The organism is Variovorax sp. TBS-050B (assembly GCF_029893635.1).
Taxonomy (GTDB): domain Bacteria; phylum Pseudomonadota; class Gammaproteobacteria; order Burkholderiales; family Burkholderiaceae_C; genus Variovorax.
The window spans coordinates 1,016,145-1,069,145 of record NZ_JARXYR010000002.1 but is presented as its reverse complement, the minus strand read 5'-3'; the positions used below and the strand labels follow the sequence as shown (position 1 = coordinate 1,069,145).

The window sequence follows — 53,001 nt, the reverse complement described above, 5'->3', positions numbered from 1 at the left end:
CTTGTAGAACTTGATGCCGGACTTCTTGAGCTCGATGTAGTCCTGCGAGTTGCGCTCGATCGCCTTCCAGCTCATGTCGGCGCTCGCGGCCTGCACCGCATAGTCGATGATCGACTTGAGCTCGGCCGGCAGCGCTGCGAGCTTGCCCTTGTTGAACAGGATCTCGAACTGCTCGCCCGACTGGTGGAAGCTCTGCAGCATGCAGTTCTTCGCCACGTCGGGAAAGCCCAGCACGCGGTCGCTCGAGGCGTTGTTGAACTCGGCCGCATCGATCAGGCCGCGGTCGAGCGCCGGCACGATCTCGCCGCCGGGCAGCGGGTTCACGGCCGTGCCCATGTCGGTGAACACGTCGACCGCGAGGCCCACGGTGCGGAACTTCAGGCCCTTCATGTCCTCGGCGCGCGCCACCGGCTTCTTGAACCAGCCGAGCGGCTGCGTCGGCATCGGGCCGTAGAGGTAGGACACCACGTCGAGGTTCAGGCCCTTGTAGATCTCCTCGATCAGCGCCTTGCCGCCGCCGTAGTAGTGCCAGGCCAGCACCATGTTCGCGTCCATGCCGAAGCCCGGACCCGAGCCCCAGAGCGCCAGCGCCGAGTTCTTGCCGTACCAGTAGGCCACCACGCCGTGGCCGCCGTCGAGCGTGCCCTTGGCCACCGCATCGAGCAGCTGGAACGCCGGCACCACCGAACCGGCCGGCAGCACCTCGATCTTGAGGCGGTTGCCCGCCATGTCGTTGACCTTCTTGGCGAAGTCCTGCGCGTATTCATGGAAGATGTCCTTGGCAGGCCAGGTGCTCTGGAAACGCAGCGACGTGGTCTGCGCCATGCTGACCATGGGCGCGGACATCGCGCCAGCGGCCACCGCCGCCCCTTTCAGAAGATTGCGGCGGCGAGGCGATTTGCTGTCTGTCATGTGTCTGTCTCCATTTAGAGTGCGGTCTGGAAAATCCAGAACGCCATCTTTGGGGTGCAGCAAAACGTGACAAACAGGGTTTTTACGAAGGTTATAGAAATGAATGTTCAGAGCAAGGCCGCCCCGGCGATCGAAAGGACGCGGAAATGAATGCACCCGTCGAGCGAAACACGGCGACGCAGCCTGCCGACGGCTATGCCGGCGACGTCACGCCCGAGCAGGCGGCGCAGTGGATGGCGAGCGGCGAGGCGGTGATGGTCGACGTGCGCAGCGACGCCGAGCGCGAGTGGGTCGGCTTCGTGCCCGGCGCGGTGCCCGTGGCCTGGAAGCAATGGCCCGGTATGGCGATGAACCCCGGCTTCGACGAAGGCGTGCGCGCCGCCGCCGAGGGCGGCCGCAGGAAGCTCGTGCTGCTGTGCCGCAGCGGCGTGCGCTCGGTGGCGGCCGCGAAGCGCGCGACCGAACTGGGCCTGGAGGCCTACAACATCCTCGAGGGCTTCGAGGGCAACCCCGACGAGCACGGCCACCGCGGGCAGCTGGGCGGCTGGCGCAAGCGTGGGCTGCCGTGGAAGCAGAACTGAACCGGCGCGCATGAAAAAAGGCCCGCCGTCTCCGGCGGGCCTCTGGCGTCATGCGCGGTAGGCGCCGCTCACTTGAGCGGCGGAATGCGCAGCTTCTGCCCCGGATAGATCTTGTCCGGATGGCTCAGCATCGGCTTGTTGGCTTCGAAGATGGTGTTGTACTTGTTGGCGTCGCCGTAGTACTTCTTCGAGATGGCCGAGAGCGTGTCGCCCTTGACGACGTCGTGGTACTGCGCGGGCGGTGCCGGCGGGGCGACGAGGTTGTTTTCGACGCTCGTCACGTTGGCCACGTTGCCGGCGGCGAGCGAGGCCTTTTCGCTGGCTTCCTGCGAGGGGGCATTGCCGGCGAGGGTCACGACGCCGCTGCTCGCGGTGTAGGTGACTTGGAGATTGCTGAGGCCGAGGTTCTGTGTCTCGATGTAAGTCTTGATGGCGGCGGCCGCGGCCTGGTTGGCATCGGGGCCGGCGGGCGTGGCGGCGTTGGCGGACGAGCCGCCGAACAGCTTTTCGCCGGCTTCCTTGATGAAACTAAGCAAACCCATGGTTCTCTCCTTGCACCTTGGTTGTTGGGAACCGCGAATGTAGCGGCGAAATGCGGCAGGAGCGAGTAGGCGCGAGGCGCATTCGGGACCGATACGTCAGCAGGCGTAACCACAAAGTCGCAATAATGCCGCGCATGGCTTCCCCCTTCCTCGCGATCGACATCGGCAACACGCGGCTCAAATGGGCGCTCTACGACGCACCGCGCCCCGGCGCCGCGCTGCTCGCGCACGGGGCCGAGTTCCTCGACCACATCGAGCGCCTCGGCGACGGGCCCTGGGCCGCACTGCCCGCACCGGCGTCGATGCTCGGCTGCGTGGTGGCCGGCGACGCGGTGCGCCGACGTGCGGAGGAACAGGTGACCGAGCGCTTCGACTGCATGCCGCGCTGGGTGGTCGCGAGCGCGGCCGAGGCCGGCATCGTCAACGGCTACGACCATCCGACGCGGCTCGGCGCCGACCGCTGGGTGGCGATGATCGGCGCGCGCCACCGCATGCTGGCCGCGGGGCCGGCGCGGCCGATGGTGGTGGTGCTGATCGGCACCGCGGTCACGGTGGAAGCGGTCGATGCGAACGGCAGGTTCCTCGGCGGCCTGATCCTGCCGGGCCACGGCATCATGCTGCGCGCGCTCGAGTCGGGCACCGCAGGCCTGCACGTGCCGACCGGCGAGGTGCGCGAGTTCCCCACCAACACCAGCGATGCGCTGACCAGCGGCGGCACCTACGCCATCGCGGGTGCGGTCGAACGCATGGTGCAGCACGTGCGCTCGCACTGCGGCGCCGAGCCCGCCTGCTACATGACGGGCGGCGCGGGCTGGAAGATGGCGCCCGCGATGAACGGGCACTTCGAGCTCGTCGAGAGCCTGATCATGGACGGGCTGCTCGTCATCGCGCAGGCGCGCGGCTGAGCGCCGCTCAGGGTGCCATCAGCGCCTCGGCCAGCGCCTGGAAGGCCGGCAGCGTGAGCGGGTCGTTGCCCGCGTTGGCCGCCACCGGATGCGCGGCGTAGCGCGCGATCACCATCTCGGCCTTCGGATCGACGTAGAGGCTCTGGCCGTGGATGCCGCGCGCCATGTATGCGCCGTGCGGGTTGTGCGAGACCCACCACATGTTGCGGTACGACCAGCCGGGCAGCAGCGCGTAGCCGCCCTTCGCGAACTTCGCGCGGTCGCCGCCGCGCCGGATGTCCTCGACCACGGCCTTCGGGATGGCCTGCTGGCCGTCGGCTGCGCGCCCGCCGTTGCGCATCGTCTCGCCGAAGCGCGCGAGATCGCGCAGCGTGGTGTTGAGGCCGCCGCCGCCCGACTCGGTGCCGATGCGGTCGACCATGAAGTACGCGTCCTGCTCCGCGCCGATGCGGCGCCAGATCTTCTCGCTCAGCAGGTCGGCGAGCGACTGGTTGCTCGCGCGGCGCAGCACCCAGGCGAGCACCTCGGCATTGACGGTCTTGTACGCGAAGCCCTCGTCGTGCGCGCCTTCCTTCTGCAGCGTGCCGAGGAACTCGTAGAAGGACTTCGGCCCCGCGTAGTCGGCGCCGCGCGGAAGCATGCCGCCCGCGCGCGCGTAGTCCCAGATCTCGGCCTTGGGATCGGCGTAGTTCTCGGAGTAGCGCACGCCGATGGTCATGTCCATCACCTGCCGCACGGTGGCGTCGCCGTAGGCCGTGTCCTTGAGTTCGGGCAGGTACTTCGTGACCGGTGCCGCCGGGTCGAGCCGGCCTTCGTCGGCGAGGATGGCCGCGAGCGTGCCGACGAAGGACTTGGTGACCGACATCGCGAGGTGCGGCCGCTCGGGCGTGAGCGCGCCGAAGTACTTCTCGTAGACCACGCGGCCGCGATGCAGCACGAGGATGCCGTCGGTGTAGGTGCCCGCGATCATCTGCGCGAAGCTCATCGTCTGGTCGCTGCCGAGCGGCCTGTAGCGCACGGCCTCGAGGTCCGCGCGCGGCGCCGCGGGCAGCGGGCTCGCCGCGCCGCCGCCGCGCCAGACGTTGGCCGTGGGCACCGTCTCGCGCACGTGCGAGAAGCTCCAGCGCGTGCGCGGAAACACGCCGCCCGCGGGATTGTCGAAGGTGATCAGCTTGTCGGGCGGCGGCGGAAAGCCCTTCATCCAGCCCAGCGCTTCGACGGAGGTGGCCTGCGGGTCGGGCAGTGCGGCGGGCGCGGCGGTCTGGGCGCTGGTGGAAGTGTTCACGGCAAGCAGTGCGAGGGCGGCGGCGGCGAGCGCCGCGCGGGGAGGGAGGATGCGCATGGTCAACGCCCGCTGAAGCGCGCCGGCCGGCGCTCGACGAAGGAGCGCACGCCTTCGGCCGCGTCCTCGCTGTTCGACAGGCGCTTCTGCGTCTCGATGAATTCGGCCACCGCGGCGAGCGGCCCCTGCTCGATGGCCTTGATGACGTTGAGCCGGGTCGCCACCACCGCCAGCGGCGCCTGCGCCGCGATGCGCTCGGCGATGGCGAGCGCCGCGTCGAGCTCCTGGCCAGCGGGCACCACCTTCTGCACGAAGTGCAGGCGGTAGGCCTCGGCGCTGTCGAACTCGTCGGCCGTGAGCAGGTGCAGCATCGCATTGCCCAGCCCGGCGCGCTCGGCCATGCGCAGCGTGGCGCCGCCCGTGGCCATGATGCCGCGCTGCACCTCCATCTGCGAGAAGCGGCAGTCGTCGGCCGCCACCACGATGTCGGCGCCGAGCATCAGCTCGATGCCGACCGTGAAGCAGATGCCCTTGACCGCCGCCACCATCGGCTTGCTGCGGCGCCGGTAGCCCTCGAGGCCGTAGTCGTGCGGCTCCACCAGGCCCGGCGGGATCGCCTTCTCGCCGCGCTTCATGTACTCGGCCACTGCCGGCAGGTCGAGCCCGGCCGTGAAGTGGTCGCCGAAGGCATGCAGCACGCCCACGCGCAGCTCGGGGTCGTCGTCGAGCCGGGTGTAGGCCTCGGCCAGCTGGCGGAACATCGGCGGCGTCCAGCCGTTGCGCTTGGCGGGACGGTTGATGCCGATCAGCAGCACGTGGCCGATCACCTGGGTGTCGATGCAGCCCTCGGGCGGCGGGGTGGTGGGTATGGCGGTCATGGGCGGGTTGTCTCCTTTCTTCGTTGTTTCTTCTGCGCGCGCTCAGTAGCTGTACACGCCGCGGCCGGTCTTGCGGCCCAATTGGCCCGCCGCGACCATTTCCTTCAGCAGCGGGCAGGGCCGGTACTTCGAGTCGCCGAACTGCTCGAGGTAGACCTCCATCACCGCGAGGCAGACGTCGAGGCCGATCATGTCGGCCAGCGCGAGCGGGCCGATCGGCTGGTTGCAGCCGAGCTTCATGCCCGCGTCGATGTCCTCGGCGGTCGCGATGCCTTCGGCGAGCACGAAGAAGGCCTCGTTGATCATCGGCACCAGGATGCGGTTCACCACGAAGCCCGGCGCGTTCTTCACCGTGATCGGCGACTTGCCCAGGCGCTCGGCCAGTTCCTTCACCGTGTCGTGCGTCGCATCGCTCGTGAGGTAGCCGCGGATCAGCTCCACCAGCGCCATCATCGGCACCGGGTTGAAGAAGTGCATGCCGATGAAGCGGTCGGCGCGCGAGGTAGCGGCCGCGAGCTGGGTGATCGAGATCGAGGAGGGTGTTCGAGGCGATGATCACCTCGGGCGCGAGCATCTCGTCGACCTGCTTCAGGATCTTGAGCTTGAGCGCATGGTTCTCGGTCGCGGCCTCGATCACGAGCTGCGCGCCCTTCAGGTCCTCGTAGTTCGTCGAGCCCTTGATCAGCGCGAGCGCCGCGGTCTTCTGCTCGGCCGTGAGCTTTTCCTTCTTGATCAGCCGGTCGAGGCTGCCCGAGATCGTGGCGAGGCCCTTGTCCACCGCCGCCTGGGCGATGTCGACCATCACCACCTGGACGCCCGACACGGCGCAGGCCTGCGCGATGCCGTTGCCCATCGTTCCGGCGCCGATGATGCCGACAGTCTGGATAGCCATGAGAGAACTCCTTGCAAAGAAAACACGAATAAAAGATGAGGGGTTGCGCGGCATGCGCCGCGGCAGGCCGTCGATTGTGGAGCAGTCCCCGGGCCGCGCCGTTGCCGCGTGTGACAGCGTGCGCGCCGGTGGCTTACAGTGCGGCGGTCGCTGTTTTCTTCTTTCTTTTCCTCTTCTCCCATGACCACCCTCGGCACCCCTCTTTCCCCTTCCGCCACCCGCGTGATGCTGCTCGGCTCGGGCGAGCTCGGCAAGGAGGTGCTGATCGCGCTGCAGCGCCTCGGCGTCGAGACCATCGCGGTCGACCGCTACGAGAACGCGCCCGGCCAGCAGGTGGCGCACCATGCGCGCACCATCACCATGAGCGATCCCGACCAGCTCAAGGCGCTGATCGAGGCCGAGAAGCCGCAACTCGTGGTGCCCGAGATCGAGGCCATCGCCACGCCCATGCTGCAGCAGCTGGAGGACGCCGGCGTGGTGCGCGTGATCCCCACCGCGCGCGCCGCCCGGCTCACGATGGACCGCGAAGGCATCCGCCGCCTCGCGGCCGAGACGCTCGGCGTGCCGACCAGCCCCTACAAGTTCTGCGATTCGCTGGCCGAGCTGCAGGCAGCGATCGACGGCGGCATCGGCTATCCCTGCATCGTCAAGCCGGTGATGAGCAGCTCCGGCAAGGGCCAGAGCAAGATCGACGGCCCGGCCGACGTGCAGAAGGCCTGGGACTATGCGATGGCCGGCGGCCGCGTGAGCCACGGCCGCGTGATCGTCGAGGGCTTCATCGACTTCGACTACGAGATCACGCTGCTGACCGTGCGCGCGAAGGATGCGTCGGGCCAGGTGCAGACGCAGTTCTGCGCGCCCATCGGCCATGTGCAGGTCAGCGGCGACTACGTCGAGAGCTGGCAGCCGCATCCGATGGCGCCGGCCGCGCTCGCCAAGGCGCAGCAGATCGCACAGGCGGTCACGGCCGACCTCGGCGGCCAGGGCCTGTTCGGCGTGGAGCTGTTCGTCAAGGGCGAGGAGGTCTGGTTCAGCGAGGTGAGCCCGCGGCCGCACGACACCGGCATGGTCACCATGGCCACCCAGTGGCAGAACGAGTTCGAGCTGCATGCGCGCGCGATCCTCGGCCTGCCCGTGGACACCTCGCTCAAGAGCCCGGGCGCGAGCGCGGTGATCTACGGCGGCGTCGATGCCGCCGGCATCGCCTTCGACGGCGTGGCCGAGGCGCTGCAGGTGCCCGGCACCGACCTGCGGCTGTTCGGCAAGCCCGAGAGCTTCGCGAAGCGCCGCATGGGCGTGGCGCTCGCGCATGCGTCCGACGTGCAGACCGCGCGCGCCAACGCGAAGGAAGCCGCCTCGCGCGTGAAGCCCCGCAAGGCCTGAGCCGCGACATCGATCAAGGAGCCGCCATGCCGCAGTACTGGCTGATGAAGTCCGAGCCCGACGAAGTGTCGATCGACGATGCGCTCGCCGCGCCCGATGCCACGGTCGCGTGGACCGGCGTGCGCAACTACCAGGCGCGCAACTTCATGCGCGACGGCATGAAGATCGGCGACGGCGTGCTCTTCTATCACTCGAGCTGCCCCGAGCCGGGCATCGCCGGCATCGCGCGCGTGGCCTCGGGCGTGCGCGCCGACCCGACGCAGTTCGACCCGAAGTCGCCGTACTACGACGCCGCCTCGAAGAAGGACGATCCGCGCTGGCTGCTGGTCGACGTGCAGGCGCTGCGCAAGACGCGGCTGCTGTCGCTGCCCGAACTGCGCGAGCGGCCCGAGCTGGCGGACATGATCGTGCTGCGCAAGGGCAACCGGCTGTCGATCACGCCGGTCGAGGCAGCGCACTGGAAGATCATCGAGAAGATGTTGGGCTGAAGAATTCGGACAGCCGAACGCAGAGGGCGCGAAGGTTTCGCAGAAGACGCAGAAGAAAGCCAAAGAAATTCTGAAATTTCTTGAAGTCTTCTTCTTCTGCGACTTTCGCGTTCCTTTGTCTTCCTTCTGCGTTCGGCTGCCCGATCCCGGTCAACCCGCCCGGCTCAGCAGCGGGAACAGCTTGCCCAGCCCGTCCGCCATCACCTCGACCGCGAGCGCCGCGAGGATCAGCCCCATGAGCCGGGTCATGATGTTGATGCCGGTCTTGCCGAGCACGCGCGCGATCGGCTGCGCGAGCGAGAAGGCCAGCGCGGTCGCGAGTGCCACCACCACGCCGTAGCCCACCAGCACCGCGAGCTCCCACAGGTGCTGCGCCTTGTCGGCATAGATCACCACCGTCGAGATCGTCGCCGGCCCGGTGAGCAGCGGGATGGTCAGCGGCACCACCGCGATCGATGCGCCCATGGAGGCCTTCACCTCGGTCGCGCGCAGTTCCTCGACGTTGGTCTTGCTCTCGGCCGGTTTGGCGTTGAGCATGGACAGCGAGCTCATGAGCAGCAGCAGGCCGCCGCCCACCTGGAAGCTCGCGATCGAGATGCCGAAGAAGGACAGCAGCTGCAGCCCGAGCAGCGCGCTCACCGCGATCACCACGAAGGCGCTGAACGCGGACATGCGCACCGTGTGCCGTCGCTGCGCGTCGGAGTACCCCTGCGTGTAGTGGATGAAGAAGGGCACGATGGCCAGCGGATTGACGATCGCCACCAGCGTGACCAGCGGCTTGATCAGGTCCATCGAGGTGCTCATCGGGTCGGCCTTGTGCAGTGGGGATGGGAATGCGGCCGCATCAGCGCCCGCCGGTCACGTCGAGCAGCGCCATCGTGGTGTAGCTCGCCTCGTCCGACAGCAGCCAGAGAATCGCGCCTGCGATCTCCTCGGCGCTGCCGGTGCGCTTCATCGGCACCGTGGGCGCGAGTTCGAAGGCGCGGTCGGGCATGCCGCCGGAGGCGTGGATCTCGGTGTCGATCAGGCCGGGCCGCACCGCGTTGACGCGGATGCCCTCGGCCGCCACCTCCTTCGCGAGCCCGATGGTGAAGGTGTCGATCGCGCCCTTGCTCGCCGCGTAGTCCACGTACTGGTCGGGCGAGCCGAGCCGCGCGGCGCCGCTCGAGATGTTGACGATCGCACCGCCCGTGCCGCCGTGGCGCGTGCTCATGCGCCGCACCGCCTCGCGCGCGCAGACGAAGCTGCCGATCACGTTGATGCGGAACATGCGCTCGAGGCGCGCCACGCTCATCTCGTCCACGCGGGCCTGCACGTCGACGACGCCGGCGTTGTTGACCAGCGCGGTGAGGCGGCCGAGCCTGGCGTCGATCTTCTCGAACATGGCGACCACCTGGGCCTCGTCGCCCACGTCGGCCTGCACCGCCATCGCCGTGCCGCCGCCCGCGCGGATCGTGCGCACCACCTCGTCGGCGGCGAGCGAGTTGCTGGCGTAGTTGACCGCCACGGCGTAGCCGCGCCGCGCCGCGAGCAGGGCCGTCGCGGCGCCGATGCCGCGGCCGCCGCCGGTGACCAAGAGCACTGGGTTCAAAACCTACCTCCTGCAGAGAAACCGCGTGTCAGTTAAAACCGTCGGCGTGGATTACATCATCCGGGGCAGGCGCCTCGAACCCGCGCACCACCGCCCCAGTCCCGCTCGCACCGCAGTGCGGCGCACGGAGGTTACCGAATGAGCACAGCCAAGACCGTCGACTACTACTTTGCGCCGCAGAGCCCGTGGACCTACCTGGGGCATGCCCGGTTCCAGGCCGTCGCGGCCGCCGCGGGTGCCGAGGTGCGGGTGCGGCCCATCGACCTGGGCAGCGTGTTCCCGGTGTCCGGCGGGCTGCCGCTGGGCAAGCGCGCGCCGCAGCGGCAGGCCTACCGGCTGGTCGACCTGGCGCGCTGGTCGCGCCACCTCGGGCTGCCGCTGAACCCGAAGCCGAAGTTCTTCCCCGTGGCCAGCGACGATGCGGCGCGGCTCATCATCGCGGTCGACATCCACGACGGCACCGAGGCGGCGATGCGCATGTGCGCCGCGGTGTTCGCGGCGGTCTGGGTGCAGGAGCGCAACATCGGCGACCCGAAGGTGCTCGATGCGCTGGTGGTGGAATGCGGCCTCTCGCCCAAGCGCTCGGAGCAGTCGCAGAGCCAGATGGTGCAGGAGCGCTACGAGGCCTACACGCAGGAGGCCATCGAGATCCAGGTGTTCGGCGCGCCCAGCTACGTGATCGACGGCGAGATCTTCTGGGGCCAGGACCGGCTCGATTTCGTGGAGCGCGCGCTGCGCGCGTGACGGCGAACCGTCGCCGTTCTTCCTTTTCCTTCTTTTCTTATTCACCGGTTGCTATCAGGAGCATGACGACCATGGGTCAATTCATCGATCTCACCGCCAAGGACGGATTCGCCTTCCCGGCCTACGTGGCCGAGCCCGCGGGCACGCCGCGCGGCGCGGTGGTGGTGCTGCAGGAAATCTTCGGCGTCAACTCGCACATCCGGTCGGTGGCCGACGGCTATGCGGCGGAGGGCTACCTCGCGGTGGCGCCTTCGACCTTCCACCGGGTGCAGCCCGGCGTGGAGATCGGCTACGGGCCGGAAGACATGAAGGCGGGTTCGGCACTCAAGGCCGCGGTCGAGGCGCTGCCGGCGCCCGGCGTGCTGCAGGACGTCGAGGCTGCCGTGGCCTATGCCGCGAAGGCCGGCAAGGTGGGCATCGTGGGTTATTGCTGGGGCGGCCTGCTGACCTGGCGTGCGGCCAGCCTGATCCCGGGCCTGGCCGCGGCCGTGCCGTACTACGGCGGCGGCATGACCACGCCCGACGAGGCGGCGCGCCAGCCCAAGGTGCCGGTGCTGGCGCATTTCGGCAAGCGCGACCACTGGATCCCGATCGACAGCGTCGAGGCCTTCGGCAAGGCGCACCCCGAAGTCGAGGTGCACGTCTACGACGCGGACCACGGCTTCAACTGCGACCAGCGCGGTTCGTACGAGGCGGCCTCCGCAGCGCTCGCACGCACCCGCACGCTCGCCTTCTTCGCGCGGCACGTCGGCTGAAGAAGATGCTCGCGCGCCGCTACCGCGGCTGCTGCTTCTTGGCCCCGGTCGCGCCCTTGCCGACGCGGGTCTGCAGAAAGTCGAGCAGCGCCCGCAGCGCGGCGCTGTTGTGGCGCCGCTGCAGGTACGCGGCCGAAAGCCACATGTCCTTGCGCGCATAGCCCTGCAGCACCGGGACCAGCTCGCCATGCTCGATGTGCGACTGGACCAGGATCGAGGGCAGGTAGATCACGCCGAAGCCGCGCATCGCGACGCGGATCAGCGGCGCGCCCTCGGTGCAGTCCATGCGGCTCTTGACCGGCACGTCGAGCGGCTCGCCGCCGTCGTCGAAGCGCCAGACCGGCTGCGCGCCGAGCAGCGAGTGCGTGAGCGCCTCGTGGCCCGCGAGTTCGCGCGGATGCTCGGGCTTGCCGTGCTTCTTCCAGTAGACCGGGGAGGCGCAGACCACCATGTCCATCCGCATCAGCTTGCGCACGATCAGGTTGGCGTCTTCCACCGGGCCGCTGCGGATGTCGACGTCGATGCCTTCCTCGGCGAGGTCGACGGTACGGTTGGTGAGCTGCAGGCTGATGCTCACGTCGGGGTAGTAGCGCATGAAGTCGGCCAGCAGGCTCGGGAACTCGCCGTTGCCCATGCCGTGCGGCGCCGAGATCCGCAGCCGGCCGCCGGGCTGCCGTGCGCGCTCCTGCAACTCGGCCTGCGTGAGCTCGACCATCTCGAGCACCGGCGTGCTGCGCTCGAGCAGCAGCTGCCCCGCGTCGGTCAGGCTCACCGAGCGCGTGGAGCGGTTGAGCAGGCGCACGCCGAAGCGCGTCTCAAGTTCGGCCACGTACTTGCTCACGGTGGCCTTCGACATGTCGAGCTTCCTGGCCGCATGCGAGAAGCTGCCCTGCGAAGCCACCTCGCGGAAGGTTCTGATCAGATCGAGACTGTCCATGTCATAGCGCCCGTTGTTTTTTCTTGCGCGCGCGAGGCGGCGCGCTGTGGATTCTGGAGGTTTTGCGAAGCGGCTGCCCGATCCGGTGCGATGAAGGACCGGCCACGACTTCGCTTTGTCATTGTTTCAATAGAGGAAACACGGTGTCTCTGTTCCACATGGTTTGTTAACGAATTTCAGTTGGACACTCGCCGCACAGGTGAGCGAACCAGCGAGCCTGGTGGACGAACCATCCAACGAACACAAGGAACCCGAAATGAAGACCTCGCACATCCTCGCCGCCGCTGCCATCGCCGTGCTGGCTGCCACCGGCGCCCAAGCCGAATCCTACGAAGGCGTGAACACCGCCGTCTCGACCAAGAGCCGCGACGAAGTCAACGCCGAAGCCGTGCGCGCCGCCTCGGCGCCGAACCAGAACGTGACCCGCGGTTCGCGCGGTCCGGAAACGGTGGCCGTGTCGAAGGACCGCGCCCTCGTCGAAGCCGAAGCCATCCGCGCTGCCTACGCGCCCGACCAGAACGTGACCGGCGGCTCGCGCGTGAACAGCAAGGTCATCTCGACCATGCCCCACCCGATGGACGCCCGCGTTCAGGCCCAGCAGGGTTCGGGCGCCGTCGCCAAGTAATCGAACCCTGGCGAGGACCGCGCCCTCGCGGTTCTCACCCCCCGAAGGCCACGCGATGCGTGGCCTTTTTGCGTGGCGCGCGTCAGCGCGTGCGGGCGAGGTAGCGCTTGCGCCAGAACACCACGACCAGCAGCAGCGCGATGACCAGCATCGCGAGCATCGCGATCCAGAACCCGTCCGCCTTGTGCACCAGCGGGATGAACTCGAAGTTCATGCCGAAGATGCCCGCGATCAGGTTGAGCGGCAGGAAGATGGCGGTCAGCACCGTGAGCACCCGCATGATGTCGTTCGCGCGGTGGCCCTGGACGCTGAAATGCATCTGCACCGCGGTCTCAGCGTTCTGCTCGAGGCGGCGCACATGGTGGACCACGCGCTCGATGTGCTCCAGCACGTCGCGGCTGCGCACCATGATCAGCTCGCGCTCGCGCTTGTCGGCCTCGTTCTTGGGCACGGGCAGCGTCTCGAGCGAATCGATCCAGTCCTGGATCGCCGCGCGCTGGTCCTCGCAGATCTCGTCGAGGTGGTGCAGCGACTGCCGGGCTTCCATCAGCGCGCTCCAGTTCGTGAAGCGGCTGCGCGGATCGATCAGCTCGGTCTGCCAGTGGTCGAGCTGGCGCGTGAGCTCGCGGCGCATGTCGAGGTAGCGGTCGACGATCTGGTTGATCACGCGCAGCATCAGGTCGGCGGTGCTGGTCGGCACGCGCGCCGAGATGGCGCGCACGTCGAGCGCCGGGGCGCCCTGGTCGTCGGGCGAGGCGGCCGCGAGCAGGCGGGCGGCAAAGGCGTCGCGCACCGCGCCGTCCTCGGGGTGCACCGACAGCAGCACGCGGTCGAACAGCGCGAAGCCCACGGGCCGCGTGTCGACGCGGCGCAGCACGGGCGGCCCGCGCCGCGAGGGGGTCGTGGGGAGCGGGGCTTCGCCTGCACTCCCGTTGCCGTTTCCATTGCCGTTCGCCGCGGGCGCGGTCGGACCGCTCGCGAGGCGGCGGAACACCAGCACGTCGTACTGCGAGGTGTAGTCGTAGTGCGACGGCAGCTGGTCGTTGAGCAGGTCGGCCACGTGCAGGTCGACCAGCTGCGAGAGGCAGAGCGACTGCAGGATCTGCTGGACCTCCGCGAGCGAGGCGCGGAACTCGTCGCGCGTGAGCGAGATCCAGAGATAGCCCGACGCGGCGCAGGCGCCCGGCAGCGCGAGCGGGGCCAGCGCGCTGTGCTCGCTGACCTGCGAGCCGTTGATTTCGAAGATGCGCATGGGGCGGCCTCTCTCGTCTCTCGTTGTCTTTCTTCGGTCCCCGGCAGGCGGCTGCCGGGTGCAAGAACCGCTACGGCTGCTGCAGCAGGCGCACCGCGTCGAGCGCGAAATAGGTCAGCACGCCGTCCGCGCCCGCGCGCTTGAACGCGAGCAGGCTCTCGAGCACCACCGCATCGTGGTCGAGCCAGCCGTTCTGCGCCGCAGCCTTGAGCATCGCGTACTCGCCGCTGACCTGGTAGGCGAAGGTGGGCACGCGGAACTCGTCCTTCACGCGGCGCACGATGTCCAGGTAGGGCATGCCGGGCTTCACCATCACCATGTCGGCGCCCTCGGCGATGTCGAGGCCCACCTCGCGCAGCGCCTCGTCGCTGTTGCCCGGGTCCATCTGGTAGACCTTCTTGTTGCTCTTGCCGAGCGTCGCCGCCGAGCCGACGGCATCGCGGAACGGTCCGTAGAAGGCGCTCGCGTACTTGGCGCTGTAGGCCATGATGCGCGTGTGGACGTCGCCGCGCGCTTCGAGCGCACGGCGGATGGCGCCGATGCGGCCGTCCATCATGTCGCTCGGCGCGACAATGTCCACGCCGGCCTGGGACTGGGCGAGCGCCTGCTTCACCAGCACCTCGACCGTTGCGTCGTTGAGGATGTAGCCGCTGTCGTCGAGCAGGCCGTCCTGGCCGTGGCTGGTGTAGGGGTCGAGCGCCACGTCGGTCATCACGCCCAGTTCCGGGAAACGCGACTTGAGCGCGGCGACCACGCGGGGAATCAGCCCCTCGGGATTGAAGGCCTCGTCTCCCTCGGGTGTCTTGAGGCTCGCGTCGATCACCGGAAACAGCGCCATCACGGGAATGCCCGCTTTCACGCATTGCTCGGCCACGGGCAGCAACTGGTCCAGGCTGAGGCGCTCCACGCCGGGCATCGAGGCCACGGCATCGCGCTTCTTCTCGCCTTCCTGCACGAACACCGGGTAAATCAGGTCATGTGCGGTCAACGCATGCTCCCTCACCAGGTTGCGGGTGAAGGTGTCGCGGCGCAGGCGGCGCGGCCGGCCGGCCGGGTACATGGCGAAGGAAGTGGAGGATGACGTCATAGGCGGAAAATTGTGCCCGATGCGTTGCGTGGCCGCCCGGCAGCCGCTTCCGGTTGTCGGACAACTTGGCCTGAAATTAACCCAAAGGTTCCTAATTTTTGCGCCCAAATGTCAAAGAAAGTGGGCTTCTTGCTTGAAACCTTGATTTGTCTTTGTTAAATTCTCCGTGGGCGGCTTGCCGCTCCCCGCTTTTCCTCCCTGAGCGGGTGCCTTGATGTGTGACAGCAAAAGGGCTTCCCAGCCCGGCGTGAAGACGTCGGGCTTTTTTTTGCCCGGCGCATCCGCGCCGTGGCGCCCAGGTCAGGGGGGAGCCCTGCCGGACCACTAAACTGACCCCATGCTCTGGGTCAAATCGTTCCACATCGTCTTCATTGCCAGCTGGTTCGCGGGCTTGTTCTACCTTCCGCGGATCTTCGTCAACCTGGCGATGGTGCCGCCCGAATCGGTCGCTGAACGCGAGCGCTTGCTTCTGATGGCGCGCAAGCTGCTCCGGTTCACCACCTTCCTCGCCGTGCCGGCCATCGGCTTCGGCCTCTGGCTGTGGCTGGGCTACGGCATCGGTCGCGGCCCGGGCAATGGCTGGATGCATGCCAAGCTCGCGCTGGTGCTGGTGGTGATCGGCTATCACCACGGCTGCGGCGTGCTGCTGCGCCGCTTTGCGGCCGGCGGCAACCGGCGCAGCGACCGGTGGTACCGCTGGTTCAACGAACTTCCGGTCCTGCTGCTGCTGGGCATCGTGGTGCTGGTGGTGGTCAAGCCGTTCTGAGCGCGGTCGCGACGGTGGAGAAGCCGCACAAATCCGCCGCCCTGCCGCTGGCGCTCGCCTATGCGGCGCTCATCGTCTACGCCAGCCTGTACCCGTTCGCCGACTGGCGCGACCAGGGCATCGCGCCGTGGTCCTACCTCTGGGCGCCCTGGCCCAAGTACTGGACCGGCTTCGACTTCGCCGTCAACGTGGCGGGCTACGTGCCCTTCGGCTTCCTGTGTGCGCTCGCGGTGCTGCGCACGCATGCGGAGACCCGCGTCTGGGGCGCCGTGCTGCGCGCCACGGTGGCCGGGGCGGCGGTGGCGTTCGCGATGGAAACGCTGCAGAGCTATTTGCCGGCGCGCATCCCGTCGAATGTCGACCTCGGGCTCAACACCGCGGGCGCGCTGCTCGGCGCGCTGCTCGCGGCGGGGCTGGAGCGCATCGGCGCGGTGGCGCACTGGGGCCGCACGCGCTCGCAGTGGTTCGTCGACGACGCCCGCGGCGCGCTGGTGCTGCTGGCGCTCTGGCCGCCGGCGCTGCTGTTCCCGGCCGCAGTGACCTTCGGGCTCGGCCAGGTGTTCGAGCGGCTCGAGGTCGCGATCGCGGAATGGCTGCTCGACACGCCCTTCATTGACTGGATGCCGCTGCGCCAGTTCGAACTGGAGCCGCTGGTGCCGGCGGTCGAACTGCTGTGCGTGATGCTCGGGGCGCTGGTGCCCTGCCTGCTGGCCTTTCTGGTGACCCGCACGGTGGTGCGCCGCGCCGTGCTGCTGCCGCTCACGCTGCTGGCGGGCGTCGGCGCCTCGGCGCTGTCGGCCGCCCTGAGCTACGGGCCCGAGCACGCCTGGGCCTGGCTCGGCCTGCCGGTGCAGATCGGCATCGCGGCGGCGCTGGTGGCCGGCGTGCTGCTGCTCGGGGCGCCGCGCCGGCTCTGCGCGGCGCTGCTGCTGGTGAGCCTGGTGGTGCAGCTGAGCCTGCTGAACCAGGCGCCCGAAAGCGCCTACTTCGCGCAGACGCTGGCCACCTGGGAGCAGGGGCGCTTCATCCGCTTTCACGGGCTGGCGCAGTGGCTCGGCTGGCTCTGGCCGTTCGCGGTCCTGGCTTATGTCGTGGCCGTGCTGTCGCGCCGGACGCCCGCGGCCGTCCCGGCGCGTTGAAGGCGGCGTCACTAAAATCCGCGGATGCCCAGTTCCACTCCCGACGCGCCGCGCGGCTACTACGAGCGCCACATCTTCTTCTGTCTCAACGAACGCAAGAGCGGGGAAGACAGCTGTGCCCTGCACAACGCGCAGGCGGGTTTCGACCGGTGCAAGGCCAAGGTCAAGGAAGCGGGGCTCGCGGGACAGGGCAAGGTGCGGGTCAACAAGGCCGGCTGCCTCGACCGCTGCGCGGGCGGCCCGGTGGCGGTGGTGTACCCGGAGGCCGTCTGGTACACCTTCGTCGATGCGGACGACATCGACGAGATCGTGGACTCGCACCTGAAGCAGGGCAAGGTGGTCGACCGCCTCGTGCTGCCGCCCGATGTGGGCCGCTGAACTTTTGCGGAAGTCCCGCGCTCGTACCGTGCACCCGGGCGGCCGACATCCGAACGCCCGATTCTTCGCATCATGAATTCACAGACAGAAAAGATCCGTCTCCAGGGCGCCGCAGGCGCGATCGAGGTGCAGCGTGACCGGCCCGCCGAGGCATCGGCCGCGCGCGGCATCGCGGTGATCGCCCATCCGCATCCGCTCTTCGGCGGCACCATGGACAACAAGGTGGTGCAGACGCTGGCGCGCGCCTTCGTCGCCTGCGGCTGGACGGCCGTGCGCTTCAACTTCCGCGGCGTCGGTGCGAGCGAGGGCGCGCACGACGAGGGCCGCGGCGAGTGCGAGGACATGCTCGAGGTCGTGCGCCAGCTGGCGCCCGAGGGGCCGCTCGCGATCGCGGGGTTCTCGTTCGGCGCCTTCGTGGCGAGCAGCGCCGCCGAGAAGCTCTGGGCCGCGCGCGACATCCGCCAGCTGGTGCTCGTCGGAACCGCCGCAGCGCGCTTCACGGTGCCCGCGCTGCCGGCCGAGGCGCACGAGCGCACGCTCGTGATCCACGGCGAGGCCGACGACACCGTGCCGCTCGCGGCCGTGATGGACTGGGCGCGGCCGCAGTCACTTCCTGTCACGGTTGTCCCCGGGGGCGGCCATTTCTTTCACGGACAATTGCCGCTGCTCAAGAGCCTGGTCGTCCGCCATCTGCGCGCGGACGCCGCATGAAAGCCCGCCGGGCTTGTTCTCGTTTCTTTCCTATCTTTCCCATGAATCGTTTTCTCGACGCGTTCCGTGCGCTGGTCTTCGTCGCCTTGGCCTCGGTCGGCCTGACCGCCGCCGCCCAGGTGCCGGCGCCGCCCGAAATCGCCGCGCGCAGCTACCTGCTGCTCGACGTCACGGCCAACCAGATCCTCGCGCAGAAGGACATCGACAGCCCGGTCGAGCCGGCCTCGCTGACCAAGCTGATGGCGGCCTACGTGGTGTTCGACGCGCTGCGGGCCAAGAAGATCACGCTGACCCAGACCCTGCCCGTCAGCCAGCGCGCCTGGAAGATGCCCGGTTCGCGCATGTTCATCGACCCGAAGATGCAGGTGCCGGTCGAGGACCTGATCAAGGGCGTGATCGTGCAGTCGGGCAACGACGCCACCGTGGCGCTGGCCGAAGGCGTCGGCGGCACCGTGGAGCACTTCGTCGAGATGATGAACGCCCAGGCCAAGGCGCTGGGCATGAAGAACACCACCTACAAGAACCCCGAAGGCCTGACCGCGCCCGGCCACACCACCACGGCGCGCGACCTGAGCATCCTGGCGACGCGGCTGGTCCGCGACTTCCCCGAAGAGGCCAAGTACTACGCGATCAAGAAGTACCGCTATCCGGGCACCCCTTCGACCAACGACACCAACCGCAACCTGCTGCTGTTCCGCGACCCGACCGTCGACGGCCTGAAGACGGGTCACACCGACGCGGCCGGCTACTGCATGATCGCCACCGCGAAGCGCGATTTTCCGAACCTGACCCGGCGGGCGCCGGCTGCTGTCGATCGTGCTCGGCGCCTCGGGCGAGACCGTGCGCGCGAACGAGTCGCAGAAGCTGCTGAACTGGGGCTACACCGCCTACGACGCGGTGCGGCTGTTCGACGCCGGCCAGCCCGCGGCCACGCCGGCGGTCTGGAAGGGCAAGGTCAACACGCTCAAGCTGGGTCGGCCGGAGCCCATCGTGGTGGCGGTGCCGGCCGGCACCGCGAACAAGATCAAGTCGCAGGTGGCCCGCCCCGAGCCGCTGGTCGCGCCGTTCACCAAGTACCAGCCGGTCGGTTCGCTCAAGGTCACGCTGGACGACCAGCCGCTGGCGGAGGTGCCGCTGGTGGCGCTCGAGGGCGTCGAGCAGGCGGGTGTCCTGGGCCGCGCCTGGGACGCCGTGCGGCTCTGGATCAAGTAGGCGAGCGGCGTCGCGGGGCGGGGCCCCGCCGCTTTCGCCGCCGTATTTGCAGTGGGCGGGACCGACTGCTATACTCGCGGGCTTTTCGGAATTTTCCGAAGGGTTTCACGTTTTCGTCATCTCCCGGCTTCCTTGCGTCACGACAAGGGCGATCCAGAGCAAAAAGTTCGGGTCGGGCCGGGGCAGTTTCTCGTTTTGGGACTTATTCATTCATGCCAACCATCAATCAACTGGTGCGTCAGGGTCGAACGGTCGAAAAGATCAATTCGAAGAGCCCTGCCATGCAGAACTCGCCGCAGCGCCGCGGTGTCTGCACCCGCGTCTACACCACGACGCCCAAGAAGCCGAACTCGGCACTTCGCAAGGTTGCCAAGGTCCGCCTGACCAACGGCTTCGAAGTCATTTCCTACATCGGCGGTGAAGGCCACAACCTCCAGGAACACAGCGTCGTGCTGGTTCGCGGCGGTCGTGTCAAGGACCTGCCCGGTGTTCGCTACCACATCGTGCGCGGCTCGCTCGACCTGCAAGGCGTGAAAGACCGCAAGCAGTCGCGTTCCAAGTACGGCGCGAAGCGTCCCAAGAAGGCTTAAGCCTTCCTGTCGTAAAAAACAAACGGTGTTCGGTGGCCTTGGCGGGCACATCGGACGTAGTGACCCAAGGTCGGGTCGAGTAAGTGAGAGTTCGAAATGGCTCTCGCGGTACCGGAAGCGGTGCCAACTGAAGCAAAGAGGTTAGAAAAATGCCACGTCGTCGCGAAGTCCCCAAACGTGAAATCCTGCCGGATCCCAAGTACGGCAATGTCGAGCTGTCCAAATTCATGAACGTGATCATGGAAGGCGGCAAGAAGGCTGTGGCCGAGCGCATCATCTACGGTGCACTCGACTTCATCGAAAAGAAGAACCCCGACAAGGACCCGCTCGAGGCCTTCACCGTTGCCATCAACAACGTGAAGCCGATGGTCGAAGTCAAGTCGCGCCGCGTCGGCGGTGCCAACTACCAGGTGCCGGTCGAAGTGCGCCCGGTTCGACGCCTGGCGCTCTCGATGCGCTGGATCAAGGAAGCCGCCCGCAAGCGCGGCGAGAAGTCGATGGCCCTGCGTCTGGCCAACGAGCTGATGGAAGCCACCGAAGGCCGTGGCGGCGCCATGAAGAAGCGTGACGAAGTGCACCGCATGGCAGAAGCCAACCGGGCGTTCAGCCACTTCCGCTTCTAAGAATCAAACTTCGCTTGGGCGTTGGGCGTCGGGTGTCGGGCTGCAAAGGCCGGACCCGGGGCCCAGCGCTCAACGCATTTAACCCGAAAGTAAATCATGTCCCGCAAGACCCCCATCGAGCGCTACCGCAACATCGGTATTTCGGCGCACATCGACGCCGGCAAGACCACGACGACCGAGCGCATCCTGTTCTACACCGGTGTGAACCACAAGATCGGTGAAGTGCACGATGGCGCCGCCACGATGGACTGGATGGAGCAAGAGCAGGAGCGTGGCATCACGATCACCTCCGCCGCCACCACCTGCTTCTGGAAGGGCATGGCCGGCAAGTTCGACGAACACCGCATCAACATCATCGACACCCCCGGGCCACGTGGACTTCACGATTGAAGTCGAACGCTCGATGCGCGTGCTCGACGGCGCGGTCATGGTGTACGACGCCGTGGGCGGCGTGCAGCCCCAGTCGGAAACCGTCTGGCGCCAGGCCAACAAGTACAAGGTTCCGCGCCTCGCGTTCGTGAACAAGATGGACCGCACCGGCGCCGACTTCCTGCGCGTGCGCCAGATGATGATCGACCGCCTGAAGGCCAACCCCGTCGTGATCCAGATCCCGATCGGCGCCGAAGAGCACTTCCAGGGCATCGTCGACCTCGTGAAGATGAAGGCGATCATCTGGGACGAGGACAAGGGCGTCACCTTCCAGTACGGCGACATCCCGGCCAACCTGGTCGACGTCTGCAACGAATACCGCGAGAAGCTCGTCGAAGCCGCTGCCGAAGCGAGCGAAGAGCTGATGAACAAGTATCTCGAAGGCGGCGAGCTGTCCGAGGAAGAAATCAAGAAGGCCATCCGCCAGCGCACCATCGCCGGCGAGATCCAGCCGATGCTGTGCGGCTCGGCCTTCAAGAACAAGGGCGTGCAGGCCATGCTCGACGCCGTCGTCGAATACATGCCGTCGCCGCTCGACATCCCGCCGGTGGCCGGCGTGTCGGAAGACGACCAGCCCACGACCCGCAAGGCCGACGACAACGAGAAGTTCTCGGCCCTCGCGTTCAAGCTGATGACCGACCCGTTCGTGGGCCAGCTGACCTTCGTGCGCGTCTATTCGGGCGTGCTCTCGAAGGGCGACAGCGTCTACAACCCGGTGCGCGGCAAGAAGGAGCGCATCGGCCGTATCGTGCAGATGCACGCCAACAACCGCGAGGAAGTCAGCGAAATCCGCGCCGGCGACATCGCCGCCTGCGTGGGCCTGAAGGACGTGACCACCGGCGAGACGCTGTGCGATCCCGAAGCCGTCGTCACGCTCGAGCGCATGCACTTCCCCGAGCCGGTGATCCGCCAGGCCGTGGAGCCGAAGAGCAAGGCCGACCAGGAAAAGATGGGTATCGCCCTGGGCCGCCTGGCGCAGGAAGACCCCTCGTTCCGCGTCAACACCGACGAGGAATCGGGCCAGACCATCATCGGCGGCATGGGCGAACTGCACCTCGAAATCATCGTGGACCGCATGAAGCGCGAGTTCGGCGTGGAAGCCAACGTCGGCAAGCCGCAGGTGGCCTACCGCGAGACGATCCGCAAGACCGTCGAGGAAGCCGAAGGCAAGTTCGTCCGCCAGTCGGGCGGCAAGGGCCAGTACGGCCACGTGGTGCTCAAGATCGAACCCCAGGAAGCCGGCAAGGGCTTCGAGTTCGTCGACGCCATCAAGGGCGGTGTGGTTCCGCGCGAATACATCCCCGCGGTCGAGAAGGGCATCGTGGAGGCCCTGGGCCAGGGCGTGCTGGCGGGCTACCCCGTCGTGGACGTCAAGGTCACGCTGCACTTCGGTTCGTACCACGACGTGGACTCGAACGAAATGGCGTTCAAGATGGCCGCCATCTTCGGCTTCAAGGAAGGCGCCCGCAAGGCCAACCCCGTGATCCTCGAGCCGATGATGGCCGTGGAAGTCGAGACGCCCGAAGACTACGCCGGCAACGTGATGGGCGACCTCTCGTCCCGCCGCGGCATGGTGCAGGGCATGGACGACATGGTCGGTGGCGGCAAGGCCATCAAGGCCGAAGTGCCGCTGTCGGAAATGTTCGGCTACTCGACCACGCTGCGTTCGATGTCGCAAGGCCGTGCCACGTACACGATGGAGTTCAAGCACTACGCCGAAGCTCCCCGTAACGTCGCCGAAGCCATCGTGGCCGCCCGCGCCAAATAAGGTTCGCCCCCAGGCTGCGCGCACTTCGTGTCGCTTCGCCAACCCCCGTCCGGGGGCGGCGCCAGAGGACCGACAAAGCCGGATCCTCGGCGCCTCGCGAAGGGGCCGAGCTTGTGCTGCCGGGGCAATTCTCTGTCTGCGATCCGGTGCCGCCCTGTTCCCGTGCGGGGCGAACCAGCAACCGGATGCAGACGTAAAACCAATACACGGGAACTGCTCTTTCAAGGATTGAAAAATGGCAAAAGGTAAATTCACCCGCACCAAGCCGCACGTGAACGTGGGCACGATCGGTCACGTCGACCACGGCAAGACCACGCTGACGGCGGCGATCGCCACGGTGCTGTCGGCCAAGTTCGGCGGCGAAGCCAAGGCCTACGACCAGATCGACGCGGCGCCCGAAGAAAAGGCGCGCGGCATCACGATCAACACCGCCCACGTCGAGTACGAGACGGCCAACCGCCACTACGCGCACGTCGACTGCCCCGGCCACGCCGACTACGTGAAGAACATGATCACCGGTGCCGCCCAGATGGACGGCGCCATCCTCGTGTGCTCGGCCGCCGACGGCCCGATGCCCCAGACCCGCGAGCACATCCTGCTGGCGCGCCAGGTGGGTGTGGGCTACATCATCGTCTACCTGAACAAGTGCGACATGGTGGACGACAAGGAGCTGCTCGAGCTGGTCGAAATGGAAGTGCGCGAACTCCTCGACAAGTACGAGTTCCCTGGTGACGACACCCCGATCATTCACGGCTCGGCCAAGCTCGCCCTCGAAGGCGACAAGGGCGAGCTCGGCGAAGGCTCGATCATGAAGCTGGCCGAAGCGCTGGACACCTACATCCCGACGCCCGAGCGCGCCGTGGACGGTACCTTCCTGATGCCTGTGGAAGACGTGTTCTCGATCTCGGGCCGCGGCACGGTCGTGACCGGCGCCGTCGAGCGCGGCGTGATCAAGGTCGGCGAGGAAATCGAGATCGTGGGCATCCGCCCGACGGTCAAGACCACCTGCACCGGCGTGGAAATGTTCCGCAAGCTGCTGGACCAGGGCCAGGCTGGCGACAACGTGGGCGTGCTGCTGCGCGGCACGAAGCGCGAAGAAGTCGAGCGCGGCCAGGTGCTGTGCAAGCCCGGTTCGATCAAGCCGCACACGCACTTCACCGCCGAGGTGTACGTGCTGTCGAAGGACGAGGGCGGCCGTCACACGCCGTTCTTCAACAACTACCGTCCGCAGTTCTACTTCCGCACGACGGACGTGACCGGCGCGATCGAGCTGCCCAAGGACAAGGAAATGGTCATGCCTGGCGACAACGTCAGCATCACCGTGAAGCTGATCAACCCGATCGCGATGGAAGAAGGCCTGCGCTTCGCCATCCGTGAAGGCGGCCGTACCGTGGGTTCGGGCGTCGTGGCCAAGATCCTCGACATCTAAGCCGGACGCAAAGGAACCACCATGGCCACCAAGCAAAAAATCCGCATCCGCCTGAAGGCATTCGACTACAAGCTGATCGACCAGTCGGCAGCCGAGATCGTCGACACCGCCAAGCGCACCGGCGCGATCGTCAAGGGCCCCGTGCCCCTGCCGACCCGCATGAAGCGTTTCGACATCCTGCGTTCGCCGCACGTCAACAAGGCGTCGCGCGACCAGCTCGAGATCCGCACGCACCAGCGCCTGATGGACATCGTCGACCCGACCGACAAGACCGTGGACGCGCTGATGAAGCTCGACCTGCCGGCCGGCGTGGACGTCGAGATCAAGCTGCAGTAAATCAACGGCAAAGCGGCCCTCGAGCCGCGCTTGCAAACGCAAAAGTCTGCCCGCAGAAATGTCGGCAGACTTTTTCCATTTGTCTCCCCGGTATGGCATTCTGGCCGCCTTGTATTCAACAAGGGGGCCTCATCCATGTTTGAAACAAAAGCAATATGGTCACCAAAGACCGGCCTTTCATTTGCGTGGCTGGCAGTCTTTGTTGCTGTCATGTTTCTGTCTGGCTGTGGAGGCGGCGGTGGCGGTGGCGGCGGTGGATTGATCGGGCTGCCGTTGCCGACGACCACCCCGGGCGCCGGCGGCGGCCAGCCGGTCGGCGCCGTGGCGCTGAGCGGAAAGGCCACCTACGAATCCGTTCCGAACCCCAACGGCACGCTGGTCTATGCGAGCGCCGCACCGAAACCGGTGCGCGGCGCCATGCTGGAGGTGATCGATCCCGCCACCTCCGCCCAGCTCGCTACGACGACGACCGACGAGAACGGCGCCTATGCGGTCTCCGTTCCTCCCAACACGACGGTGGCGGTACGCGTCCGGGCGCAGCTGACCCGCACCGGCGCGGGCGGCAGCTGGGATGTGACGGTGCGCGACAACACCCGATCCAACGCGCTGTACACCGTCCAGAGCAACCCCTTCTCGTCCGGCATGGGGGCGATGGTGCAGGACGTGCACGCATCCTCGGGCTGGGGCGGCTCGGCCTATACCGAGACGCGGGCGGCGGCGCCCTTCGCCATCCTCGACGCGGTCTATACCGCCATGCAGAAGGTCAGGACGGTGGCGCCCGACGCGGCATTTCCTGTGCTGCGGGTGTACTGGAGTGCCAACAATGCGCCGTCTTCCGGCAGCATCGCGGCCGGCCAGATCGGCACCACCTTCTTCGTCAATCGAAGCACGGGCCGCGAAATCTACGTGCTCGGCAAGGAAGACGTGGACACCGACGAATACGACAGCTCCGTCATCACCCATGAATGGGGGCACTACTATCAGTCCGCCTTCAGCCGCGACGACTCGACGGGCGGCTCCCACTCGCTGACCCAGAGCCTCGATCGCCGGCTGGCCTTCTCCGAGGGCTGGGGCAATGCGTGGTCGGGCATCGCCCTGGCGCGGCAGAACTACACCGACTCGGGCGGTGCGCAGCAGGCGGACTCGCGCGCGAGCATCGGCTTCGACCTGTCGACCCGGATCGCCTCCGCCACGCCGGGCTGGTTCAACGAGTCCTCGATCCAGTCGATCTTCTGGAATCTCCATCGGCAGGTCGGCTTCAAGCCGATTCACGACACGCTGACCGGCAGCCAGTTCAAGGGCGCCGCCGCCGTGACCTCGATCCATCCCTTCGCCGCGGCCTTCAATGCGGTGGCGCCCGCGCAGGCGGGCACACTGGCGGCGCTGCTCACAGGCGAGAGCATCAGTGCCGCCGGGGATCCGTTCGGCAATGGCGAAACGAACGACGGCGGCGTGCCTGTCGCCCTTCCGATGTACCGCTTGGCCACCGTCGGCACCCCCGCCCAGGCCTGCGTTTCCAGCACCGCGGGCACCGGGAACAAGCTCGGCAACTTCTCCTACCTTCGGTTCACCGCCCCCGAGAGCCGGAACTACCAGTTCAGCTTCAGCGGCGGCCCGGCGGGCGCGATCTACGACTTCGACGTCTTCCGAGGCGGCCGGCTCCCGCGGGGCGGGGGCAACACGGTCCAGTTGTCCGCCGGCGAGCAGGTCCTGGCGGTGACGATCACCAACAATTCCGCCCCGTCCGCATGTTTCGACGTCACCATTCAGTAGGAAGGAAGGCCGCCATGAACACCCGTTTCATCTCGACCCTCGTGGCAGCCGGCCTGTCGCTGGCCGTCTTGCCGGCCTGCGCGCAGGGCCATGACGCGCCGGCGCGCCAGTCGCAACAGCAGGGCGCCTCACAGCAGGCCAAGCCCATGACGGCGGCGGTGCAGAAGCCCGGCCGCGCCGGCGTCACGGTGGCGTACCGCGTCGAGGCCGTGCCGCAGCTGAACCGCGCCACGCCCGTGGTCCTGCAGTTCGACGGCGTGACGGCGCCGGAGGGCGCCACGGTCCGCCTGAGTGCCGATGCGGGCCTGCGGCTGCAGGGCAGCGCCGAGCTGTCGCTGCCGCAGGGCCAGCGCACCACCGCCACCGTGCACGTGGTGAGCGAGCGCGAAGGCCTGGCGTACCTCAACCTCTTCGTGAATCAGGGCGGGGCGTCGAGCGCGATCTCCATTCCCATCCAGACCGGCACGGCGGCGCCCCAGCTGAAGTCCGCGGGCGAGATCAAGTCCACGCCCGACGGCGAGCGCATCATCACGATGCCCGCCAAATAGGCGGCAACCGGTGTCCGGCCGGTCGGCCGGAGGGGCCGGCGTGCCCCCTTTTCCACTGCTTGCGTCATCCCCGCATCGCGGGCTATAATCGCTGGCTCTGCCCAAGTTGCGTCCGTGCGTTTTCGCCCGTGATGCCGCCGCGGTGGAGATTTATCAACCTTCTTTCGCAGGCCGGGAAACCGTCGGTAGCTCGGCCAAACGCTGTTGCCAATTGAAGTGACGGCGGCGAAAGAGGATCCATTTTTTGGAGAAAACAAATGAGTCTGAGCAACTCCCTCGGGTTGCTGGGCCGCAAGGTGGGGATGATGCGTCTCTTCACCGATGACGGGGACGCAGTTCCTGTCACGGTGGTGGATGTGTCCAACAACCGTGTGACCCAGATCAAGTCGCAAGACAACGACGGCTACGTCGCGCTGCAAGTGACGTTCGGTTCGCGCAAGGCCTCGCGCGTGACCAAGCCCCAAGCCGGCCACCTCGCGAAGGCGGGCGTCGAAGCCGGTGAAATCATCCGCGAATTCCGCGTGACCGCCGACACCGCGGGCCAGCACCAGCCGGGCGCCGTGATCGCCGCCAGCAGCGTGTTCTCCGCCGGCCAGAAGGTCGACGTGCAGGGCACCTCGATCGGCAAGGGCTACGCCGGCACGATCAAGCGCCACAACATGGCCTCGCAGCGCGCATCGCACGGTAACAGCCGTTCGCACAACGTGCCCGGCTCGATCGGCATGGCGCAGGACCCCGGCCGCGTGTTCCCCGGCAAGCGCATGACGGGCCACCTCGGCGACGTCACCCGCACGACGCAGAACCTCGATCTGTTCCGCATCGACGAAGCGCGTCAACTGTTGCTCATCAAGGGCGCGATCCCGGGCGCAAAGGGTGGCTTCGTCACCGTGCGTCCCGCCATCAAGGCCAAGCCGCAAGCGGCCGAAGGAGCGAAGTAATGCAACTCGAACTCCTGAACGAACAGGGCCAGGCCGCGTCGAAGTTCGACGCCCCCGAGACCGTGTTCGGCCGTGACTACAACGAAGACCTGGTCCACCAGATCGTCGTCGCATTCCAGGCCAACGCCCGCCAAGGCACGCGCGCCCAGAAGGACCGCGAGCAGGTCAAGCACTCGACCAAGAAGCCTTTCAAGCAAAAGGGAACGGGCCGCGCCCGCGCCGGTATGACGTCCTCGCCGCTGTGGCGCGGGGGTGGTCGCATCTTCCCGAACATGCCTGACGAGAACTTCTCGCAGAAGATCAACAAGAAGATGTACCGCGCCGGCATGGCGTCCATCTTCTCGCAGCTGGCTCGCGAAGGCCGTCTGGCCGTGGTCGATTCGATCAAGGTCGACTCGCCCAAGACCAAGCCGCTGGCAGCCCGTTTCAAGGCGATGAATCTCGAGTCCGTGCTCGTGATCGCCGAAGAAGTCGACGAAAACCTGTATCTCGCATCGCGCAATCTGGTGAACGTTCTCGTGGTCGAGCCGCGCTACGCCGATCCGGTGTCGCTGGTGCACTACAAGAAGGTGCTGGTCACCAAGGGTGCCGTCGACAAGCTCAAGGAGATGTTCGCATGAGCCGCGTGAACCCTACCGCTGCTGAACGTACGTTCGAAGAAGGCCGCCTGATGGCGGTGCTGGTCGCCCCGATCGTGTCCGAAAAGGCCACGATGGTCGGCGAGAAGTCGAACGCTGTCACTTTCAAGGTGCTGCAAGACGCCACCAAGCCCGAGATCAAGGCCGCCGTCGAACTGATGTTCAAGGTCGAAGTCCAGGGCGTGTCGGTGCTCAACACCAAGGGCAAGACCAAGCGCTTTGGCAAGTCCATCGGCCGCCGCGACAACGTTCGCAAGGCCTATGTCACGCTCAAGCCGGGTCAAGAGCTCAACCTCGTCGGGGAAGGCGCTTAATCATGGCCGTCATCAAGATGAAACCCACTTCGCCGGGCCAACGCGGCGCGGTGAAGATCTCGCGTGACCACCTGTACAAGGGTGCGCCTCACGCCCCCCTGCTGGAACCCCAGTTCCAGAAGGCCGGCCGCAACAACAACGGCCACATCACGATCCGTCATCGTGGCGGCGGTGCCAAGCACCACTACCGCGTCGTCGACTTCGTGCGCAACAAGGACGGCATCCCGGCCAAGGTCGAACGCATCGAGTACGACCCGAACCGCACCGCCCACATCGCTCTGGTGTGCTACGCCGACGGCGAGCGCCGCTACATCATCGCCCCGCGCGGTCTGGAAGCCGGTGCAACGCTGCTGAGCGGTTCGGAAGCCCCGATCCGCGCCGGCAACACGCTGCCGATCCGCAACATCCCGGTCGGCTCGACGATCCACTGCATCGAACTGCAGCCCGGCAAGGGTGCGCAGATCGCGCGTTCGGCCGGTACCTCGGCCACGCTGCTGGCTCGCGAAGGCGTCTACGCCCAGGTCCGCATGCGTTCGGGTGAGGTGCGCCGCATCCACATCGAATGCCGCGCCACCATCGGTGAAGTCGCGAACGAAGAGCACAGCCTGCGCCAGCTCGGCAAGGCCGGTGTGAAGCGTCACATGGGTATCCGCCCGACCGTTCGCGGCGTGGTGATGAACCCGGTCGACCACCCGCACGGTGGTGGCGAAGGCAAGACCGGCGAAGGCCGCCATCCTGTCGACCCGTGGGGCAACCTGACCAAGGGCTACCGTACCCGTAACAACAAGCGCACGCAGGTCTTCATCGTGTCGCGCCGCAAGAAGTAAGGGATAGCAAATGACTCGCTCTCTCAAAAAGGGTCCGTTTGTTGACCATCACCTCGTGGCCAAGGCCGACAAGGCCGTGACGACGAAGGACAAGAAGCCGATCAAGACCTGGTCGCGCCGCTCGATGGTCCTGCCCGAGTTCATCGGCCTGACCATTGCCGTGCACAACGGCAAGCAGCACGTGCCCGTGTACATCACCGATCAGATGGTCGGCCACAAGCTCGGCGAATTTGCGCTCACGCGCACGTTCAAGGGGCACCCCGCGGACAAGAAAGTCCAGAAGAAGTAAGGAACGACCATGTCTGAAACACGTGCAGTCCTCCGCGGTGTCCGCCTCTCGGTCGACAAGGGCCGTCTGGTCGCCGACCTGATCCGCGGCAAGAAAGTGGATCAAGCGCTCAACATTCTGCAGTTCACGCAGAAGAAGGCCGCTGTGATCGTCAAGAAGGTGCTCGAGTCGGCCATCGCCAACGCCGAGCACAACGACGGTGCCGACATCGACGAACTGAAGGTCAAGACCATCTACGTCGAGCAGGGCGCCACGCTCAAGCGCTTCACGGCGCGCGCCAAGGGTCGCGGTAACCGCATCAGCAAGCCCACGTGCCATGTGTACGTGACGGTTGGCAACTAAGAACGCCTGGAAGAAATATGGGACAGAAAATCCATCCGACCGGCTTCCGCCTTGCGGTTACCCGTAACTGGTCCAGCCGCTGGTACGCAAGCGACCGCGATTTCGCGGGCATGCTGGCCGAAGACATCAAGGTCCGCGAATACCTGAAGAAGAAGCTGAAGAACGCTTCGGTGTCGCGCGTCATGATCGAGCGTCCCGCCAAGAACGCACGCATCACGATCTACTCGGCACGTCCGGGCGTCGTGATCGGCAAGAAGGGCGAAGACATCGAGAACCTCAAGCGCGAACTGGGCAAGCAGCTCGGCGTGCCGGTGGCCGTCAACATCGAAGAAGTGCGCAAGCCCGAAATCGATGCCCAGCTGATCGCCGACAGCATCACGCAGCAGCTCGAGAAGCGGATCATGTTCCGCCGCGCCATGAAGCGCGCCATGCAGAACGCCATGCGTCTGGGTGCCCAGGGCATCAAGATCATGTCGGCTGGCCGCCTGAACGGCATCGAAATCGCTCGCACCGAGTGGTATCGCGAAGGTCGCGTGCCGCTTCACACGCTGCGCGCCGACATCGACTACGGCACCTCGGAAGCCAAGACCACCTACGGCGTCATCGGCGTCAAGGTCTGGGTCTACAAGGGCGACACCCTGGGCCGCAACGACCTGCCCGCCGTCGAGACCCCGCGTCCCGAAGAAGAGCGTCGTCCGCGCGGTCCGCGCCGTGATGGCCGCCCGGGTGGCGACCGTCCGGGTTCGGACCGTCGTGGTCCCGGCCCGCGCGCCGGTGCCCGCGGCCCGATCGGTGGCAACACCGCACCGGCCGATGGCAGCGACAAGCCCGCAGAAGCAACCGGCGCCGCCGGTGCAGACTCGAAACCCGCCGTTAAGCGCGTCCGCAAAGCCGCGCCAGCTGCAGCAGCTGACGGTGCCAAGACCGAGTGATCGGTCTTAGAACCACGGAGTAACAAACATGCTGCAACCTGCACGCAGAAAGTTCCGCAAGGAACAAAAGGGCCGCAACACCGGCGTCGCAACCCGGGGCAACTCGGTTGCCTTCGGTGACTTCGGTCTCAAATGCACCGACCGCGGCCGCCTCACGGCGCGCCAGATCGAAGCCGCTCGTCGCGCGATTTCGCGTCACGTGAAGCGCGGTGGCCGTATCTGGATCCGCGTGTTCCCGGACAAGCCGATCTCGACCAAGCCCGCCGAAGTGCGGATGGGTAACGGCAAGGGCAATCCGGAGTACTACGTCGCTGAAATCCAGCCTGGCAAGATCGTGTTCGAGATCGTCGGCGTGCCCGAAGAACTCGCCCGCGAAGCGTTCCGCCTGGCCGCCGCCAAGCTTCCGCTGCGCACGACGTTCGTCGCTCGCCAGCTCGGCGCCTGAGAGGAGAACATCCATGGCAACACGTAAGAAAAAAGAAACCGCGGCTCCGGCCAAGGTGACCAAGGCTGCAACGCTGCGCGAGAAGGACGTCGCGGGCCTGCAAGCCGAAATCAAGGATCTGCAGAAGGCCCATTTCGGTCTGCGCATGCAGAAGGCCACGCAGCAGCTGTCGAACACCGCGACGCTGCGCGTGACGCGCCGCGACATCGCGCGCGCCAAGACCATTCTTGCGCAGAAGCAGCAAGAAACCCAAGCCGCCAAGTAAGGAGTGAACATGACGGAAGCTAAAAAATCCCTCAAGCGCACCTTGATTGGCAAGGTGGTCAGCGACAAGCGTGCCAAGACCGTGACCGTGCTGGTCGAGCGCCGTGTGAAGCACGAGCTCTACGGCAAGATCGTGGCCAAGACGAGCAAGTACCACGCCCATGACGAAAAGGGCGAGTACAAGCTGGGCGACACCATCGAGATCACCGAAAGCCGTCCGATCTCGAAGACCAAGAACTGGGTCGTGACCCGTCTGGTCGAGAAGGCCGTCCTGGTCTGATCCCCCGGCTCACGCAGCCCATCCGGAAACGGCCCACAATGTGGGCCGTTTTTCTTTTTCAGGAGCATCCACATGATCAAAGTCGGCGACACCCTTCCTTCGGCAACCCTGCAGGAATATTCCGAGGTCGAGGGCGAAGGCTGCAGCATCGGCCCGAACCCCGTGGACGTGAGCAAGGCCGCGGCCGGCAAGACCATCGCGCTGTTCGCGCTGCCGGGCGCCTTCACGCCCACCTGCTCGGCCAAGCACGTGCCGGGCTATGTGCAGCGCTTCGACGAGTTCAAGGCTGCGGGCGTGGACGAGATCTGGTGCGTGAGCGTGAACGACGCCTTCGTCATGGGCGCATGGGCGCGCGACCAGAAGACGGGCACCAAGGTCCGCATGCTCGCCGACGGCAGTGCCGAGTTCGCCAAGGCCACCGGCCTCACGCTCGACCTGACGGGTCGCGGCATGGGCCTGCGCAGCAACCGCTATTCGATGCTCGTGAAGGACGGCAAGGTGGCTTCGCTCAACGTCGAGGCGCCGGGCAAGTTCGAAGTCAGCGACGCCGACACGCTGCTGGCGCAGGCACGCGGCTGAGCCTGCGCCGCCTGAAGGCCGGCAGTCGCTAGAGATCGGCCTTCAGGTAGTGCGCCCCGGCAATGGGGTTGTGATAGTAGGGCGGCACCTCGGCGAAACCGAGGTCTTCGTAGAGCGCGCGTGCCGATTCCATGTCGTCCAGCGTGTCGAGCAGCACGCAGGCATAGCCCGTGCCGCGTGCGGCATCGAGGATGGCTTCCGCGAGCTGCCGGCCCACGCCCAGGCCGCGAAAGCCGGGCCGCACGTAGAGCCGCTTCATTTCCGCGGCATTGGCATAGTCGGCGTTGTCGAGCGGGCGCAGCGCGCAACAGCCGGCCACGTGCGCCAGGGCGCCGTTGGCGCGCCGCAGCGTCGGCGCACGCTGCCCGGCTTCTTCGCGGATGTGGTCGGCGTCGACCAGCGCGAGCAGCAATGCGCCGCGCGGCTCGGCGTAGTCGCCGGGCAGGCCGGCCACTTCCTCCTCGAAGTTCTGGAAGCAGAGGTCGATGTTCAGCGAGGCCGCATAGTCGCGGAAGATCGCGCGCGCCGCCTCGAGCTCGTGGGCCTCGTCGGGCGTGAGCAGCACGACGGCCGGCGTGTGCGACAGCGGCAGGGGGCGTGAAACGGAAAAGCTCATACGCGCAGCGAGGCAATCCACCAGGCCACCCCGGCGCACGCGGCGAACAATGCCAGCGCGAGGCCGCGCGAGGCGGCGTCGTCGCGGCTCGGCGATACCTGGCGGCCGGGCGCGGTGATGAGCTTGTCGCCCGAGAGCATCGGCCGCACCAGGTGGTGCCGCCTGACCAGCACATAGAACAGGATCGCCAGCACATGCAGGCTGACGAGGGCAATGACGATGGTCTTGCCCGAGCCCTTGTGCCAGCCGGTGGCGAGGCTCACGACCTCCCCCGAGACGAAGCGCGTGAGCGGGCCGGCGGCCGAGATCTCGTCGTCCGCCACCAGCCCGGTGGCGACCTGCAGCACGAGCACCGCCAGCACCGCGAAGACCGACAGCGCGCCGAGCGGCGTGTGGCCGATCACGTGGTCGGGGTGGGCGCGCCCGCGCAGGTAGGCCACGAGCGATCCGGGTCCGTAGAAGAAGGCGGCGAAGCGCGACCAGCGTCCGCCGACGAAACCCCAGAGCAGGCGGAACAGCAGCAGCGCGAGGACCGCGTAGCCGAGGCGGAAGTGCCATTCCATGACGCCGCCGAGCCCGGTGGCGATCAGGCCGATCACGGCAGCGCCGAGCGACCAGTGGAAGACGCGCGTCGGCAGGTCCCAGATGCGGGTGGGGACGGGGTCGCTGGACGTTGCGGCCCGCCGGGCGGCCGCGGAGGAGTCGGTCATCGAGAAGACGGGGGGCGCAGAAAACTGCGGAAGGCGCAGATTAGCAAAGTCCGCGCTGCCCCAGGCTTCGGGTTGTTGCTATGCGAAGCGGCGACGCTGCCCCTACACTCGGCCCGGCACCGCGCTCGACGGTGTTGCACCCACAACGAGGACCCCCGATGATTCGACTTGCTTTGTTCGCCCTGGCCGCGTCGTGCGCCGCTTTCGCCCTGCCGGCCTCGGCGCAGTTCGCCAAGACCGAGGACGCCGTCAAGTACCGCCAGAGCGCGCTGTTCGTGATGGGCCAGCACTTCGGCCGCGTCGGCGCCATGGCCAACGGCCGCGTTCCCTACGACGCGGCCGCCGCCACGGCCAATGCCGAGATCGTGGCCGAGATGGCCAAGCTGCCCTGGGCCGGCTTCGGCGCCGGCACCGAGAGCGGCAAGAGCAAGCCCGAAGTCTGGAAGGAAAGCGCGAAGTTCAAGGAACTCCAGGACAAGATGATCGCCGAGACCGGCAAGCTGGCGGTCGCCGCCAAGGCCGGCAACATCGATGCGCTCAAGGCCCAGTTCGGCCCCACGGCCGCGAGCTGCAAGGCCTGCCACGACAGCTTCCGCAATCAGTAGGCAGACCGCAGACGGGCCGTGCGCCCCGCAAACGGAAAGCGCTCCCACGGGAGCGCTTTTCTTTGGAGCCGGCACTCGCGGCGCGGCGCTGTCAGGCCTCCGCGAGCAGCTTCTCGATCAGCTTGTGGAGTTCTGCGAAGTCCGGCTCGCCGACGTAGCGCTTGACGATCTCGCCCTTCTTGTTGACCAGGTAAGTCGTGGGCGTGAGCTTCACGTCGCCCCAGGCCTGGGCCACCGTGCCGGTGTTGTCGATCGCGACCTTGAACGGCAGCTTGCGGGTTTCAGCGAAATTGACGACGTAGCTCGGCGGGTCGTAGCTCATGGCCACGGCGAGCGTGTCGTAACCCTTCGACTTGTACTTGTCGTAGGTCGAGATGATCTTGGGCATCTCGGCCACGCAGGTCACGCAGCTCGTGGCCCAGAAGTTCACCAGCGTGACCCGGCCCTTCAGGTCGTCGGTGCTTTTCTTGCTGCCGTCGAGCAGCACGAAGGTCGATGCCGGTGCGGCGGTGGCGCCGGAGCCCAGGTACACGCCCACGCCGGCCGCCAGTGCAAGGGCGACGGCGGTGGCGGCGATGTATTTTTTCATGGCGTCTGATGGAGAAGGGCGGCGCGATTTTAGTTCCGACCGGCCGTGCCTGCAGGCGCGCGACGCCGGGCGGGATAATCCGCCCGATGCCCACGCCCGTTTCCCGCTCCTGGCTCGCCCTGGCCGCCGCCGGCGCGGTGGCCGCCTGCAGCCCCACCTTCAACTGGCGCGAGGTGCCGATCGCCGACGCCGCCCTCGTGGCGCTGCTGCCCTGCAAGCCCGACCGGGCCCACCGCGCCCTGCCGCTGGGCGCCGAATCGGTGCGCATCGAGATGGCCGGCTGCGAGGCCGGCGGCGCGACCTTCGCCGTCGCCCATGCGTCCGCGGCCGATCCGGCACAGGCCGAAGTCTGGCTCCGCGCCTGGCGCACCGCCACGCGCGCCCAGCTCGGCGAGGCCGGGGCGGCTGCCGAAGCGCCCGCCAGCGTCAAGCGTGCCGCCGCCGTGCCTGCCCCCGTGCGGCTCGACGCCCAGCCGCGCCAGGCGGGTGCGGCACCGGTCCAGGTGCTCTGGTTCGCCCAGTCGCAGAAGGACGGCCGCATGGCGCTCTACCAGGCCACCGTGCTCGGCCGGCCCTCGGCGCCCGAAGCCGCGACGACCTTCTTCGAAGGCCTTCGGCTCCCATGAGCGGCGGGTTCACCGCCCGAATGGCCGATTCCGGGGCTGTTGCGTTATGTCTCCTATCCACCGGCTTCCCCTGGGCGCCCCCGCATAATCGATGCGTCGTCCTCCGACCCGCATGAACAGCAGCATCCTCATCATCGCCCACTCACCGTTCGCACAGGCGCTGCGGCGTTGCGCGCTGCATGTGTTTCCCGACTGCGAGCAGGCCATCGTCGCGCTCGACGTGCTGCCCAACGTGTCGCCCGAAGAAACCCTGGCGGCCGCACGCATCACGCTGGCGCAGCAGCTCAACGCGCCGCGCTCGCAGGTGCTGGTGCTTGCCGACGTGTTCGGCGCCACGCCCTGCAACGTGGCGCAGAAGCTCGTGGACGGGGTGCGCTCGCGGCTGGTCGCGGGCGTCAACCTGCCGATGCTGCTGCGCGCCGTGACCTACCGGCACGAGCCGCTCGAAACGCTGGTGCAGCGCGCCATCGCCGGCGGCACCGCCGGCGTCATGCAGGTGGCGGTGGCGGCACCCCAGAACCAGGCCAAGAGAAAGCACAGTGATCAAGAAATCCGTGACCATCAGCAATAAGCTGGGCTTGCATGCGCGCGCATCGGCCAAGCTCACCAAGCTCGCAGGCAGCTTTCCCTGCGAGGTGTGGCTCTCGCGCGGCGACCGCCGCATCAATGCCAAGAGCATCATGGGCGTGATGATGCTCGCGGCCGGGCTGGGCGTCACCGTCGAACTCGAGACCAACGGTCCGCAGGAGGAAGAGGCGATGGACGCGATCATCCAGCTGATGAACGACAAGTTCGGCGAAGGCGAATGACGATCTCGATCCACGGTCTTCCGGTCGCCCGTGGCATCGCCATCGGGCGCGCGGTGATGGTGGTGTCCAGCCGCATCGACGTGGCGCACTACTTCATCAAGCCCGAGGAGATCGAGGCCGAGATCGACCGGGTGCGCATCGCGCGCAACGAGGTGGCCGAGGAACTCGCCAAGCTGCAGGCGAGCGTCTCGCAGATGGGCCCCAACGACGCGCCGCACGAACTGGCCGCGCTGCTCGAGGTGCATCAATTGCTGCTGCAGGACGAGGCGCTCACCGGCGGCGTGAAGCACTGGATCACCGACCGGCTCTACAACGCCGAATGGGCGCTGACCACCCAGCTCGAGATCGTGGCGCGCCAGTTCGACGAGATGGAGGACGAGTACCTGCGCGAGCGCAAGGCCGACCTCGAGCAGGTGGTCGAACGCCTGCTGCACCGCATGAAGGGCACCGCCGCGGTGCTCGCGCCCAGCCCGCCGCGCCGCAAGCGCCCGGCGGCCGAGGACGACGATCCGACGGCCGGCGAAGGCATCGACGCGCCGCTGGTGCTGATCGCGCACGATCTGTCGCCCGCCGACATGCTCCAGTTCAAGAAGAGCGTGTTCGCCGGTTTCGTGACCGACGTGGGCGGGCGCACCTCGCACACCGCGATCGTCGCGCGCAGCATGGACATTCCGGCCGTCGTCGGCGCGCGCTCGGCCAGCCAGCTCGTGCGCCAGGACGACTGGGTCATCATCGACGGCGACGCCGGCGTGGTGATCGTCGATCCCTCGCCGATCATCCTGGCCGAGTACGGCTTCAAGCAGCGCCAGGGCGAGCTCGAGCGCGGCCGGCTCGCGCGCCTGCGCCACAAGCCCGCCGTCACGCTCGACGGCCAGCGCATCGACCTGCTCGCCAACATCGAGCTGCCCGAGGACACCGACGGCGCCGTCAAGGCCGGCGCCGTGGGCGTGGGCCTGTTCCGCAGCGAATTCCTCTTCATGGGGCGCGAATCGCAGCGGCAGACCCGCCTGCCCGACGAGGAAGAGCAGTACCAGGCCTACAGGCGCGCGGTCGAGGGCATGCAGGGCATGCCGGTCACCATCCGCACCGTCGACGTGGGCGCCGACAAGCCGCTCGACGGCAAGGGCGCCTTCAAGCAGGAGCACCTGAACCCGGCGCTCGGCCTGCGTGCGATCCGCTGGAGCCTGGCCGACCCGGCGATGTTCCTGACCCAGCTGCGCGCCATCCTGCGGGCGGCCGCGCATGGCGAGATCCATCTGCTGATTCCCATGCTCGCGCACCTGAGCGAGATCCGCCAGACGCTGTCGCTGATCGACTTCGCGCGCGCCGAACTCGACAACCGCGGCGTGGCCTACGGCCCCGTCAAGCTCGGCGCCATGATCGAGATCCCGGCGGCCGCGCTCATGCTCAAGACCTTCCTGAAGCATTTCGACTTCCTCTCGATCGGCACCAACGACCTGATCCAGTACACGCTGGCCATCGACCGCGCCGACGAGGCCGTCGCCCACCTCTACGACCCGGCCCATCCGGCCGTGCTCAGGCTGGTGGCGGAGACCATCGCCGAATGCCGGCGCCAGGGCAAGGGCGTGGCGGTGTGCGGCGAGATGGCGGGCGACGTGGCCTTCACGCGCCTGTTGCTCGGCCTGGGGCTGCGCAGCTTCTCGATGCATCCGTCGCGCATCCTCGCGGTCAAGCAGGAGGTGCTGCGCGCCGACACCGGCAAGCTCGAAGCCTGGGCCCGCAGCGTGCTCGACGCCGACGACCCCGCCGCCGCCCTGGCCGGCTGATCGCGCGCCGGGCGCGAACTGAAACTTAACGAAACACGCCGAAACCGCGGCGAAAGGACTTGCCGCGCCCCGGCAAGCACCATCAGGCCTCCTCTTCACCACCGAAAGAAAGGCCCGAAATGAAATCCCTCTCGCAGCTTCCGCAGCTCGTCGCCGTCGCCTCCTTCGCCATGCTCGCCGCCGCCGGCGCCAAGGCCGAGACCTACGAAGGCGTGCAGCCCATCGCGTCGGCCCTGAGCCGCGCCGACGTCAACGCCGAAGCCGTGCGTGCGGCTTCCGCCCCCGACCAGAACGTGGTGCGCGGCTCGCGCGGCGCCGAGACGGTGGCGGTGTCGAAGGACCGCGCCAGCGTCGTGGCGGAGGCCATGCGCACCGCCGCCCAGCCCGACCAGAACGTGACGCCGGGTTCGCGCGTCAACAGCAAGGTCGTCTCGACGATGCAGAACCCCGTCGACATGCGCGCCGCCACGGCCGCCAGCAGCAGGCTCTGAAACCCCGCCCGCGGGGCGGCAGGTCCCCGGGGCCAGCAAGGAACATCATGAAACACTGGATCAAACGCACGCTCTTCGGCTTTGCGGGCCTCGCGGTCGTCGCGGGCAGCATCGCCGGCTGCGCCGGCCATCGCCATGGCTGGGGCGGCGGCGACGGCGCGGAATTCCGCGCCAGGATGGTCGAGCGCATCGGCGGCAAGCTCGAGCTCGACGCGGCGCAGAAACAGAAGCTCACCGTGCTGGCCGAGAAGCTGCAGGCGCAGCGCGAGGCCATGCGCGGGGGCGGCGATCCGCGCTCGCAGTTCCGCGCGCTGTTCGCCGGCGACAAGCTCGACCAGGCCGGCGCCGCCCGCCTGATCGAGGAAAAGACCGCGACCGTGCGCAGCGGCAGCCCCGAGGTCATCGCCGCCGCGGCCGATTTCTTCGACCACCTGAATCCGGCGCAGCAGCAGAAGGTGCGCGACTTCCTCGAGCGTGGCGGCCGCCGCTGGAGGCACCATGGATAGGCTGGCGTCGTTGCCGGTCGTCGCGCAGCGCGCGTCCTCGGCGGGCTTGTCGGCGCCGTGGGGTCGGCCGCATGCCGGCGCCGCGGCCTCCGCGGCCCCGCAGGACGCGGCCGTCGCGGGCGGCGTGCGGACGCTGCTGCGGCTCGAAGGCGCAGTGGTGCTCGGCGCGGCACTGGCCGCCTATGCGCAGTTCGGTGCCGGCTGGGGCGTGTTCGCGCTCTGGCTCTTTGCGCCCGACCTCGCACTGCTGGGCTATCTCGCGGGACCGCGCGTCGGCGCCGCGCTCTACAACGCCACGCACTCCTATGCGGGCGCGGTGGCGCTGCTGGTCTTCGGCGTGCTCGCCGCAGCGCCCTGGGCGCTGGCCGGCGGCCTGATCTGGTGCGCCCACATCGGGCTCGACCGCGTCTTCGGCCACGGCCTCAAGTACGCGACCGGCCTGGGCGCGACGCACCTGGGCCGCATCGGGCGGGCCGACCCGTGGTGATGAAGCGATGCCGGCAGGGCTGATCGTCAGCCAGCTGTTCGCCAGGAGGCACAATCCCGCCATGCCGCGCATCCTGCTGATCGACGACGACGAGCATCTCGCCGCGCCGCTGACCACCTACTTCGCACGCTTCGGCTGCACGCTCGAGAGCGCCGCCCGGCCGAGCGAAGGGCTGGCCCGGCTGCGCGCCGGCAGCTACGACGCCGCCATCCTCGACGTGATGCTGCCCGAGATGGACGGCTTCGCGCTGTGCCGCGAGATCCGCAAGGAGAGCGACATCCCGATCGTGATGCTCACCGCGCGCGGCGAAGTGATGGACCGCGTGGTCGGCCTCGAACTCGGCGCCGACGACTACGTGCCCAAGCCCTTCGAGCCGCGCGAGCTCGTGGCGCGCGTGCAGACCATCCTGCGGCGGCAGCGCGCCGCGCCGCCCGCGGCCGCCAGCGCGCAGCTGCGGGTGTTCGACGGGCTCACGCTCGACATCGACCGGCGGCAGGTGCTGCGCCACGGCGAGCGCGTCGAGCTCACGGGCACCGAGTTCGAACTGCTGGCACTGCTCGCGGCCGAGCCCGGCAAGGTGTTCAGCCGCGACGACATCCTCAACCGGCTGCGCGGCCACGAGGCCGAGCTCTACACGCGCGCGGTCGACATCGTGGTGAGCCGCCTGCGCAAGAAGCTCGAGCCGCTGGACTGCATCAAGACGCTGCGCAACGCGGGCTACGCGCTGGCCGTGGCACGCAGCGAGCCCGCATGAGAGCGGGCCGAAGGCGCGGCCTTCGCGCCGCGTGGTGCGAGATGGCCGCTCGCCGCAAGGAGCTGCACCGCGAGTGGCACGCGCAGTGGCACGAGAAGGTGCAGGGCAAGCGGCGCTGGCGCCGGTCGCTGCGCATCCGGCTCGTCATGACCTTCATGATGCTGGCGCTGGTGATGGCGGTGGTCTTCATGGGCGGCATGAAGCGCGCCTTCTCCACCGGCTGGGCCGAGGCCGCGAAGCCGATGCTCGTCGACTATGCGGACCGGCTCGTCGCCGAACTCGGCACGCCGCCCGACGTGGCGCGCGCGCAGGCCATGGTGAACCGGCTGCCGATCACGATCCGCATCGTGGGCCCGACGGTCAACTGGGACTCCAACCCGCGCGGCACCAACGGCCGCAGCGGCTGGATGCACGGCCGCGACGACGAGGCGCCCTGGAGCGACAAGTGGTTCATCCGCCCGACCGCCGACGGCCACCGCGTCATCTTCGGCTGGGCGCCCAAGCTCTGGCAGCTCGCGCCGCGGGCCGCCGGCTGGGCCACGCTGTGCATGCTGCTGCTGCTCGTGGTGCTGGGCTATGCCTACGTGAGCCGGCTGCTGCGTCCGCTGATCGACATCCGCGAGGGCGCGCAGCGCTTCGGCCGCGGCGAGTTCAGCGAGCCGATTCCGGTGCGCCGCAACGACGACCTGGGCGACCTCGCCGAGCGCATCAACACCATGGCCAACGACATCCAGGCCATGCTCGACGCCAAGCGCGGCCTGCTGCTCGCGCTGAGCCACGAGTTGCGCTCGCCGCTCACGCGCGCGCGGCTCAATGCCGAGCTGCTGCCCGCCACGCCCGAGGGCGCGGCCGAGCGCGAGGCGCTGCTGCGCGACCTCAACGAGATGCGCGACCTCATCAGCGACCTGCTCGAGAGCGAGCGCCTCGCGAGCCCGCACGTGGCGCTGCAGCGCGAGCCGGTCGATCTGGCCGGCCTGGTGCGCGACACCGTGGCCGAGATGCCCGACGCGCAGCGCGTGCACCTCGACCTGGCCGAGGGGCTGCCGCCGCATTCGGTCGACCGCATGCGTATCCGCCTGCTGCTGCGCAACCTGCTCGACAACGCGCTGCGCTACAGCGCCGACGCGCCGCGGCCGCCCTGCGTGGCGCTGCGCGCGGTGGTGGACGGCGCGACGCAGGGCGTCGAACTCGAGGTGCGCGACCACGGCCCCGGCGTGGAGGAGGCGCAGCTCGAACGGCTGACCGAGCCCTTCTACCGCACCGACGGCGCCCGTGCGCGCGCCACCGGCGGCGTGGGCCTGGGCATGTACCTGTGCCGGCTGATCGCCGAGGCGCACGGCGGCAGCCTGACGGTGCGGAACGCGGCGCCCGGGCTGCAGATCGTCGTGCGGCTGTAGCGCGCCGGCGGCTCTGTCGCCTGCGCTACCGGGCGGCGCGTGCCGCGGGGCTACGATGCGCAGCCTTCCGGCGCCATCGATCAAGGAGACCCCATGAGCAGCCCCCTCGTCAACCACCAGGTCCGCCTCGCCAAGCGCCCCGAGGGCGCCGCCACGCGCGAGCACTGGCGCTTCACCACCGAGCCCGTGGGCGAGCCGGCCGAGGGCGGCGTGCTGGTGCGCACGCTGTCGCTGTCGCTCGATCCGGCCATGCGCGGCTGGCTCAACGACGCGAAGAGCTACATCGCGCCCGTGGCCATCGACGCGGTGATGCGCGCGGGCGGCGTCGGCCGCGTGGTCGCTTCGAAGAACCCGCGGTTCGCGGTGGGCGACACCGTCTACGGCACGCTCGGCGTGCAGGAGTACGCCCTCGTTGCGCAGGAAGACATCCAGCGCAACGGCCTCGCGAAGATCGACCTCGGCATGGGCAGCATCCACCAGTGGCTCAACGTGCTCGGCATGCCGGGCATGACCGGCTACTTCGGCCTGATGGACGTGGGCCAGCCCAAGCCCGGCGAGACGGTCGTCATCTCCGGCGCGGCCGGCGCGGTGGGCCAGACCGTGGGCCAGCTCGCGAAGATCAAGGGCTGCCGCGTCGTGGGCATCGCGGGCGGCCAGGCCAAGTGCGACTGGGTGGTGAAGGAGCTGGGCTTCGATGCCTGCATCGACTACAAGGCCGGCCCGGGCGCGGTGCGCGAGGGGCTCAAGACCCATTGCCCGAAGGGCGTGGACATCTACTTCGACAACGTGGGCGGCGAGATCCTCGATGCGGTGCTCGCGCGGCTCGCGCGCAAGGCGCGCGTGATCATCTGCGGCGCGATCAGCCAGTACAACAACGCCAACAGCATGCCGTCGGCGGGCCCGAAGAACTACCTGAGCCTGCTCGTGAACCGGGCGCGCATGGAAGGCATCGTGGTGTTCGACTACGCCGACCGCTTCCCGGTCGCGGTGGCCGAACTCGCCGGCTATCTGAAGGACGGCCGCATGAAGAGCAAGGAAGACGTGGCCGTGGGCCTCGACACCTTCCCCGAGGCGCTGAACCGCCTTTTCAGCGGCGAGAACTTCGGCAAGCTGGTGCTGCAGGTGGCGCAGGACTGAGCGCGCACTGCGGCGCGGCCTCCGGCTGCCCTGTCAGCCTTCGTCGGGGCGCCTCGGAATGTCGCCCATCGCGTCGTCCTCGCGCAGGCTGCCGGCGGCCTTCAGCAGTTCGATCGACAGCCCGCCGCCCTGGCCGGCGAAGCCCTTGGCGACGCCTTCCAGCACCGTGGCCAGGCGGTTCTCGCCGTCGGCGCGCGCGTCCAGGCTGATGTTGAGCACCCGCCGCCGCCATCTGGCGGTAGGTGATGGCGCCCGCGCCTTCGAGCGCGGCCACCAGGTCGAGGTACAGCGCCAGGTTCAGGTCGAACACCAGCTTGGGCGTGATCTCGAGGTCTTCGTTCTTGTTCTTGTTGTCGTCCATGTCGGGGGCTCCTTTGTTTCCGAGCCTTCACTCTAGCCACAAAATCGCGCGCACCCGTCGGACAGGAGCCATTCAGCGCGCGCGGCTGCCCATCACCGCCGCGGAAATGATCAGCATGGCCGCCAGCGCGATGGTCCAGCTCGGTGGCCGGCCGGTCACGAGCAGCAGCAGCGCCGTAGAGCCCAGCGGCGTGAGATAGCTCAGGATGCCGATCTGCCGCGCGTCGCCGCGCTTGAGCGCCATGTCCCAGACGAAGAAGGCCGCGCCCAGGGGGCCGAGGCCGCAGACCGCGACCAGCAGCCAGTCCCTGGCCGAGAGCGCGGCCGCGGGTTCGAGCAGCGCATGGCAGGCGAGCGACAGCACGCCCGAGACCAGCCCGAACAGCCCGATGGCCGAGGTCGGGAACGCCGCCACGCGCTTCGTCCCGAGCGAATAGCTGGCCCAGACGAAGGCCGAAGCGAGCGCCGGCACGAAGCCCCAGTGCCCCGCGGCGCCCGCGCCCGCCGCTGCGCCCTCGCGCGCGCCGAGGATCGCGACCGCTGCCCCCGCGAAGCCCAGCAGCCCCGCCACCAGGTGCAGCGGCCGCAGCGACACGCCCGGCAGCAGCAGCGGCGCGAGCACCACCATCAGCAGCGGCCACAGGTAGTTGACCAGGTTCGCCTCCACCGGCGGCGCATGGCGCAGCGCGATGAACAGCAGGAAGTGGTAGCCGAACAGGCCGTAGATGCCGAGCGCCAGCGTGCGCGGCGGCACCGCCCAGGCGCGGCGGTCGCGCAGCACCAGCGGCCAGCTCGGCACGCTGCCGACGATGAGCGCGAGCCCGGTGAGCAGGAACGGCGGCAGGTGCGACAGCGCGGTGCCGAGCGAGGCCAGCGTGGTCCAGAGCGCGATCGCGAGCAGGGCGTAGACGGTCGAGGAGGGCATGGTCGGCAAGGCTACGCGATGGGGTCGTCGCGCAACGACGGCGGATCGTCGCGCAACGACGGTTCAGCCCGGCGCGCGCTCCCGCAGCGCGGCCGTCAGCGCCGAGGGCGAGCGGTAGCCGGTGCGCCGCGCGGTCTCCGCCACGCTCGCGCCGCCCAGGCGCAGTTCGCGCGCATGCGCGAGCCGCAGCGTGCGCAGCCATTGCATCGGGCCCATGCCCTGCTCGTCGCGGCAGCGTTGCGCGAACTGGCTCGGGCTCAGGCAGGCCATGCCGGCCAGATCGGCCACGCAGAGCGGCTCGTGCCAGCGCGCGCGGGCCCAGCCGGCGAGCGCGGTCCAGTCGATGCGGCGGCGCCGTGCAGCGTCGGCGGCGGGCGTTTCAGGCTGCCACGCCTCGAGCAGCAGCGAGGGGCCGTGCAGCAGCGCGAGCGGCGACGCCTCCGGGCGGGCCATGCACTGCGCCAGGTAGCGGGCCAGGGCGTGCAGCTGCGGGGCGCCGGCGGGCGCGCGCCCGGTGCAGCGCGCCCACGCGGCCTGCGTGGTGTCGAGCACCAGGCATCGGCTGTGGCCCGCGCGCGCCTGGAAGTCGTGCCGGTCGCCGGGCGCGACCACCTGCGCATCGCCCGCACCGATGCCGGCACCCCGGCCCTCGACTTCGATCTCGAGCACGCCCTCGAGGCCGATCAGCACCTGGAAATGGTCGTGCGCATGGCTGCCGTGCGAGGCGCCGTAGTCGCGCACCGCGAGTTCGTGGCGCGCCGGCAGGGGAAGGGGAGGGCGGTGCATGGCGTTCGGTGTGCGTCGCATTGTCCGCGCTCGCGCGCCGGCACGCCAAGCCTCATCCGAGGCGCAGCAGCAGCGCCGAGACCGCCACCACCAGCAGGAAGGGAATGCTGATCCGGTGGAACTCGCGCAGCCCGTGCGGCAGCCTGGCGAGCCGCAGCGCAATCAGGTTCGCGAGCGACCCCAGCACGCAGCCGAAGCCGCCCACGCTCACGCCCGCGGCCAGCGCGGGCAGGTCGCGCACATGGCCGTCGAGCAGGATCGCGGCCGGCACGTTGCTGATGAACTGCGAGGCGACGATGGCCGCGAGGTAGGCGCGCCAGCCCTTGGTGATCGGCCACTGGTTCAGCAGCGACGTCATCAGCGGCAGTTCGGCCAGCTGCCGCAGGTCGACGAACATCAGCGCGATGATCGCGAGCAGTGCCCAGTCCACGTCGCGCAGCACGCGCGCATGGAACACCAGGAACGCCGCGAACACCACCGCCAGCCCGGGCAGCAGCCAGTGCCGGTCGAGCGCGACCACGAAGCCGGCGAACAGCAGCACCGCCAGCGCCAGCAGGCGCGGTTGCACGGGCGCGGCCTCGGCTTCGGGCCGCAGCGCAATGGGCGTGCGCGGCACCAGCACCCAGACCGCCGCGAAGAGCCAGAACAGCATCACCGCCACCGTCGGCAGCATCATGCCCACGAAGGCCGCGAAGCTCTCGCCCGAGCGGTGCCAGAGGTAGAGGTTCTGCGGATTGCCGATGGGCGTGAGCGCCGAGCCGGCGTTGACCGCCAGCGCCTCGAGCACCACCAGCCGCGCGAGCGGCAGGTGCGCCTGCGTCGCGAGCACGCGCGTGAGCGGCACCAGCAGGAACAGGCTCACGTCGTTGGTGACCAGCGCGGAAAGCAGCGCCGCGCCGGCGGCCAGCAGCAGCGCGAGGCTGCGCTGGTCGTGCGTGCGCGCGAGCAGCCGCTGGGCCGCGGCCTGCAGCACGCCGCTCTTCTCCACGCCCTGCGTGATCGCGAGCAGCCCCGCGAGCGCGCCGATGGTCTGCCAGTCGATGAGCGCGAGCCAGTCCATCGGTGCGCGCGGACGGACGAAGGCGAACACGATCGCGATCGCCGCCAGCACCCACAGCAGCCCGTGGCCGCCCCCGTGCGGCGCCGCGGCGGCGCCTTCAGCGGGCGCGTTCACGCAGTTCGCGCTTGAGCACCTTGCCGATGGCGCTGCGCGGCAGCTCGTCGATGAAGCGCAGGTCCGCGAGGCGCTGCGTCTTGCCGACCTGGGCGTTGGCCCATTGCAGCAGCGCGTCCGCGGCGGTGGCGTCGCCCTCGCGGCGCACCACGAAGGCAACGGGCGTCTCGCCCCATTGTTCCGACGGCACGCCGACCACCGCCACGTCGGCCACGGCCGCATGGCCGCGCAGCACGCCTTCGAGGTCGCTCGGGTAGATGTTGAAGCCGCCGCTGATGATCATGTCCTTCTTGCGGTCGAACAGCGTCAGGAAGCCGTCGGCATCGAAGCGGCCCACGTCGCCGGTGCGGATGAAGCGCTTGCCCGTGGCATCGAACCATTCGGCCTCGCGCGTCTTCGCCGGTTGCCGGTGGTAGCCGGTCATCATGCCGGCCGAGTGGCCGACCACCTCGCCCGCGGCCTCGGGGTCGTTGCGCGGCAGCTCGTTGCCGGCCTCGTCGATCAGGCGGATGTCGCTGCCCGGGGCCGGCTGGCCCACCGTGTGCAGCTTGTCCGGGTGCAGGTGCGCCTCGAGGATGCAGGTGCCGCCACCCTCGGTCATGCCGTAGAACTCGATCAACCCGCCCGGCCAGCGCGCGAGCACGTCGGCCTTGAGCGCGGCATTGAAGGGTGCGCTGGTGCTGAACTTGAAGCGGAACGACGAGAGGTCGTGCTCGCCGAAGCGCGGATGCGCCATCAGCCGCTGGTACTGCACCGGCACCAGCATGGTGTGCGTCACGCGGTGCTGCTGTGCCAGCTGGAGGTAGCCGAGCGCGTCGAACTTGGGCATGAGCAGCACGCAGCCGCCGAAGGCGATGGTCGGGAAGAACACCACCAGCGTGGTGTTCGAGTAGAGCGGCGTCGACAGCAGCGTCACCGTCTCCGGCCCGTATTCGTACTTCGCGCCGCGCTGCACGTGCGCCCAGCGCATGCCATGGCCCTGCACGATGCCCTTGGGCTCGCCCGTGGTGCCGGAGGAATAGATGATGTTGAAGGGCGACGCGGGCTGCACCTCGACCGCCGCGGGCCGCGTGCCCGCAGGCGCGAGCCATGCGTCGAGCGACTGTCCGGCATCGGAACCGTCGAGCGCCACGCGCGGAATGCCGCCGGGCTGCGCGGCGCCGACCACTTCGGCCGCCGATGCATCGGTGAAGAGGAGGCGCGCCTCGGCGTCCTCGATCATGCGCGCCAGGCTTGCCGGCGTGGAGCCGGGCGCGAGCGGCGCGACCGCGACGCCCGCGCGCAGCGCGCCGAGGAACACGGCCGCGTAGTTCACCGAAGAAGCGGCGCAGACGGCGATCGCGTCGCCGGGTTTCAGACCGTCGCGCTGCAGGGCGGCGGCGACGCGGTCCATCAGGGCGTCGAGCTCCGTGTAGTCGAGCGTGTGGAGGTTGTCGGCGAGGGCGGCGTGGTGGGGCCGCTGCCGGGCATGGAAACCCACGAGTTCAGCGATGGTGGAGAAGTCGCGCTCTATCCAGGTCTGCAGGTCAGTCATGCACGTGTCTCTTGATAAAAGAATCGAATCTGTGCGAAGTCTAAAATGCCCGGCCCTGTGGCAAGCGGACAAAAGTAAGTGCAAACCCTTCCGGTCAGAGAAGAAAACACCATCCCACTGCGGCGAGACACGCCAGCCGAGTTCCTGGTGTTCGGATTGGCCGGAGGCTGCGCCCTCGTCATGGTGGCATGGGTGCTCTGGTATCTGCGCCGGGGCTTCGATTTTGCCGACGAAGGCTTCTATCTCACGTGGATCTCCAATCCGTTCAAGTACACAGCCTCGACCACCCAGTTCGGTTTTCTCTATCACCCACTCTACACACTGGTCGACGGCGACATCGCGCTGCTCAGGCAGATCAACTTCCTCGCGACCTTCGGCTTGTCGTGGGTTTTGTCGCACGTGTTGCTTTCCAAGGTGGCAGCGCAGGCGTTCGTCCGGCATCGGTTGAGGTTTGCGATCTCCGGCGCTTTGGCGACGGGGTGTTTTGTCTACCTACGCCTCTGGCTGCCTACGCCGAGCTACAACTGGCTGATATATCAGGCTCTTCTGATCGGGGCCATCGGCTTGGTCACCGCCGAGCGGAAGGGGCGCCGAACGAACCTCTGGAGCTGGGTGCTGGTCGGCGTCGGAGGCTGGCTCGCGTTCATGGCCAAGCCGACATCGGCTGCTGCATTCGCGCTGTGCGCGCTTGCATATCTGCTGGCTGCAGGCAAGGCAGAGTTGCGGCGGCTGTGTCTGGCCGCTGCGGTGGCGCTCGTCCTGCTCGCCGGATCTGCATTCGTGATCGACGGCTCGATCGCCGGATTCGTCGGACGTCTGCGCGCGGGGCTGGAGGCGGCGATCGGCATGGGCTCCGGCCACGGGTTCATGTCGTCGTTCCGGATCGACAGGTTCGGACTGGCCGAATCTGCGGAGCGCTTCCTTCTGGTCTCCACCGCGCTCATCGTGGTTGCAGCCGTTGCGCAGCGTGCCAGGTTCCGTGTGCTTGCCTATGGTGCCTTGCTGCCGTCCATCGCGGCCATCGTGGCGGTGCTCGCCATCGTCAGCGGTGCAAAGAACATTCCCGATGTGGGGAATTTTCAGCAGTTGCTCGTTTGGTGCATTCCGTTGGCCGTAGCACTGTTGACCGTGATGTTCGGAGCAGGCGAAAGCGTGGCTTCGATCGCATCTGAGCGATGGGCACTGGTCGTTCTGCTGTCGGTCTTGCCCTATGTGTTCGCCTTCGGTACCGCAAACAACTACTGGTGGCATGGCGGACTCGCGGGATTTTTCTGGATCCTCGCGGGTGTGGCACTCTTGAGTCCCGTTGCGTTGCAGCGCGGCTCGGTCGCGTTGCTGATCCCTGTCGTGGCGACCGTCCAGCTTCTGGCGGCAGCGATGATCCACATCGGGATCGAGCGTCCCTACTACCAGGTGCGGCCGCTTCGCGAAAGCCACCAACGCGTCGAGATCGGGCGGCCGGGGTCCGGGCTGCTGCTGTTCGATGAACTGGCTGCCTATGCCAACCGCGCCAAATCGAGTGCCGAACGCGCAGGCTTCGTGCGTGGCACACCGGTGATCGACCTGACGGGCCATTCGCCGGGCCTGCTCTATACGATCGGAGCGTCGAATACCGGGCAGCCTTGGCTCATCGGCAATTTCCCTGGCTACACGGGCGGCAATCGCGTGGCCGAAGCCGCGTTGCGCAGAGTCAGTTGCGAAGAGTTGTCGGAGGCTTGGCTGTTGACCGAACCGGACGGTGAGGTCAGTCTGTCTCCGGACGCGGTGGCTACTTTCGGCGCGGATCCTGTGCGCGACTACGCGATCGCCGGCGAATTCGACACGACCAAGGGCGTGGGTAGTTTCATGGAGATAAGAACGCAACGGCTGCTGAAACCTGTCCGGCCCAAAGCCGAGGCGGTTGCCGCGTGCCGGGCATCGAGAAAGATCGGGTGATGATTAAGAAAGTTGCGATCGTGCAATCGAACTACATCCCGTGGAAGGGGTATTTCGATCTGATTGCGTCCGTTGATGAGTTCATTCTGTATGACGACATGCAATACACTCGGCGCGACTGGCGGAATCGCAATCAGATCAAGACGCCGCACGGCGTGCAGTGGCTCACCATTCCGGTTCAGGTGAAGGGCCGATATCACCAGAAGATCAATCAAACGCGGATCGCCGGGAACGAATGGGCGTCGGACCACTGGAAGACCCTGGTGCAGAACTACCGCCGAGCTCCTCACTTTCAGGAGATCGCCACCTGGCTGGCGCCGCTCTATGAAGTCCCGCCGGACATGCTCCTGTCCCAACTCAACCGCGCGTTCATCGTCTCGATCTGCAAGTGGCTGGGGATCAAGACGACGATCAGCGATTCATCGGAGTACGGGTTGATCGAAGGCAAATCCGAGCGATTGGCTGACCTGTGCCGGCAAGCCGGAGGCACCGTGTATGTTTCCGGCCCTGCAGCACGCGACTATCTCGAGCCTGAAGTCTTTCTGCAACGTGGCATCTCGCTCGAGTGGTTCGACTATGCAAACTATCCCGAATACCCGCAGCTCTGGGGTGACTTCGCCCACGGCGTGACAGTGCTCGATCTGCTGTTCAATTGCGGCGCCATGGCGCCGCGCTACATGAAGCACGTGCGCACATGAAGCTATCCATCGTCGCGACGCTGTACCAGTCGGCCGCCTACATCGTGGAGTTCCACCGGAGAGCGAGCGAGGCGGCCCGACAGGTCGCAGGCGAGGACTATGAAATCATTCTGGTGAACGACGGGTCGCCCGACACCAGCCTCCAGGTGGCGCTGCAGCTCGTGGACGTCGACCCACGGGTGGTCGTCGTCGATCTCTCGCGGAACTTCGGCCACCACAAAGCGATGATGACCGGCCTGGCGCACGCGTCCGGTGAACGCGTCTTTCTGATCGACAGCGACCTCGAGGAGGAGCCGGAGTACTTGCCGGCCTTCGCGCAGCAGCTCGAAAGCTCCGCTTGCGATGTGGTGTACGGCGTTCAGGAGCGTCGCAAGGGCAACTGGTTCGAACGCTGGAGCGGGCGCTGGTTCTATTCCCTGTTCGAGGCACTCACCGGGCTTGCGCTGCCAGAGAACATCGTGACGGCCCGCCTGATGACGCGGCGGTACGTGGATGCGCTTCTGAGCCATCGGGAGCGAGAAGTGTTCATGGCGGGCCTATGGCATATCACGGGCTTCGACCAGCGACCCCATACCGTTGCGAAGCACAACACCAGCGAGACCACTTATACGTTTCGCAGGAAGATGTCGCTGCTGGTCAACTCGGTCACTTCCTTCAGCAATGCGCCATTGGTGGGCATCTTCTACATAGGCGTAGCGATCTCTGCCTGTGCTGGAGCCTATGCGCTGTACCTGGTGCTGCATTGGCTGTTTTTGACCAAGCCCCTCAGCGGCTGGACTTCGGTGATGGCCTCGATCTGGCTTCTCGGAGGGCATGATCATCTCGTTCATCGGTGTGGTCGGAATCTATCTTTCCAAGATCTTCTCGGAGACCAAGCAGCGTCCCTACACGATCGTGAGGCATGTCTATGGCAGCACCCGCCAACAATGAACTTCTCTCGGATGTCTCGTCGTACTACGAGACCAAGCTGGCGGCGCATGGGGAGACCGCGCGCGGCGTGGACTGGAACGGCGAGGCGAGCCAGTCGCTGCGATTCGAGCAGCTCTGCAAGATCATCGCGGAGCCCGAGGGGTTTTCCATCAATGATCTGGGCTGCGGCTATGGTGCGTTGAACGAATATCTCGCGCTTTCGTTTGCTGGCTTCAGTTACAACGGCTTCGATATCTCCGAGGCCATGGTTGCGGCGGCACAGCGCAGGCAGGGCGCCAACGCCATGGATGTCTCGGCCGCGAAGCGGACGGCCCGGTTCGTCGCGGCGGATCGGCCCGATGGCATCGCAGACTACGGGATCGCCAGCGGGATCTTCAATGTTCGGCTCGACTGGTCGGAAGCTGCTTGGCAGAGCTACTTGGATTCCACGCTCGATGTGCTCGATCAGACGAGCCGGCGGGGATTTGCGTTCAACTGCCTCACGTCCTACTCTGACCCGGACAAGATGCGGGACCATCTGCACTATGCGGATCCCTGCCGGATTTTCGATCGCTGCAAACGGCGCTATTCACGCAACGTGGCACTCTTGCACGACTATGGTCTCTACGAATTCACGATCCTCGTGAGGAAGCAGCCATGAAGCGCAAGCTCGTGATCTTCGGGACAGGTCCGATCGGCCAACTGGCGCATGCCTACTTCAGCGAAGATTCGGAGTACGAGGTGGCGGCCTTCACCGTGGACGCCGATTACCTGGAAGGCGGCGATTTTTGCGGGCTTGCCCTCCATGCGTTCGAGGAGATCGCGACGCGATGCCCGCCGGCGGAGTACGACATGTTCGTGGCGCTCAGCTATTCAAAGCTGAATTCGGTGCGCAAGCAAAAGTACCTGGCGGCGAAGAGCATGGGCTATCGGATGGCGTCGTATGTCAGTTCCCGTGCCACCGTCCTCAACCTGGGCCGGATCGGCGACAACTGCTTTGTCCTCGAAGACAACACCATCCAGCCGTTCGCGGTGATCGGCAATAACGTGACATTGTGGAGCGGCAATCACATCGGCCACCACTCGACCATTGCGGACCATTGCTTCGTCGCTTCGCACGTGGTGATTTCGGGCGGTGTCGAAATCGGCGAGCAGTGCTTCCTTGGTGTCAATTCGACCTTGCGCGATCACATCAAGGTCGGTGCTCGCTGCGTGGTGGGCGCAGGGTCATTGTTGCTAGGGGACGCCGAGCCCGACGGGGTGTATGTCGGCGCTGCGACCGAGCGCTCGCGAGTACCCAGCTCTCGTTTGAAGGCGATATGAGGCTACGCTGGCGCAAGCTCGGGCTCCTGTACTGCCCTCCCACTGCGGGCAGGCACCCGAAGCTCATGACGCACGCCGCCAATCCTCTGCCGGTGCTGTTGGACGGTGACGTCTACCGCATCTTCTACAGTGGAAGGGATGCTGACAATCGGTCCTCGGTCGGAGCTGTCGACGTGGACGTGATGACAGGCAAAGTCGTTCGCGAGCATCACGAACCCTTCTTCCTCCATGGGCCCGAGGGAAGCTTCTTCGCCGACGGCGTCAGCATCGGCAACTGCTACGTCGCAGACGGACGGCAGTACATGCTGTTCATGGGGTGGCAGAACCCGCCCGGCGGCCATTGGCGAGGAGACATCGGACGACTTTCGGTGAGTCCTGCGCTAGGGCTGGCGTTGGCCGATGCCGAACCATTGATCTCCAACAGCGCGACCGATCCGAT

General features: G+C 67.5%; 61 protein-coding genes and 4 pseudogenes (2 of these 65 running past the window's edge). 47 read left to right on the top strand and 18 right to left on the bottom strand.

All coding sequences use genetic code 11. The features are described from left to right. Positions 1-912, bottom strand: partial view of a TRAP transporter substrate-binding protein gene (locus tag M2165_RS08130; RefSeq protein ID WP_280814152.1) — the 5' portion only. The gene continues 204 nt to the left of window position 1, outside the view; the window shows 912 of its 1,116 coding nt (coding positions 1-912); it begins with the start codon at positions 910-912; the stop codon falls past the left edge of the window. A 146-nt stretch (positions 913-1,058) separates the two neighbouring features. Here M2165_RS08130 and M2165_RS08125 point away from each other — a divergent pair, with 146 nt between their 5' ends. Then, positions 1,059-1,493 (top strand): rhodanese-like domain-containing protein, encoded by a 435-nt coding sequence (locus M2165_RS08125; protein WP_280814151.1) that lies wholly within the window; start codon positions 1,059-1,061, stop codon positions 1,491-1,493. A 68-nt stretch (positions 1,494-1,561) separates the two neighbouring features. Here the strand turns inward: M2165_RS08125 and lysM are convergent, their stop codons facing one another. Further along, the gene (lysM, locus tag M2165_RS08120; RefSeq protein ID WP_280814150.1) at positions 1,562-2,035 is read right to left on the bottom strand and encodes a peptidoglycan-binding protein LysM; all 474 of its coding nucleotides are present in this window, start codon (positions 2,033-2,035) and stop codon (positions 1,562-1,564) included. A 134-nt stretch (positions 2,036-2,169) separates the two neighbouring features. Here lysM and M2165_RS08115 point away from each other — a divergent pair, with 134 nt between their 5' ends. Continuing rightward, positions 2,170-2,940: a type III pantothenate kinase gene (locus M2165_RS08115; protein ID WP_280814149.1), complete on the top strand. Its 771-nt coding sequence runs from the start codon at positions 2,170-2,172 to the stop codon at positions 2,938-2,940. 7 nt (positions 2,941-2,947) lie between these two features. Here M2165_RS08115 and M2165_RS08110 read toward each other — a convergent pair whose 3' ends face one another. From M2165_RS08110 to M2165_RS08100, 3 genes and pseudogenes are all read right to left on the bottom strand, one after another. Beyond that, positions 2,948-4,282 (bottom strand): serine hydrolase, encoded by a 1,335-nt coding sequence (locus tag M2165_RS08110; RefSeq protein ID WP_280814147.1) that lies wholly within the window; start codon positions 4,280-4,282, stop codon positions 2,948-2,950. 2 nt (positions 4,283-4,284) lie between these two features. Continuing rightward, positions 4,285-5,100, bottom strand: a complete 816-nt coding sequence (locus M2165_RS08105; protein ID WP_280814146.1) for a crotonase/enoyl-CoA hydratase family protein — start codon at positions 5,098-5,100, stop codon at positions 4,285-4,287. 42 nt (positions 5,101-5,142) lie between these two features. Then, positions 5,143-5,992: pseudogene (locus M2165_RS08100) on the bottom strand (3-hydroxybutyryl-CoA dehydrogenase). Between the two features lie 180 nt (positions 5,993-6,172). Between M2165_RS08100 and purT the strand changes: the two are divergent. After that, on the top strand, positions 6,173-7,375 hold the full coding sequence (purT, locus tag M2165_RS08095) for a formate-dependent phosphoribosylglycinamide formyltransferase (RefSeq protein WP_280814145.1): 1,203 nt from the start codon (positions 6,173-6,175) through the stop codon (positions 7,373-7,375). Positions 7,376-7,401: 26 nt separating this feature from the next. Further along, positions 7,402-7,863 carry an EVE domain-containing protein gene (locus M2165_RS08090; protein WP_280814144.1) on the top strand — a complete coding sequence of 154 codons (462 nt, stop codon included), beginning with the start codon at positions 7,402-7,404 and terminating at the stop codon, positions 7,861-7,863. Between the two features lie 150 nt (positions 7,864-8,013). Here the strand turns inward: M2165_RS08090 and M2165_RS08085 are convergent, their stop codons facing one another. Next, entirely contained in the window at positions 8,014-8,667 is a 654-nt protein-coding gene (locus tag M2165_RS08085; RefSeq protein WP_280814143.1) for a MarC family protein, read from the bottom strand. A 40-nt stretch (positions 8,668-8,707) separates the two neighbouring features. After that, positions 8,708-9,454: an SDR family oxidoreductase gene (locus M2165_RS08080; protein ID WP_280814142.1), complete on the bottom strand. Its 747-nt coding sequence runs from the start codon at positions 9,452-9,454 to the stop codon at positions 8,708-8,710. A gap of 138 nt (positions 9,455-9,592) precedes the next feature. On the opposite strand from M2165_RS08080, the gene M2165_RS08075 reads away from it, so the two are divergent. Both M2165_RS08075 and M2165_RS08070 read left to right on the top strand, forming a co-directional pair. Beyond that, positions 9,593-10,198, top strand: coding sequence for a 2-hydroxychromene-2-carboxylate isomerase (locus M2165_RS08075; protein ID WP_280814141.1), 606 nt, complete (start codon positions 9,593-9,595; stop codon positions 10,196-10,198). A gap of 71 nt (positions 10,199-10,269) precedes the next feature. Next, positions 10,270-10,953, top strand: a complete 684-nt coding sequence (locus tag M2165_RS08070) for a dienelactone hydrolase family protein (RefSeq protein ID WP_280814140.1) — start codon at positions 10,270-10,272, stop codon at positions 10,951-10,953. A gap of 19 nt (positions 10,954-10,972) precedes the next feature. Here the strand turns inward: M2165_RS08070 and M2165_RS08065 are convergent, their stop codons facing one another. Beyond that, the gene (locus M2165_RS08065) at positions 10,973-11,890 is read right to left on the bottom strand and encodes a LysR family transcriptional regulator (protein ID WP_280814139.1); all 918 of its coding nucleotides are present in this window, start codon (positions 11,888-11,890) and stop codon (positions 10,973-10,975) included. A 256-nt stretch (positions 11,891-12,146) separates the two neighbouring features. On the opposite strand from M2165_RS08065, the gene M2165_RS08060 reads away from it, so the two are divergent. Further along, entirely contained in the window at positions 12,147-12,515 is a 369-nt protein-coding gene (locus tag M2165_RS08060; RefSeq protein WP_280814138.1) for a DUF4148 domain-containing protein, read from the top strand. A gap of 82 nt (positions 12,516-12,597) precedes the next feature. Here the strand turns inward: M2165_RS08060 and M2165_RS08055 are convergent, their stop codons facing one another. Continuing rightward, positions 12,598-13,767: a magnesium transporter CorA family protein gene (locus M2165_RS08055; protein WP_280814137.1), complete on the bottom strand. Its 1,170-nt coding sequence runs from the start codon at positions 13,765-13,767 to the stop codon at positions 12,598-12,600. Between the two features lie 70 nt (positions 13,768-13,837). After that, entirely contained in the window at positions 13,838-14,827 is a 990-nt protein-coding gene (gene hemB / locus M2165_RS08050) for a porphobilinogen synthase (RefSeq protein WP_280817495.1), read from the bottom strand. Positions 14,828-15,191: 364 nt separating this feature from the next. On the opposite strand from hemB, the gene M2165_RS08045 reads away from it, so the two are divergent. The 23 genes and pseudogenes from M2165_RS08045 (at position 15,192) to M2165_RS07935 (ending at position 32,404) form a co-directional block, all read left to right on the top strand. Then, complete coding sequence (locus tag M2165_RS08045) at positions 15,192-15,620, top strand: CopD family protein (RefSeq protein ID WP_280814136.1); 429 nt, start codon at positions 15,192-15,194, stop codon at positions 15,618-15,620. A 14-nt stretch (positions 15,621-15,634) separates the two neighbouring features. Next, positions 15,635-16,759 (top strand): VanZ family protein, encoded by a 1,125-nt coding sequence (locus tag M2165_RS08040; RefSeq protein WP_280814135.1) that lies wholly within the window; start codon positions 15,635-15,637, stop codon positions 16,757-16,759. A 24-nt stretch (positions 16,760-16,783) separates the two neighbouring features. Next, positions 16,784-17,137, top strand: coding sequence for a (2Fe-2S) ferredoxin domain-containing protein (locus M2165_RS08035; protein ID WP_280814134.1), 354 nt, complete (start codon positions 16,784-16,786; stop codon positions 17,135-17,137). A 72-nt stretch (positions 17,138-17,209) separates the two neighbouring features. Further along, entirely contained in the window at positions 17,210-17,848 is a 639-nt protein-coding gene (locus tag M2165_RS08030; protein WP_280814133.1) for an alpha/beta fold hydrolase, read from the top strand. Between the two features lie 41 nt (positions 17,849-17,889). Further along, positions 17,890-19,060 (top strand): annotated as a pseudogene (locus M2165_RS08025) (D-alanyl-D-alanine carboxypeptidase family protein). 212 nt (positions 19,061-19,272) lie between these two features. Next, positions 19,273-19,650 (top strand): 30S ribosomal protein S12, encoded by a 378-nt coding sequence (gene rpsL, locus M2165_RS08020; RefSeq protein ID WP_013543948.1) that lies wholly within the window; start codon positions 19,273-19,275, stop codon positions 19,648-19,650. 149 nt (positions 19,651-19,799) lie between these two features. After that, a complete protein-coding gene (rpsG, locus tag M2165_RS08015; RefSeq protein WP_007829591.1) occupies positions 19,800-20,273 on the top strand; it encodes a 30S ribosomal protein S7 in 474 nt (157 codons plus the stop codon). Positions 20,274-20,369: 96 nt separating this feature from the next. Continuing rightward, a pseudogene (gene fusA, locus M2165_RS08010) lies at positions 20,370-22,470 on the top strand (elongation factor G). A 235-nt stretch (positions 22,471-22,705) separates the two neighbouring features. Continuing rightward, positions 22,706-23,899: an elongation factor Tu gene (gene tuf, locus M2165_RS08005; RefSeq protein WP_280814130.1), complete on the top strand. Its 1,194-nt coding sequence runs from the start codon at positions 22,706-22,708 to the stop codon at positions 23,897-23,899. A gap of 21 nt (positions 23,900-23,920) precedes the next feature. After that, positions 23,921-24,235, top strand: coding sequence for a 30S ribosomal protein S10 (gene rpsJ, locus M2165_RS08000; protein ID WP_280814129.1), 315 nt, complete (start codon positions 23,921-23,923; stop codon positions 24,233-24,235). Between the two features lie 135 nt (positions 24,236-24,370). Next, positions 24,371-26,008 carry a hypothetical protein gene (locus tag M2165_RS07995; protein ID WP_280814128.1) on the top strand — a complete coding sequence of 546 codons (1,638 nt, stop codon included), beginning with the start codon at positions 24,371-24,373 and terminating at the stop codon, positions 26,006-26,008. 14 nt (positions 26,009-26,022) lie between these two features. Beyond that, positions 26,023-26,556, top strand: coding sequence for a hypothetical protein (locus M2165_RS07990; RefSeq protein ID WP_280814127.1), 534 nt, complete (start codon positions 26,023-26,025; stop codon positions 26,554-26,556). A gap of 257 nt (positions 26,557-26,813) precedes the next feature. After that, the gene (gene rplC, locus M2165_RS07985; protein WP_280814126.1) at positions 26,814-27,494 is read left to right on the top strand and encodes a 50S ribosomal protein L3; all 681 of its coding nucleotides are present in this window, start codon (positions 26,814-26,816) and stop codon (positions 27,492-27,494) included. Then, on the top strand, positions 27,494-28,114 hold the full coding sequence (rplD, locus tag M2165_RS07980; RefSeq protein WP_280814125.1) for a 50S ribosomal protein L4: 621 nt from the start codon (positions 27,494-27,496) through the stop codon (positions 28,112-28,114). Before rplC ends, rplD begins: the two co-directional genes overlap by 1 nt. Next, on the top strand, positions 28,111-28,446 hold the full coding sequence (rplW, locus tag M2165_RS07975; RefSeq protein ID WP_007838129.1) for a 50S ribosomal protein L23: 336 nt from the start codon (positions 28,111-28,113) through the stop codon (positions 28,444-28,446). Before rplD ends, rplW begins: the two co-directional genes overlap by 4 nt. A 2-nt stretch (positions 28,447-28,448) precedes the next feature. After that, complete coding sequence (gene rplB / locus M2165_RS07970; protein WP_280814124.1) at positions 28,449-29,273, top strand: 50S ribosomal protein L2; 825 nt, start codon at positions 28,449-28,451, stop codon at positions 29,271-29,273. Between the two features lie 10 nt (positions 29,274-29,283). Continuing rightward, on the top strand, positions 29,284-29,562 hold the full coding sequence (rpsS, locus tag M2165_RS07965; RefSeq protein WP_007838132.1) for a 30S ribosomal protein S19: 279 nt from the start codon (positions 29,284-29,286) through the stop codon (positions 29,560-29,562). A 9-nt stretch (positions 29,563-29,571) separates the two neighbouring features. Beyond that, positions 29,572-29,904 carry a 50S ribosomal protein L22 gene (rplV, locus tag M2165_RS07960; RefSeq protein WP_019657678.1) on the top strand — a complete coding sequence of 111 codons (333 nt, stop codon included), beginning with the start codon at positions 29,572-29,574 and terminating at the stop codon, positions 29,902-29,904. A gap of 17 nt (positions 29,905-29,921) precedes the next feature. Continuing rightward, a complete protein-coding gene (gene rpsC / locus M2165_RS07955) occupies positions 29,922-30,836 on the top strand; it encodes a 30S ribosomal protein S3 (protein ID WP_280814123.1) in 915 nt (304 codons plus the stop codon). 28 nt (positions 30,837-30,864) lie between these two features. Then, positions 30,865-31,281 (top strand): 50S ribosomal protein L16, encoded by a 417-nt coding sequence (gene rplP / locus M2165_RS07950; RefSeq protein ID WP_015867664.1) that lies wholly within the window; start codon positions 30,865-30,867, stop codon positions 31,279-31,281. Positions 31,282-31,336: 55 nt separating this feature from the next. Then, entirely contained in the window at positions 31,337-31,546 is a 210-nt protein-coding gene (gene rpmC, locus M2165_RS07945; RefSeq protein WP_280817494.1) for a 50S ribosomal protein L29, read from the top strand. A gap of 9 nt (positions 31,547-31,555) precedes the next feature. Continuing rightward, entirely contained in the window at positions 31,556-31,825 is a 270-nt protein-coding gene (gene rpsQ / locus M2165_RS07940; protein WP_015867662.1) for a 30S ribosomal protein S17, read from the top strand. Positions 31,826-31,897: 72 nt separating this feature from the next. Next, positions 31,898-32,404, top strand: a complete 507-nt coding sequence (locus M2165_RS07935) for a peroxiredoxin (protein WP_280814122.1) — start codon at positions 31,898-31,900, stop codon at positions 32,402-32,404. Between the two features lie 28 nt (positions 32,405-32,432). On the opposite strand, the gene M2165_RS07930 is transcribed toward M2165_RS07935, so the two are convergent. Both M2165_RS07930 and M2165_RS07925 read right to left on the bottom strand, forming a co-directional pair. Then, positions 32,433-33,020: a GNAT family N-acetyltransferase gene (locus tag M2165_RS07930; RefSeq protein ID WP_280814121.1), complete on the bottom strand. Its 588-nt coding sequence runs from the start codon at positions 33,018-33,020 to the stop codon at positions 32,433-32,435. Continuing rightward, on the bottom strand, positions 33,017-33,730 hold the full coding sequence (locus M2165_RS07925; protein WP_280814120.1) for a cytochrome b/b6 domain-containing protein: 714 nt from the start codon (positions 33,728-33,730) through the stop codon (positions 33,017-33,019). The genes M2165_RS07930 and M2165_RS07925 overlap by 4 nt, the downstream gene beginning before the upstream one ends. A gap of 158 nt (positions 33,731-33,888) precedes the next feature. Between M2165_RS07925 and M2165_RS07920 the strand changes: the two genes are divergently transcribed. Then, positions 33,889-34,335, top strand: a complete 447-nt coding sequence (locus M2165_RS07920; RefSeq protein WP_280814119.1) for a cytochrome c — start codon at positions 33,889-33,891, stop codon at positions 34,333-34,335. Positions 34,336-34,426: 91 nt separating this feature from the next. Here the strand turns inward: M2165_RS07920 and M2165_RS07915 are convergent, their stop codons facing one another. Next, positions 34,427-34,924, bottom strand: coding sequence for a TlpA disulfide reductase family protein (locus M2165_RS07915; protein ID WP_280814118.1), 498 nt, complete (start codon positions 34,922-34,924; stop codon positions 34,427-34,429). Positions 34,925-35,010: 86 nt separating this feature from the next. On the opposite strand from M2165_RS07915, the gene M2165_RS07910 reads away from it, so the two are divergent. The 10 genes from M2165_RS07910 (at position 35,011) to M2165_RS07865 (ending at position 42,918) form a co-directional block, all read left to right on the top strand. Further along, positions 35,011-35,550 carry a hypothetical protein gene (locus M2165_RS07910; protein ID WP_280814117.1) on the top strand — a complete coding sequence of 180 codons (540 nt, stop codon included), beginning with the start codon at positions 35,011-35,013 and terminating at the stop codon, positions 35,548-35,550. A gap of 112 nt (positions 35,551-35,662) precedes the next feature. Then, on the top strand, positions 35,663-36,121 hold the full coding sequence (locus tag M2165_RS07905; RefSeq protein ID WP_280814116.1) for a PTS fructose transporter subunit IIA: 459 nt from the start codon (positions 35,663-35,665) through the stop codon (positions 36,119-36,121). Beyond that, positions 36,090-36,359: an HPr family phosphocarrier protein gene (locus M2165_RS07900; RefSeq protein ID WP_280814115.1), complete on the top strand. Its 270-nt coding sequence runs from the start codon at positions 36,090-36,092 to the stop codon at positions 36,357-36,359. Before M2165_RS07905 ends, M2165_RS07900 begins: the two co-directional genes overlap by 32 nt. Beyond that, positions 36,356-38,146 carry a phosphoenolpyruvate--protein phosphotransferase gene (gene ptsP, locus M2165_RS07895; protein WP_280814114.1) on the top strand — a complete coding sequence of 597 codons (1,791 nt, stop codon included), beginning with the start codon at positions 36,356-36,358 and terminating at the stop codon, positions 38,144-38,146. The genes M2165_RS07900 and ptsP overlap by 4 nt, the downstream gene beginning before the upstream one ends. Before the next feature lie 119 nt (positions 38,147-38,265). Then, entirely contained in the window at positions 38,266-38,637 is a 372-nt protein-coding gene (locus M2165_RS07890) for a DUF4148 domain-containing protein (protein ID WP_280814113.1), read from the top strand. Positions 38,638-38,684: 47 nt separating this feature from the next. Then, positions 38,685-39,143, top strand: a complete 459-nt coding sequence (locus M2165_RS07885) for a Spy/CpxP family protein refolding chaperone (protein WP_280814112.1) — start codon at positions 38,685-38,687, stop codon at positions 39,141-39,143. Further along, on the top strand, positions 39,136-39,630 hold the full coding sequence (locus M2165_RS07880) for a DUF4260 domain-containing protein (protein ID WP_280814110.1): 495 nt from the start codon (positions 39,136-39,138) through the stop codon (positions 39,628-39,630). The genes M2165_RS07885 and M2165_RS07880 overlap by 8 nt, the downstream gene beginning before the upstream one ends. A gap of 61 nt (positions 39,631-39,691) precedes the next feature. Beyond that, a complete protein-coding gene (locus M2165_RS07875) occupies positions 39,692-40,384 on the top strand; it encodes a response regulator transcription factor (protein WP_280814108.1) in 693 nt (230 codons plus the stop codon). A 41-nt stretch (positions 40,385-40,425) separates the two neighbouring features. Next, positions 40,426-41,781: a HAMP domain-containing sensor histidine kinase gene (locus M2165_RS07870; protein ID WP_280814107.1), complete on the top strand. Its 1,356-nt coding sequence runs from the start codon at positions 40,426-40,428 to the stop codon at positions 41,779-41,781. A gap of 93 nt (positions 41,782-41,874) precedes the next feature. Continuing rightward, positions 41,875-42,918 carry an NADP-dependent oxidoreductase gene (locus M2165_RS07865; protein WP_280814106.1) on the top strand — a complete coding sequence of 348 codons (1,044 nt, stop codon included), beginning with the start codon at positions 41,875-41,877 and terminating at the stop codon, positions 42,916-42,918. A gap of 33 nt (positions 42,919-42,951) precedes the next feature. Here the strand turns inward: M2165_RS07865 and M2165_RS07860 are convergent, their stop codons facing one another. The 5 genes from M2165_RS07860 to M2165_RS07840 form a co-directional block, all read right to left on the bottom strand. Beyond that, positions 42,952-43,137 (bottom strand): hypothetical protein, encoded by a 186-nt coding sequence (locus tag M2165_RS07860; protein WP_280814105.1) that lies wholly within the window; start codon positions 43,135-43,137, stop codon positions 42,952-42,954. 214 nt (positions 43,138-43,351) lie between these two features. Next, the gene (locus M2165_RS07855) at positions 43,352-44,203 is read right to left on the bottom strand and encodes a DMT family transporter (protein ID WP_280814104.1); all 852 of its coding nucleotides are present in this window, start codon (positions 44,201-44,203) and stop codon (positions 43,352-43,354) included. Between the two features lie 63 nt (positions 44,204-44,266). Then, positions 44,267-44,989 carry an AraC family transcriptional regulator gene (locus M2165_RS07850; RefSeq protein WP_280814103.1) on the bottom strand — a complete coding sequence of 241 codons (723 nt, stop codon included), beginning with the start codon at positions 44,987-44,989 and terminating at the stop codon, positions 44,267-44,269. 52 nt (positions 44,990-45,041) lie between these two features. Next, positions 45,042-46,163 (bottom strand): SLC13 family permease, encoded by a 1,122-nt coding sequence (locus M2165_RS07845; RefSeq protein ID WP_280814102.1) that lies wholly within the window; start codon positions 46,161-46,163, stop codon positions 45,042-45,044. After that, positions 46,147-47,697: a class I adenylate-forming enzyme family protein gene (locus tag M2165_RS07840; RefSeq protein WP_280814101.1), complete on the bottom strand. Its 1,551-nt coding sequence runs from the start codon at positions 47,695-47,697 to the stop codon at positions 46,147-46,149. Before M2165_RS07840 ends, M2165_RS07845 begins: the two co-directional genes overlap by 17 nt. A gap of 78 nt (positions 47,698-47,775) precedes the next feature. Between M2165_RS07840 and M2165_RS07835 the strand changes: the two genes are divergently transcribed. The 6 genes and pseudogenes from M2165_RS07835 to M2165_RS07810 all read left to right on the top strand — a co-directional run. Beyond that, on the top strand, positions 47,776-49,632 hold the full coding sequence (locus tag M2165_RS07835; RefSeq protein WP_280814100.1) for a hypothetical protein: 1,857 nt from the start codon (positions 47,776-47,778) through the stop codon (positions 49,630-49,632). Beyond that, positions 49,632-50,330, top strand: a complete 699-nt coding sequence (locus tag M2165_RS07830) for a WbqC family protein (protein WP_280817493.1) — start codon at positions 49,632-49,634, stop codon at positions 50,328-50,330. The genes M2165_RS07835 and M2165_RS07830 overlap by 1 nt, the downstream gene beginning before the upstream one ends. Then, positions 50,327-50,761 (top strand): annotated as a pseudogene (locus M2165_RS07825) (glycosyltransferase family 2 protein); the annotation flags it as partial. The gene M2165_RS07830 and the pseudogene M2165_RS07825, both read left to right, overlap by 4 nt. A 476-nt stretch (positions 50,762-51,237) precedes the next feature. Continuing rightward, complete coding sequence (locus tag M2165_RS07820; protein WP_280814099.1) at positions 51,238-51,900, top strand: class I SAM-dependent methyltransferase; 663 nt, start codon at positions 51,238-51,240, stop codon at positions 51,898-51,900. Beyond that, positions 51,897-52,562, top strand: coding sequence for an acetyltransferase (locus tag M2165_RS07815; protein ID WP_280814098.1), 666 nt, complete (start codon positions 51,897-51,899; stop codon positions 52,560-52,562). The genes M2165_RS07820 and M2165_RS07815 overlap by 4 nt, the downstream gene beginning before the upstream one ends. Positions 52,563-52,627: 65 nt before the next feature. Further along, positions 52,628-53,001 carry the 5' end (the start) of a hypothetical protein gene (locus tag M2165_RS07810; RefSeq protein WP_280814097.1) on the top strand. It continues 478 nt past the right edge of the window, so 374 of the gene's 852 nt are visible here — the first part of the coding sequence; it begins with the start codon at positions 52,628-52,630; the stop codon falls past the right edge of the window.

What these genes read in the sequence shown, in the direction of transcription:
- M2165_RS07820 (WP_280814099.1), top strand. Translation starts at nt 51,238, where the DNA reads ATGGCAGCACCCGCCAACAATGAACTTCTCTCGGATGTCTCGTCGTAC.
- M2165_RS07840 (WP_280814101.1), bottom strand. Translation starts at nt 47,697, where the DNA reads ATGACTGACCTGCAGACCTGGATAGAGCGCGACTTCTCCACCATCGCT.
- M2165_RS07885 (WP_280814112.1), top strand. Translation starts at nt 38,685, where the DNA reads ATGAAACACTGGATCAAACGCACGCTCTTCGGCTTTGCGGGCCTCGCG.
- M2165_RS08110 (WP_280814147.1), bottom strand. Translation starts at nt 4,282, where the DNA reads ATGCGCATCCTCCCTCCCCGCGCGGCGCTCGCCGCCGCCGCCCTCGCA.
- rpsS (WP_007838132.1), top strand. Translation starts at nt 29,284, where the DNA reads ATGACTCGCTCTCTCAAAAAGGGTCCGTTTGTTGACCATCACCTCGTG.
- rpsJ (WP_280814129.1), top strand. Translation starts at nt 23,921, where the DNA reads ATGGCCACCAAGCAAAAAATCCGCATCCGCCTGAAGGCATTCGACTAC.
- M2165_RS08115 (WP_280814149.1), top strand. Translation starts at nt 2,170, where the DNA reads ATGGCTTCCCCCTTCCTCGCGATCGACATCGGCAACACGCGGCTCAAA.
- rplW (WP_007838129.1), top strand. Translation starts at nt 28,111, where the DNA reads ATGAGCCGCGTGAACCCTACCGCTGCTGAACGTACGTTCGAAGAAGGC.
- M2165_RS07815 (WP_280814098.1), top strand. Translation starts at nt 51,897, where the DNA reads ATGAAGCGCAAGCTCGTGATCTTCGGGACAGGTCCGATCGGCCAACTG.
- M2165_RS07850 (WP_280814103.1), bottom strand. Translation starts at nt 44,989, where the DNA reads ATGCACCGCCCTCCCCTTCCCCTGCCGGCGCGCCACGAACTCGCGGTG.
- M2165_RS08035 (WP_280814134.1), top strand. Translation starts at nt 16,784, where the DNA reads ATGCCCAGTTCCACTCCCGACGCGCCGCGCGGCTACTACGAGCGCCAC.
- M2165_RS08090 (WP_280814144.1), top strand. Translation starts at nt 7,402, where the DNA reads ATGCCGCAGTACTGGCTGATGAAGTCCGAGCCCGACGAAGTGTCGATC.
- M2165_RS08070 (WP_280814140.1), top strand. Translation starts at nt 10,270, where the DNA reads ATGGGTCAATTCATCGATCTCACCGCCAAGGACGGATTCGCCTTCCCG.
- purT (WP_280814145.1), top strand. Translation starts at nt 6,173, where the DNA reads ATGACCACCCTCGGCACCCCTCTTTCCCCTTCCGCCACCCGCGTGATG.
- rpsG (WP_007829591.1), top strand. Translation starts at nt 19,800, where the DNA reads ATGCCACGTCGTCGCGAAGTCCCCAAACGTGAAATCCTGCCGGATCCC.
- rpsQ (WP_015867662.1), top strand. Translation starts at nt 31,556, where the DNA reads ATGACGGAAGCTAAAAAATCCCTCAAGCGCACCTTGATTGGCAAGGTG.
- rplP (WP_015867664.1), top strand. Translation starts at nt 30,865, where the DNA reads ATGCTGCAACCTGCACGCAGAAAGTTCCGCAAGGAACAAAAGGGCCGC.
- M2165_RS07875 (WP_280814108.1), top strand. Translation starts at nt 39,692, where the DNA reads ATGCCGCGCATCCTGCTGATCGACGACGACGAGCATCTCGCCGCGCCG.
- M2165_RS07910 (WP_280814117.1), top strand. Translation starts at nt 35,011, where the DNA reads ATGCCCACGCCCGTTTCCCGCTCCTGGCTCGCCCTGGCCGCCGCCGGC.
- M2165_RS07925 (WP_280814120.1), bottom strand. Translation starts at nt 33,730, where the DNA reads ATGACCGACTCCTCCGCGGCCGCCCGGCGGGCCGCAACGTCCAGCGAC.
- M2165_RS07995 (WP_280814128.1), top strand. Translation starts at nt 24,371, where the DNA reads ATGTTTGAAACAAAAGCAATATGGTCACCAAAGACCGGCCTTTCATTT.
- M2165_RS07865 (WP_280814106.1), top strand. Translation starts at nt 41,875, where the DNA reads ATGAGCAGCCCCCTCGTCAACCACCAGGTCCGCCTCGCCAAGCGCCCC.
- M2165_RS07905 (WP_280814116.1), top strand. Translation starts at nt 35,663, where the DNA reads ATGAACAGCAGCATCCTCATCATCGCCCACTCACCGTTCGCACAGGCG.
- M2165_RS07990 (WP_280814127.1), top strand. Translation starts at nt 26,023, where the DNA reads ATGAACACCCGTTTCATCTCGACCCTCGTGGCAGCCGGCCTGTCGCTG.
- M2165_RS07870 (WP_280814107.1), top strand. Translation starts at nt 40,426, where the DNA reads ATGGCCGCTCGCCGCAAGGAGCTGCACCGCGAGTGGCACGCGCAGTGG.
- hemB (WP_280817495.1), bottom strand. Translation starts at nt 14,827, where the DNA reads ATGTACCCGGCCGGCCGGCCGCGCCGCCTGCGCCGCGACACCTTCACC.
- M2165_RS07880 (WP_280814110.1), top strand. Translation starts at nt 39,136, where the DNA reads ATGGATAGGCTGGCGTCGTTGCCGGTCGTCGCGCAGCGCGCGTCCTCG.
- M2165_RS08105 (WP_280814146.1), bottom strand. Translation starts at nt 5,100, where the DNA reads ATGACCGCCATACCCACCACCCCGCCGCCCGAGGGCTGCATCGACACC.
- M2165_RS07935 (WP_280814122.1), top strand. Translation starts at nt 31,898, where the DNA reads ATGATCAAAGTCGGCGACACCCTTCCTTCGGCAACCCTGCAGGAATAT.
- rpsC (WP_280814123.1), top strand. Translation starts at nt 29,922, where the DNA reads ATGGGACAGAAAATCCATCCGACCGGCTTCCGCCTTGCGGTTACCCGT.
- rplC (WP_280814126.1), top strand. Translation starts at nt 26,814, where the DNA reads ATGAGTCTGAGCAACTCCCTCGGGTTGCTGGGCCGCAAGGTGGGGATG.
- M2165_RS08045 (WP_280814136.1), top strand. Translation starts at nt 15,192, where the DNA reads ATGCTCTGGGTCAAATCGTTCCACATCGTCTTCATTGCCAGCTGGTTC.
- lysM (WP_280814150.1), bottom strand. Translation starts at nt 2,035, where the DNA reads ATGGGTTTGCTTAGTTTCATCAAGGAAGCCGGCGAAAAGCTGTTCGGC.
- rplV (WP_019657678.1), top strand. Translation starts at nt 29,572, where the DNA reads ATGTCTGAAACACGTGCAGTCCTCCGCGGTGTCCGCCTCTCGGTCGAC.
- rplB (WP_280814124.1), top strand. Translation starts at nt 28,449, where the DNA reads ATGGCCGTCATCAAGATGAAACCCACTTCGCCGGGCCAACGCGGCGCG.
- M2165_RS07890 (WP_280814113.1), top strand. Translation starts at nt 38,266, where the DNA reads ATGAAATCCCTCTCGCAGCTTCCGCAGCTCGTCGCCGTCGCCTCCTTC.
- M2165_RS07830 (WP_280817493.1), top strand. Translation starts at nt 49,632, where the DNA reads ATGATTAAGAAAGTTGCGATCGTGCAATCGAACTACATCCCGTGGAAG.
- M2165_RS08125 (WP_280814151.1), top strand. Translation starts at nt 1,059, where the DNA reads ATGAATGCACCCGTCGAGCGAAACACGGCGACGCAGCCTGCCGACGGC.
- rpsL (WP_013543948.1), top strand. Translation starts at nt 19,273, where the DNA reads ATGCCAACCATCAATCAACTGGTGCGTCAGGGTCGAACGGTCGAAAAG.
- ptsP (WP_280814114.1), top strand. Translation starts at nt 36,356, where the DNA reads ATGACGATCTCGATCCACGGTCTTCCGGTCGCCCGTGGCATCGCCATC.
- M2165_RS08060 (WP_280814138.1), top strand. Translation starts at nt 12,147, where the DNA reads ATGAAGACCTCGCACATCCTCGCCGCCGCTGCCATCGCCGTGCTGGCT.
- M2165_RS07855 (WP_280814104.1), bottom strand. Translation starts at nt 44,203, where the DNA reads ATGCCCTCCTCGACCGTCTACGCCCTGCTCGCGATCGCGCTCTGGACC.
- M2165_RS07930 (WP_280814121.1), bottom strand. Translation starts at nt 33,020, where the DNA reads ATGAGCTTTTCCGTTTCACGCCCCCTGCCGCTGTCGCACACGCCGGCC.
- M2165_RS08030 (WP_280814133.1), top strand. Translation starts at nt 17,210, where the DNA reads ATGAATTCACAGACAGAAAAGATCCGTCTCCAGGGCGCCGCAGGCGCG.
- M2165_RS08085 (WP_280814143.1), bottom strand. Translation starts at nt 8,667, where the DNA reads ATGAGCACCTCGATGGACCTGATCAAGCCGCTGGTCACGCTGGTGGCG.
- M2165_RS08065 (WP_280814139.1), bottom strand. Translation starts at nt 11,890, where the DNA reads ATGGACAGTCTCGATCTGATCAGAACCTTCCGCGAGGTGGCTTCGCAG.
- M2165_RS08075 (WP_280814141.1), top strand. Translation starts at nt 9,593, where the DNA reads ATGAGCACAGCCAAGACCGTCGACTACTACTTTGCGCCGCAGAGCCCG.
- tuf (WP_280814130.1), top strand. Translation starts at nt 22,706, where the DNA reads ATGGCAAAAGGTAAATTCACCCGCACCAAGCCGCACGTGAACGTGGGC.
- M2165_RS08055 (WP_280814137.1), bottom strand. Translation starts at nt 13,767, where the DNA reads ATGCGCATCTTCGAAATCAACGGCTCGCAGGTCAGCGAGCACAGCGCG.
- rplD (WP_280814125.1), top strand. Translation starts at nt 27,494, where the DNA reads ATGCAACTCGAACTCCTGAACGAACAGGGCCAGGCCGCGTCGAAGTTC.
- M2165_RS07915 (WP_280814118.1), bottom strand. Translation starts at nt 34,924, where the DNA reads ATGAAAAAATACATCGCCGCCACCGCCGTCGCCCTTGCACTGGCGGCC.
- M2165_RS07920 (WP_280814119.1), top strand. Translation starts at nt 33,889, where the DNA reads ATGATTCGACTTGCTTTGTTCGCCCTGGCCGCGTCGTGCGCCGCTTTC.